Here is a 57,671-nt window from a genome sequence, read left to right as displayed (position 1 = left end):
GGCAGGGACAGGCCGACCTTGTCCTCCTCGTAGCGGTTGGCGAGGCCCTTGGCGACGTCGCCGATCTCGCTGTGGTCGGCGGAGGAGAGGGAGAGGAGTCCCACCTCCTCGAATCCGGTGTTCTTCAGGCCCTTGTCGACCATCTCGCCGATGCCGGTGATGGAGCGCTCCCGGACCGGGCGGGTGATCATGCCCGCCTGGCAGAAGCGGCAGCCGCGGGTGCAGCCGCGGAAGATCTCCACCGACATCCGCTCGTGGACGGTCTCGGCGAGCGGGACCAGCGGCTGCTTGGGATAGGGCCACTCGTCCAGGTCCATCACGGTGTGCTTGCTCACCCGCCACGGGACGCCGGAGCGGTTCGGCACGACGCGGGAGATCCGGCCGTCGGCCAGGTACTCGACGTCGTAGAAGCGCGGCACGTACACGCCGCCGGTCTTCGCGAGCCGCAGCAGCAGCTCGTCCCGGCCGCCGGGGCGTCCCTCGGCCTTCCAGGCCCGGATGATCTCGGTGACCTCCAGCACGGCCTGCTCGCCGTCACCGATCACCGCGACGTCCAGGAAGTCGGCGACGGGCTCCGGGTTGAACGCGGCGTGGCCGCCCGCCATCACGATCGGGTGGTCCTCGGTGCGGTCCCGGGCGTGCAGCGGGACGCCGGAGAGGTCGAGGGCGGTGAGCAGGTTGGTGTAGCCCAGCTCGGTGGAGAAGGAGACGCCGAGCACGTCGAAGGCGCCGACGGGGCGGTGCGCGTCGACGGTGAACTGCGGGACGTCGTGCTCCCGCATCAGCTTCTCCAGGTCCGGCCAGACGCTGTAGGTGCGCTCGGCCAGCACGCCCTCGCGTTCGTTGAGCACCTCGTAGAGGATCATGACGCCCTGGTTGGGCAGACCGACCTCGTAGGCGTCCGGGTACATCAGCGCCCAGCGGACGTCCGTCGCGTCCCAGTCCTTGACGGTGGAGTTCAGCTCACCGCCCACGTACTGGATCGGCTTCTGGACGTGCGGGAGGAGGGCCTCTAGCTGGGGGAAGACCGACTCGACGGGCATCTGGGGCGCGCTTTCGTACGGAGGACAGGGCCAGTCGTCCAGAGTAACGGTTGGGCCGGGCCGTCCGGATGGCCGTGCGCCCGCATCGCTGTGCGCGGCCGCCGGGAGGGGCGGCGCACAGCGGTGCGGGCGGGGTTGCGGCGCGCGGCGGGGCCGCGGCTACGCCGCTATCGGGCGTTGGGTGCGGATCGACTGCAGCAGTCCGACGGCGATCCAGACCGCGAACATGGACGTGCCGCCGTAGGAGACGAACGGCAGCGGCAGGCCGGCCACCGGCATGATGCCGAGCGTCATGCCGATGTTCTCGAACGCCTGGAAGGCGAACCAGGCGATCACGCCGGCCGCGACGATGGTGCTGTACAGCTCGGTCGACTCCCGGGCGATCCGGCAGGCGCGCCAGATGAGCACGCCCAGCAGCACGAGGATCAGCCCGCCGCCCACGAAGCCGAGTTCCTCGCCCGCGACGGTGAAGACGAAGTCCGTCTGCTGCTCGGGGACGAACTGGCCGGTGGTCTGGGTGCCCTCGAAGAGTCCCTTGCCGGTGAGGCCGCCGGAGCCGATGGCGATGCGGGCCTGGTTGGTGTTGTAGCCGACGCCCGCCGGGTCGAGTGCCGGGTTGGCGAACGCGGCGAACCGGTTGATCTGGTACTCGTCCAGCAGGCCGAGCGCCCACACCAGCACCGCTCCCCCGGCTCCGGCCAGGCACAGTCCGATGACCCAGCGGTTGGAGGCGCCGGAGGCGAGCAGGACGGCGAGCACGATGACGACGAGCACCATCACCGAGCCGAGGTCCGGCATGGCCAGGATGACCGCGATGGGCAGGGCCGCCATGCCGAGCGCGTGCAGCACGGTGCGGTGGTCGGGGTGGTCCTGGTCGCCCGCGTCGACTTTGGCGGCCAGCAGCATGGCCATCCCGAGGATCACCGTGATCTTGATGAACTCGGCGGGCTGGACGGTGAAGCCGCCGCCGAGGTTCAGCCAGGCGCGCGACCCGTTGATAGTGGCGCCGAGCGGGGTGAGGACGCAGAGCGCCAGCAGCACGGTGAGGCCGTAGAGCACGGGTACGGCGCTGCGGAGCCTGCGGTGGCCGAGCCAGACGGTGCCGATCATCAGCGCGATGCCGATGCCCATGCTGATGACGTGCCGGACGAGGAAGTACCGCGGGTCGCCCTGGTTGAGTTCGGTGCGGTTGCGGGTGGCGGAGTAGACGAGCAGCGATCCGATGATCGCGAGGGCGACCCCGGCGAGCAGGATGACCCAGTCCATCCGCCACACGAGGGAGTCCCGTGCGGTCAGCCGGTCCCAGGCCGAGCGGCGGCGCGGTCCGTAGCCGCCGAGTGCGAACGTCCGGCTGGTCATGGGCGGTCACCTCCGGCGGACTCGCGGGTTGCGCCGGCCTGCTGGGCGCCGTCCCGGCGGCGCTGCTGCTGTTCGCCCTCGTTGCGTGCGGCCTCGCCCTCGCGCCGGGTCTCGGGGGTCTCGCCGGGCGGCGCGGTGGAGGGGCCCTGGCCGGACGGCGAGGCGGAGGGGCTCTTGGAGGGGTCGGGCCGCTTGTCGCGCTGGGCGACGATGGCGCCGTCCTTGTCGATCTTCGGCAGCTTGGTCTGCGGCTTGGGCAGCAGGGCCCGCTTCTTGTCGATGCCGCCGTCGGAGCCGACGCCGTACATGGCGTTGTAGATCTCGCGCACGGCGGGGCCGGAGGCGCCGGAGCCGGTGCCGCCCTGGGAGATGGTCATGACGACGGTGAAGTCGTCGGTGTAGGTGGCCAGCCAGGAGGTGGTCTGCTTGCCGGCGACCTCGGCGGTACCGGTCTTGGCCCGGATCTTGATCTTGTTCTGCGGCCAGCCGGCCTCGCCGAACCGCCAGGCCGCCGTGCCGTGGGTGGCGACGCCCTGGAGACCCTTGTCGATCTTGCTGAGGGTCTTGCCGCTCACCGGCAGCTTGCCGTGCGCGTGCGGCTCGATCTCCTTGACGGACTTGCCGTCGGGGCTGACGACGGCCTTGCCGATGGTGGGGTCGTGCAGGGTGCCGCCGTTGCCGAGCGCCGCGTAGATCGTGGCCATCTGGATCGGGGTGACCAGGGTGTCGCCCTGGCCGATGGAGTAGTTGACGCTGTCACCGGCCCGCATCTTCATTCCGGAGACGCAGTTCTCCTTGGCGATCTTCTCGGCGTAGCTGGGGTCGTCGCCGGCGTTGTCGGCCTGCTTGCACCAGGCGTCCTTGTTGGCCTTCCAGTAGTCCTTCTTCCACTGGCGGTCCGGGACGCGGCCCTCGACCTCGTTGGGGATGTCGATGCCGGTCTTCTCGCCGAGGCCGAACTGGTGGGCGGTCTTGTAGAACCAGTCCTTCGCACCCTTCTCGGGCAGGTTCCCGCCGTCCTTCTTCCACTCCTTGTAGGCGAGACGGTAGAAGACGGTGTCGCAGGAGACCTCCAGCGCGCGGCCGAGGTTGATGCCGCCGAAGCTCTCGGACTCGAAGTTCTTGAAGACCTGGCCGCCCACCTCGAAGTCCGAGGAGCAGTTGTAGCGGCCGTCGAACGGGTAGCCGGCCTTGACGGCCGCGGAGGTGGAGATGACCTTGAAGATGGAGCCCGGCGCCGCCAGGCCCTGGATCGCGCGGTTGAGCAGCGGGTAGTTGGACTTCTTCCCGGTGAGCTTCGCGTACTCCTTGCCGGAGATGCCGCCGACCCAGGAGTTGGGGTCGTACTCGGGGTTGGAGGCCATGGAGACGACCCGGCCCGTCTTGTTCTCCATCACCACGACGGCGCCCGCGTCGGCCTTGTAGTTGCGGCCGGTGTTCTTGTCGAACTTCTTGCGGGCGTCCTTCATCGCCTTGTCGAGCTGCTTCTCGGCCACGGCCTGGAGCCGCGAGTCGATCGAGGTGATCAGGTTCGAGCCGGGACGGGCCTTGTCGCGCTCGGCCTCGCCCATCACGCGGCCGAGGTTGTCCACCTCGTAGCGGGTGACGCCCGAGGAGCCGCGCAGTTCGCTGTCGTAGGACCGCTCCAGGCCGTTGCGGCCGACCTCGTCGGAGGCCAGGAACGGCGAGTCGGTGTCCTTGGCCTTCTCGATCTCGTCGTCGGTGACGGGCGAGAGGTAGCCGAGCACCTGCGAGGTGTTGGCGCCGTGCGGGGCCGGGTAGCGCCGGACGGCCTCCGGCTCGGCGGTGATCCCGGGGAAGTCCTCCGAACGCTCCCGGATCTGCAGGGCCTGCTTGGGCTCGGCATCGTCGGTGACCGGGATCGGCTGGTAGGGGGAGCCGTTCCAGCACGGCTGCGGGGTCTCCGCGTTGCAGAGCCGCACCTTCTCCTTGACCGTCTTGGGCGACATGCCCAGGACCTTGGCGAGCCGTTCCAGGACGGCCTCGCCGTCGTCGTCCTGCTTCATCAGCTCGGTGCGGGAGGCCGAGACCACCAGGCGGGTCTCGTTGTCGGCGATGGGCACGCCCCGCGCGTCCAGGATCGAGCCGCGGGTGGCGGGTTGGACGACCTGCTGGACGTGGTTGCCCTTGGCCTCCTTCTGGTATTCGTCGCCGTTGCGGATCTGGAGATACCACAGTCGGCCGCCCAGCGTCAGCAGCAGCGACAGCACCAGGATCTGGATGGCGACCAGCCGGATGGTGACGCGGGAGGAGCGGCCGGTCTCGGGAATGTTGGTCACGGCGCGCAACGCCTCCTCGAAGGGCGGTGGTCGGGCCGGTGGTCGTGGCCGGCGGACGCCGGGCGGGAAGCCGGAGGGAAGGCCGGGGGACGAGCCGGCGGGAAGGCCGGGGCGGGAGCCGGGTGGGAAGGAGCGCGCCTCACAGCCGCTTGACCCCCTTGATCTTCCCGGTCCTGCCGCGGCCGCCGAGGTTGACGGCCTTGTTGCGCGAGGTCCGCTTGCCGGTCTTGAGCCCCTTGCCGCCCTTGCCGAACACGCTGCCGCTGCCGCTCTTGCCGAACACCCCGCCGCCGAGCCGGGCGTCCAGGCTCCCGCCGGAGGTGAGCCAGCCGTAGGCGCGCATCCCGCCGTCCGCGCTGCCGCCGCCGGGTTCGGCCCCGATCGGGTCCTTCTCGCCGCGCCGCGCCAGGGACATGACCAGCGGAACCACGAAGGGTGCCAGCAGCAGGTCGTAGAGGGTCGCGGTGAGCAGCATTCCGCCGATTCCGTCGAGGCGGGCCACGGTGTCCCCGACCAGGGCGCCGACCCCGGCGTACAGCAGGGTGGAGCCGATGGCGGCGGAGGCGACGACGAGCATCGGCACGGTGGCCGAGCGGTGCTGCCCGCCCTCCGGCTTGGTCAGCCCGGCGGCGTAGCCGATCAGGCAGAGCACCAGCGCATAGCGGCCCACCGCGTGGTCGGCGGGTGGGGCGATGTCGGCCAGCAGTCCGGCGGCGAAGCCCACCAGGGCGCCGGCGGTGTGGCCGTAGACCAGTGCGAGGCCCAGGACGACGAGCAGCAGCACATCGGGCACGGCGCCGGGAAGCTGCAGTCTGGCCAGCACGGTGACCTGCAGCATCAGGGCGACGACCACGAGAGCGGCCGAGAGCAGCATCCGGTTGAGGAGGTGCACGGGGATCAGCTCCTGGGCGAGGAGGTGGCGCCGGGCGTCTTGGTGACGGTCACGGTGGGGGCGGGCTTGGGCTTCGGGGGCTTCTTGGACTTGAGGACCTCGTCACGCGGGTCCTTGCGCGGCGGCTTGACGACGATGCCGACCACGTCCAGTCGGGTGAAGCCCACGTAGGGCCGCACCCGTACCGTCCGGGTGAGGTCGCCCTGATGCCGGTTGACCTTGGTGACCTCGCCGACCGGGACGCCGGGGACGAACGGCTTGTCGTCGCTGGAGCCGAAGGTGACCAGCCGGTCGCCCTTCTTCACCTTGGCCTTGCCGTTCAGGAGCTGGACGGAGAGCGCGTCCCCGCCGCGCCCGGTGGCGAAGCCCAGCTCGTTGCTCTTCTCCAGCCGGGTGCCGACGGTGAAGTCGGGGTCGTTGGCCAGCAGCACGGTGGAGCTGGAGGGCCCGACGGTGGTCAGCCGGCCGACCAGTCCGTCGCCGTTCAGCACGGTCATGTCCCGGCGCAGCCCGTCCTCCCGGCCCGCGTCGATGGTGACGGTCCAGGAGAACCCCTGGGCGGCGCCGATCGCGACGACCTGGGCGCCCTTGACGCCGTAGCCGCCCGCTCCGGCGGTCTTGAGGAGCTTGTCCAGTTCCTTGGCCCGGGCCCGGTTGCGGTCGCTGGAGCCGAGCTTCTGGCGCAGTGCCGCGTTCTCCTGCTCCAGTCGGCTGAGTCTGTCGTGGCGGGCACCCGAGTCGCGGACGGCGGCGACAGCGTTGCCGACGGGGTCGACGGCCGAGGCCATACCGTTCTCCAGCGGGCCGAAAACGGAGGCGGCGGACCGCCGCGCTCCGTCGAGCGGAGACTGCTCGCCCCCTCTGAGGTCCACCGTGATCAGTGCGAACGCGATGGCGATCAGCAGGACGAGCAGCAGCCGGCTTTCTCGTGTGTCCCTCACGTGCGGCGGCCGTGCCTTTCTGTGGGGCAGCCCCGCCTGGGCGGGGTGCATGGCGGGGGCCGCCACTGCGTTCGAACGACCCGCCGCGTGAACGGTCAGTTGGTGCGCACCGGCGCGCGCTCGGGGCTCAGCGGCGCGGCTGCGCGTCGAGCACCTGCTGGAGGGCCTCGAACTCCTCGACGCACTTGCCGGAGCCGAGCGCGACCGAGTCCAGCGGGTCCTCGGCGATGTGGATGGGCATCCCCGTCTCCCGGCGGAGCCGCTCGTCCAGACCGCGCAGCAGCGCGCCACCGCCGGTGAGCACGATGCCGCGGTCCATCACGTCGCCGGACAGCTCCGGCGGGCACTTGTCGAGGGTCGTCTTGACCGCGTCGACGATCGCGTTGACCGGCTCCTCGATGGCCCTGCGGACCTCGGCCGCGGAGATCACCACGGTCTTGGGGAGCCCGCTGACCAGGTCGCGGCCGCGGATCTCGGTGTGCTCGTCCTTGTCGAGGTCGTGCGCCGAGCCGATGGTGATCTTGATGCTCTCGGCGGTGCGTTCGCCGAGGAGGAGACTGTACTCCTTCTTGATGTGCTGGATGATCGCGTTGTCGAGCTCGTCACCCGCCACCCGGATGGACTGCGCGGTGACGATGCCGCCGAGCGAGATCACGGCGACCTCGGTGGTGCCGCCGCCGATGTCCACCACCATGTTGCCGGTCGCCTCGTGGACGGGCAGCCCGGAGCCGATCGCCGCGGCCATCGGCTCCTCGATGATGTGCACCTGGCGGGCACCCGCCTGGGTGGACGCCTCGATGACGGCGCGGCGCTCGACTCCGGTGATACCGGAGGGCACGCACACCACCACGCGGGGCCGGGCGAGATAGCGCCGCTTGTGGATCTTCAGAATGAAGTAGCGGAGCATCCGCTCGGTGATCTCGAAGTCGGCGATCACGCCGTCCTTCAGCGGCCTGACGGCCACGATGTTGCCAGGGGTGCGGCCGATCATCTTCTTCGCCTCGGCGCCGACCGCGAGGATTCCGCCGGTGTTGGTGTTGATCGCGACGACGGACGGCTCGTTGAGGACGATCCCGCGACCCCTGACGTACACCAGCGTGTTGGCGGTCCCGAGGTCGACAGCCATATCACGGCCGATGAACGACATATTGGTTCCCATGGATGCGTCTGGCCTTCCAAGTGGGGCGATGTGGTGTGCGGCTACGGAAGGATGTGGAGTACCTCGCCGGCATGCTCGAAACGCGAGGCTTCCATCGTAGACGCGGTTGCTCGAACACGTGGAGACGGTTCCTCCGCCATTGTCGGCGGAAGTCCGAACGGCCACCGTAATGGTGACGTCGTGTCGGAGCCGAGCCCCGGTCCATTCCGCCTCAGGCGGTCGATTCGGCGGCGGGCGAGGCCCGGCTCAGGAGAATCGGGGGAAGAAGATCTTCATCTCCCGCGCGGCCGACTCCTCCGAGTCCGAGGCGTGGATGAGATTCTCCCGCACAATGGTGCCGAAATCTCCGCGCACCGACCCGGCGGGGGCGGCGATCGGGTCCGTCGGCCCGGCCAGCGCCCGCACTCCCTCGATCACCCGTTCGCCCTCGACGACGGCGACGACGGACGGGCCGGAGGCCATGAACTCCATCAGCGGCTGGTAGAACGGGCGGCCCTCGTGCTCGGCGTAGTGCTGCTCCAGCGCGGCCCGCTCCAGCGTACGCAGCTCCATGGCCGCGATCGTCCACCCCGCCTTGCGCTCGATACGGCCGATGATCTCGCCCACCAGACCGCGTGCGACGGCATCGGGCTTGAGGATGACGAGGGTGCGCTGGGTCATGCGTGCGGCTCCTTGGCTGCGGTCGTACGGTGAGCAGAGGCTACCTGCGGCCCGCGGCCGCTCCGACGCCGGGGAGCACTTTTCCGCCGCCCGGGTGGCACCCGCCGCCTCGGCGGGTGCCACCCGCGCCTCAGCCGGCGGGCTCGGTACCGTCCGTCGCCGCGGCCGCGGCCGCGAAGCGCGCCTTCGCCTCGTCGACCTTCCGGCCGAAGTGCACCGAAGCCCACCAGAGTCCGGCGAAACAGGCACCCAGGAAGAACATCGTGGGGACCACGAACCCGCTGGCCACCAGGGCGACCTGGAGCACCCAGCCGAGGTGGACGCCACCCGGACGGGTGAGGACGCCGCACAGCAGCAGGCACAGCACCATGGCGATCCCGCTGACCGTCCAGACGGTGGCCGCCGAAAGGTCACTCGTCTGCATCGCGACCAATCCGGCGAAACCGATGACGAAGAACTCGCCGATCAGCGTGGAGGCGCACAGCGTTCGCATTCAGCGCCCCCCGCCGAGCAGCAGCCGGGCCTCGCCGACCGTGATGACCGAGCCGGTGACCAGCACCCCGGCCCCGGCGTACTCGCCCTCCTCCTCGGCGAGGGTGACCGCCTCCTCCAGCGCCGCGTCCAGCCGCGGCTCCACCTGGACCCGCTCGTCGCCGAAGACCTCCACGGCGAGCGCGGCGAGTTCGTCCACGTCCATCGAGCGGTGGCTGGAGTTCCGGGTGACGACGATCTCCGCGAAGATCGGTTCGAACGCCTCCAGCAGTCCGCGCACGTCCTTGTCGGCGCTGGGGGCCACGACGCCGACGAGCCGGCTGAAGTCGAACGCCTCGCTGACGGCCTCGGCCGTGGCCAGGGCGCCGCCCGGATTGTGCGCCGCGTCCAGCAGCACCGGGGGGCTGTTGCGCACCAGCTCCAGCCGGCCGGGCGAGGAGACCGCGGCGAACGCCTCGCGGACCACATCGATGTCGAGGGTGCGGGCCTGCTGCTGGCCGATGCCGAAGAACGCCTCCACGGCGGCCAGCGCCACGCACGCGTTGTGCGCCATGTGCGCGCCGTGCAGCGGGAGGAAGATGTCCGGGTACTCCCCGCCCAGGCCGCGCAGCGTGAGCTGCTGGCCGCCGACGGCGAGCTGCCGGGAGACCACGCCGAACTCCATGCCCTCGCGGGCGACGGTGGCGTCCACCTCCACGGCCTTCTTCAGCACGACGGAGGCCGCCTCCACCGGCTGCTGGGCGAGCACCACGGTGGCGTCCGGCTTGACGATCCCGGACTTCTCCTGCGCTATCCGCTCGGGCGTGTCGCCGAGCCGGTCGGTGTGGTCGAGGGAGATGGGGGTGATGACGGCGACACCCGCGTCGATGACGTTGGTCGCGTCCCAGGTGCCGCCCATGCCGACCTCGACGACGGCCACGTCGACCGGCGCGTCGGCGAACGCGGCGTAGGCCATCGCGGTGAGGACCTCGAAGAAGGAGAGCCGGTAGTCCTGCTGCGCGTCCACCATCTCGACGTACGGCTTGACGTCCTCGTACGTCTCGATGAAGCGCTCGGCCGAGAGCGGCGCGCCGTCGACGCTGATGCGCTCGGTGACCGACTGCACGTGCGGGGAGCTGTAGCGCCCCGTCCGCAGCTCGAAGGTGCCCAGCAGGGCCTCGATCATGCGCGCCGTGGTGGTCTTGCCGTTGGTGCCGGTGATGTGGATGGAGGGGTAGGAGCGCTGCGGCTCGCCCAGCACGTCGACCAGCGCGGCGATGCGCTGCACCGAGGGGTCCAGCTTGGTCTCGCCCCAGCGGGTGGCCAGCTCCTCCTCCACCGCCCGCAGGGCCCGGTCCACCTCGGGGTCCTCGGGCCGGGCGGGCACCGGCTCCGACTGCGGGGGACCGGCCTGGGCCCGCAGGGTGCGGCTGCCCGCCTCGATCACCGCCAGATCGGGATCGCGGTCGGTCTCTTCCCCGACGATCTCCTCGAAGGAGGAGGGCCGCGGCTCGTGCGGCTCGGACTCGTGGGGCTCGGGTTCGTGCGGCCGGGGCTCGTCGGGCTGGGGCTCGTCGCTCACGCGACCAGTCTACGTAAGGGTCCGGCGGCGGACGGGGGTGCGTTCGGACAGACCGGACGACCGCCCCCCGCCAGGTGGCGCAATGTGCCATACGGGCATATTGCGCCGCCGCCGGGCCCGACGCCCTGGCCCTGCCCGCCCTCGGCCGGAGCGGCCCGGCCGGACGGTGCGGGAACGAAGGCGGCACGGACGCTCCGACGCACGCACGGCGGTGTGGGACCGGCCCGGGGCCGGTCCCACACCGCCGGTCACGCGGACGTGCCTGCCGTGCGGCCGGTCAGCCGAGCCGGTCCAGCTGCTGCCGCAGCCGGTCGATGTCGGCCTCGGCGGCGGCCCTGCGGCCCCGGATCTTCTCCACCACCTGGTCCGGCGCCTTGGCCAGGAACGCCTCGTTGCCGAGTTTCGCGCCGGTCTGCGCCAGCTCCTTCTCGGCGGCTGCCAGGTCCTTGGCCAGCCGCTTGCGTTCGGCCGCCACATCGATCGCGCCGGAGAGGTCGAGGCTGACCGTCGCGCCCGCGACCGGCAGCGAGGCCGTGGCCTGGAACCCCTCCCCCGCGGGCTGGAGCCGCAGGAGCTGGCGGATGGCGTCCTCGTGGGCCACCAGCGGGGTGCCCTCCGCCGCCAGGTCGGCAGGCACCTTCTGGCCCGGTTGGAGGCCCTGGTCGGCGCGGAAGCGGCGGACCTCGGTCACCGCCTGCTGGACGGTGGCGATCTCCCGCTCCGCCTCCGCATCGCGGAACCCCGAGTCCTGCGGCCAGGGCGCGACGACCACGGACTCGCCGCCCGTCAGCGTCGTCCACAGGGTCTCGGTGACGAACGGGACGACGGGGTGCAGCAGCCGCAGGGTCACGTCCAGCACCTCGCCCAGCACCCGGCGCGAGACCTCGGCGGGCCTGCCGCCCTTGGCGAAGGTGGTCTTGGACAGCTCGACGTACCAGTCGAAGACCTCGTCCCAGGCGAAGTGCCGCAGCGCGTCGGAGAGCTTGGCGAACTGGTAGTCGTCGTAGTAGCCGTCGACCTCGGCCAGCACCTCGTTCAGCCGGGAGAGGATCCAGCGGTCGGTGGCCGCCAGCTCACCGGTCTGCGGCAGCGGCCCCTCGACGGTGGCCCCGTTCATCAGCGCGAAGCGGGTGGCGTTCCAGATCTTGTTGGCGAAGTTGCGGGACGCCTTGACCCAGTCCTCGCCGATCGGCACGTCCGTGCCGGGGTTGGCACCCGAGGCGAGGGTGAAGCGCAGCGCGTCGGAGCCGTAGGCGTCCATCCAGTCGAGCGGGTCGACGACGTTGCCGAAGGACTTCGACATCTTCTTGCCGTGCTCGTCGCGGACGAGGCCGGTCAGCGCGATGGTGTGGAAGGGCGGCTCCTCCATCACATACGTGCCGAACATCATCATCCGGGCCACCCAGAAGAAGATGATGTCGTACCCGGTCACCAGGACGTCGGTGGCGTAGAACGTCTCCAGGTCGGGCGTCCGGTCCGGCCAGCCGAGCGTGGAGAACGGCCACAGCCCGGAGGAGAACCAGGTGTCCAGCACGTCCGGGTCCTGGTGCCAGCCCTCGCCGGCGGGCGGCTCCTCGTCCGGGCCGACACAGACGACCTCGCCGTCGGGGCCGTACCAGACCGGGATGCGGTGCCCCCACCACAGCTGGCGCGAAATCGTCCAGTCGTGCATGTTGTCGACCCAGTCGAAGTACCGGGAGGACATGTCGGCCGGGTGGATCCGCACCCGGCCGTCGCGGACGGCGTCGCCGGCGGCCTGTGCGAGCGGGGCGACCTTGACCCACCACTGCATGGACAGCCGCGGCTCGATCGTCGTCTTGCAGCGGGAGCAGTGCCCGACGCTGTGCACGTAGGGGCGCTTCTCCTCCAGCACCCGGCCCTGCTCGCGCAGCGCGGCCACGATCGCCGAGCGCGCCTCGAAGCGGTCCAGGCCCTGGAAGGGGCCGTGCGCGGTGATGACACCGCGCTCGTCCAGCACCGTGAGCATCGGCAGCCCGTGCCGGCGGCCGATCTCGAAGTCGTTCGGGTCGTGCGCCGGGGTCACCTTGACCTGCCCGGTGCCGAACTCCGGGTCGACGTGGCTGTCCGCGACGACGGGGATGGTCCGGTCGGTCAGCGGCAGCTTGATCTGCTTGCCGATCAGGTGCTGGTAGCGCTCGTCGTCGGGGTGGACGGCGATCGCGGTGTCGCCGAGCATCGTCTCGGCTCGGGTGGTGGCGACGACGACGGTCTCCTCGCCCTCGCCGTACCGGAGCTGGACCAGCTCCCCGTCGTCCTCCTGGTACTCCACCTCGATGTCGGAGATGGCCGTCAGGCAGCGCGGGCACCAGTTGATGATCCGCTCGGCACGGTAGATCAGCCCGTCGTCGTACATCTTCTTGAAGACGGTCTGCACGGCGCGCGAGAGGCCCTCGTCCATGGTGAAGCGCTCGCGGGACCAGTCGACGCCGTCGCCGAGGCGCCGCATCTGGCCGAGGATCCGGCCGCCGTACTCCTCCTTCCACCGCCACACGCGCTCGACGAACGCCTCCCGGCCGAGGTCCTGGCGGGACTTGCCCTCCTCGCCGAGCTGCTGCTCGACCTTGTTCTGGGTGGCGATGCCCGCGTGGTCCATACCGGGCAGCCACAGCGCCTCGTAGCCCTGCATCCGCTTGCGGCGGGTGAGCGCGTCCATGAGGGTGTGCTGGAAGGCGTGTCCCAGGTGCAGGGACCCGGTGACGTTCGGGGGCGGGATGACGATCGTGTAGGGCGGCTTGCCGCTCTTGGCGTCGGCCTCGAAGTAGCCCCGCTCCACCCAGCGCTCGTACAGCTTCCCCTCCACCTCGGCCGGCGCGTACTGGGTCGGCAGATCTGCGGGGGCGGCGCTGTTCGGCCCGTCGGCTGGCGGGCTCTGCTGAGTGTTGTCGGTCACGACCGCCAGTGTACGGGCGTGCGGGCCCCGCTCTCGAACCGGTTCGCGGACCGGTGACGCACGCCCTGGCGGCATCCGTCACTATGTGCGGAGCGCATTCGACTACTTGTCCACGGAGGGGAAGCGCCGCTCATGAGCAACCAGCAACCCGGCCCCTACGGCCAACAGCCAGGGCAGCCCGGGCCGTACGACCAGCAGCCGGGTCCCTACGGGCAGCCGCCGCAGCAGGGCGGCCCCGGCCCGTACGGCGGCGCCCCCGGGCAGCCCGGTTACGGCTACCCGCAGCAGCCGCCGCCACAGCAGCCACCCGGACCGCCGCCACAGGGCTACGGCTTCCCGCAGCAGCAGGGCGCCCCGGGGCAGCCCGGCCAGGCCGCCCCCTACGGCCAGCCGGGGCCCTACGGGCAGCCCGACCCCTACGGCCAGCAGGCTCCCTACGGCCAGCCCGGGCCGCCGATGCCGCCGCAGGGCGGCGGCGGCAAGGGCAAGACGATCGGCATCGTGGTCGGCGCGCTGGTGCTGGTGGCGGCCGTCATAGGCGGCGTCGTCCTGTTCACCGGCACGGACGACGACGAGGGCGGCGGCGGCAAGGGCGGCGGCTCCGCGGTGGCCGACGACGGCAAGAAGTACAAGCTCGTCACCCCGGCGACGGTGGCCGGCGAGTTCGACAAGAAGCCCGGCTCGGAGAACAGCTCCTCGAGCGGGTTCAGCGACTCCGACAAGGACAAGTTCGAGCAGTTCGGCGTCAAGGACCCCAAGACGGTCTCCGCCAACTATGAGAGCGGCACCGGCATCGATGCGAAGAAGCTCAGCTTCGGCGGTGTCTACGGCAGCATCGAGAACCCGGAGGCCGTCGTCGACGCGGCGCTGCTGATGGTCGCCAAGGAGGCCAAGGAGGATCCCGGCACCAGCGGCGGCGGCAAGGCCGAACTGGACGGCGAGCCGCAGCAGGTCAAGCCCAGCGGCCTGGGCGACGACGCGGTGATGAAGTGCCAGAAGGTGAAGTACAGCGCACCGCCCGGAAGCTCCTCGGGGGTCGACAGCTTCACCATGCCGTTCTGCATGTGGGGCGACCACAGCACCATCGGCTTCGTGGTGACCGCCTCGGCGGCCGACGCGATCAGCGGCCAGGGCACCTCGGTCACCGAGGCCGGGGAGACGACCGCCAAGGTCCGCGAGGACGTCCGCGTGCCGATCACCTAGCACTCCGCGCAGCGGCGGGGAGCGAGCGGCGGCGCCCGGGAGAGGTTCCCGGACGCCGCCGCCGTGTGCCGGGGCCTTCCGTGACATGTCCGGATGATTCGCCGGCCGTTCTTCACGATTGCGTTCCCGGGCGGCCCCGATTCGGCGCCCGGTGCGGCGCTCTCGTCGTGCATCGGTCAAGATGTCGTAGCGCGTTCAAGCACATCCACGGAGGGGAAGCGCCGCCATGAGCCAGAACCAGCCGGGTCCCTACGGGCAGGGACCCTACGGGCAGCAGCCGCAGCAGCCGCCGCAGCCCGGCTACGGGTACCCGCAGCAGCCGCCGCAGCAGCAGCCCGGCTACGGCTACCCCCAGCAGGGCCAGCCCCAGCAGCAGCCCGGCTACGGCTACCCCCCGCAGGGCCAGCCCCAGGGCGGCGCTCCGTACGGGCAGCCCGGACAGCCGCAGGGCGGCGCTCCCTACGGGCAGCCCGGCCAGCCGGGGATGCCCGGACAGCCGCACCCGGGCATGCCGATGCCGCCGCAGGGTGGCGGGGGCAAGGGCAAGACCATCGGCATCGTGGTGGGCGCGCTGGTCGTCGTGGGCGCCATCATCGGCGGCCTGTTCATGTTCGGGGTGATCGGGGGCGGCGCCTACAAGCTCGACGCGCCGCAGTCCATAGGCGAGTACCAGCGCAAGGGCGAGCCCGACACCGGCAAGGGCGGCCAGGTCAAGGTCGGCACCAGCGGGGACAAGAAGCAGGACATCCCCGGGATGGACCCCGAGGGCCACATCAGTGCGCAGTACACCGCCGGTCAGAAGAGGCTGAACTTCAGCGGCGCCTACGGCACCCTGGACGACCCCGAGAAGGGCGTGGACTGGCTGCTGGGCCAGCTGGAGAAGACCACCGGCGGTTCGGCGAAGGCCGCGGGCGAGCCGAAGAAGGTGAGCCCCTCCGGGTTCGACGGCGACCTGATGAAGTGCCAGGAGTACAAGGTCATCAGCACCAGCATGACCGTGTGCGCCTGGGCGGACGACAGCACCATCGCCATCGTGACCGCCACCGACGGCAGCGGCCCCGCCTCCGCCGACGAGACCGCCGGACTGACCGCGAAGGTCTACGACGCGGCCCGGGTCGAGAAGTGAGCCGAGCATGACCGGACCGGCGCCGGCCCGGCGGAGTCGGCACGGGTCACGGCAGGCGTCACGGACCAGGTGACCGTGGCGCCGTAGTGAACCGGCCCGCCGGAGCGCCGGGCGACAGCCGGCGCTCCACCCACGCGAAGGCCCGCCCCGGTCCGGGGCGGGCCTTCGCGTGGTACGAGGAGAGGGGCGGACTGCCGACGCCGGTCCGCGAGGACCGCCGGGCCACGCTGCGGTCAGGCGCTCTTCTCGTGGCGCTGCTGGTCACCGTTGCCGCGGGCGCGCGGCACCAGGGTCGGATTCACATTGGAGTGCACGACCTCCTCGGTGATCACGACGCGCTCGACGTCCTTGCGCGAGGGCACCTCGTACATCACCGACTGGAGGACCTCCTCCATGATGGCGCGCAGTCCGCGGGCCCCGGTGCCGCGCAGGATGGCCTGGTCGGCGATCGCCTCCAGGGCCGGACGGTCGAAGTCCAGCTCGACACCGTCGAGTTCGAAGAGCCGCTGGTACTGCTTGACGAGCGCGTTCCGGGGCTCCATGAGGATCTGCAGCAGGGCCTCGCGGTCGAGGTTGTGCACGGAGGTGATGACCGGCAGCCGGCCGATGAACTCCGGGATCATCCCGAACTTCACCAGGTCCTCCGGCATGACCTCCTCGAACTGGTTGGTCGCCTCGATCTCCCGCTTGGAACGGATGTCGGCACCGAAGCCGATGCCCTTGGCACCCGCCCGGGACTCGATGATCTTCTCCAGGCCGGCGAAGGCACCGCCCACGATGAACAGCACGTTCGTCGTGTCGATCTGGATGAACTCCTGGTGCGGGTGCTTGCGGCCGCCCTGCGGCGGCACCGAGGCCGTGGTGCCCTCCAGGATCTTCAGCAGCGCCTGCTGCACGCCCTCGCCCGAGACATCCCGGGTGATCGAGGGGTTCTCGCTCTTGCGGGCCACCTTGTCGATCTCGTCGATGTAGATGATCCCGGTCTCGGCCTTCTTGACGTCGTAGTCGGCCGCCTGAATGAGCTTCAGCAGGATGTTCTCGACGTCCTCGCCGACGTAGCCCGCCTCGGTGAGCGCCGTCGCGTCGGCGATCGCGAAGGGGACGTTCAGCATCCGCGCGAGCGTCTGGGCCAGCAGCGTCTTGCCGGAACCGGTGGGGCCCAGCAGCAGGATGTTGGACTTCGACAGCTCGATGCCGTCGTCCCTGCCCTGGCCGTTCTCGCCCGCCTGCACCCGCTTGTAGTGGTTGTAGACGGCCACCGAGAGCGCCTTCTTCGCGGCCTCCTGACCGACGACGTAGCCCTCCAGGAACTCGTAGATCTCCCGGGGCTTGGGCAGCTCGTCCCACCGGACTTCGGAGGACTCGGCGAGTTCCTCCTCAATGATCTCGTTGCAGAGATCGATGCACTCGTCGCAGATGTACACACCTGGACCCGCGATGAGCTTCTTCACCTGCTTCTGGCTCTTGCCGCAGAACGAGCACTTGAGCAGATCGCCGCCATCACCGATGCGTGCCACGAGGAGCTTCCCCTTCGCCTGGGATCCGTCAGGGATACGGACCGAGGTACGTGCTCTTCGACGGTACCTTGCCGGACCGCCGGAATGGGCCCCCCTTGGAGCGACCGGACCGACACATCCGGTGCCGCTCCAAGGGGGCAGGGCCGTGCGCGCGGACCCTCAGACCCCCACCGAGGTCTTCCGGGTGGAGACGATCTGGTCGATCAGGCCGTACTCCAGGCACTCCTCGGCGGTGAGGATCTTGTCGCGCTCGATGTCCTGGGAGATGATCTCGCGCTCCTTGGTGGAGTGCTTGGTCAGCATGTCCTCCAGCTGCTCGCGCATCCGCTGGATCTCGTTGGCCGCGATCTCCAGGTCCGAGACCTGACCGCGGCCCGTCTCGCTGTAGGGCTGGTGGATCAGGATACGGGCGTTGGGCAGCGCCATCCGCTTGCCGGGGGTGCCGGCGGCCAGCAGCACGGCGGCAGCCGAGGCGGCCTGCCCCATGCAGACCGTCTGGATGTCCGGCTTGACGAACTGCATCGTGTCGTAGATGGCGGTCAGCGCGGTGAAGGAACCGCCCGGCGAGTTGATGTAGACCGAGATGTCGCGGTCGGGGTCCATCGACTCCAGGCACAGGAGCTGCGCCATGACGTCGTTGGCCGAGGCGTCGTCGATCTGCACACCGAGGAAGATCACGCGCTCTTCGAAGAGCTTCGCGTAGGGGTCGTACTCCCGCACGCCCTGCGAGGTGCGCTCCACGAAGCGCGGCACGACGTAGCGGGACTCGGGCGCGATGCCGGTGAACTCGGCCCGGGCGTCCGTGGGAAATGAGGTCATCGGGAGGTTCTCCTGGAGATGAGCTGGTGGCTGCGGGAGGAGCGGGTGCCCTGCGGCGCTGTGGCGGGGCTCACGCGCCCGTGCCGCCACCGCCGGGAAGCTGCGCGGCACTGCCGTACACCTCGTCGATGAGGCCGTACTCGCGCGCCTCCTCGGCGGTGAACCAGCGGTCGCGGTCCGCGTCGCGGGTCCACTGCTCGACGGTCTGACCGCTGTGCGCGGCCGACAGCTCGGCCAGCCGCTTCTTGGTGCGCAGCAGCTGCTCGGCGTGGATCTTGATGTCGGTGGCCGAGCCCGCCAGGCCCGCGGAGGGCTGGTGGATGAGGATGTCGGCGTTGGGCAGCGCGAAGCGCTTGCCGGGGGTGCCCGCGGTCAGCAGGAACTGTCCCATGGAAGCGGCCAGGCCCATGGCGATGGTGACGACATCGTTCTTGATGTACTGCATGGTGTCGTAGATCGCCATGCCCGCCTGGACCGAACCACCCGGGCTGTTGATGTACAGGAAGATGTCCTTGTCCGGGTCGGCGGCAAGGAGCAGAAGCTGGGCGGTGATCTTGTTGGCGATATCGTCGTCCACCGGCTGGCCGAGGAAAATGATGCGCTCGTCGAGCAGCCGGTTGTAGACCTGATCGCCGAGGCCACCACCGAAGTTGGGCTCGCCGGCGGCGGAAGGCATCGGAAGCGTCACGTGTCCACCTGCTCGTGTCCGGACGGCCACGCGGAGCTGGCCGCCACTGGGGTCTTCGTCTACTGGGGACCCTAACGCGCCGGTCGTCGGCCGCCATCCCGGGCAGAGCGCATTTCGCTGTGAGCGCAGGTACCCCCGGGCGGGCGCGTCCGCCGTGGCCGACAGCCGAACGGGGGGGCGCCCGGGCGTGCACTCACGCGCCCCGGCGCCCCCCGTTCGCGGGTCAGGCGAGCCGGATCAGCTCTCGGCCTTGCCGGCCTCGTCCGCCGCCTCGGCGGCCGGGGCCTGCTCGGCCTCGGCACCTTCCGCGGCCTCCTCGGCGTCCTCGTCGCTCAGGTCGACGACCTCGCCGGCGGTGTCCTTGACGGTCACGGCCTCCACCACGGTGGCCAGCGCCTTGCCGCGGGCGACCTCACCGACGAGGACCGGCACCTGGCCGCCCTCGACGACGGCCTGCGCGAACTGGTCCGGGCTCATGCCGGAGGACTGGGCGCGGCGCATCAGGTGCTCGGTCAGCTCTTCCTGGCTGACGTTGAGCTTCTCCTTGCTGACCAGCTCGTCGAGGACGAACTGGGTGCGGATGCCCTTCTCCGCCTGCTCCTTGAGCTCGGCGTCGAACTCTTCCTCGCTCTTCTCCTGCATCTTCAGGTAGGACTCGAGGTCCAGGCCGAGCTGACCGAGCTGGTGGTTGACCAGGTTGTGCTTGCGGCTCTCGATCTCGTCCGCGAGCAGCTTCTCCGGAACCGGGACCTCGATGAGCTCCAGGAGGGCGTCGAGCACCTTCTCCTGGGCCTGGGTCGCCTGCTCCTGCTTCTTCTGGTCGGCCAGCCGCTTGCGGCTGTCCTCGCGCAGCTCCTCCAGCGTGTCGAACTCGCTGGCGAGCTGGGCGAACTCGTCGTCCAGCTCGGGCAGCTCCCGCGCGGAGACGGTCTGGACGGTGACGGCGACCTCGGCCTCGCGGCCCGCGCCGGAGCCGCCCTTCAGCTCGGAGCTGAAGGTGGCGGTGCCGCCCGCCTCCAGGCCGGTGACGGCCTCGTCGATCCCGTCCAGCAGCTCACCGGAGCCGATGGTGTAGTCGACGCCCTGCGCGACGCCGTCCTCCAGCACCTCGCCGTCGATCCGGGCCTCGAGGTCCACCTTGACGACGTCGCCCTCGGCGGCGGCCCGCTCGACCGCGGTGGTCGAGGCGAAACGCTCGCGGAGCTGCTCGACGGCCTCGTCGATGTCCGCGTCGGAGACCTCGGCCGCGTCGACCTCGACCTCGATGCCGGAGTAGTCCGGGATCTCGATCTCCGGGCGGACGTCCACCTCGGCGGTGAAGGCCAGCAGCTCGTTGTCCTTCAGCTCGGTGATGTCGACCTCGGGCTGGCCGAGCACGTTGAGCTCGCCCTCCTCGACGGCGGACTGGTAGAGCTTCGGAAGCGCGTCGTTGACGGCCTCCTCCAGGACGGCACCGCGGCCGAAACGCTGGTCGATCAGGCGCGCAGGGATCTTGCCCTTGCGGAACCCGGGCACGGTGACCTGCTGGTTGATCTTGCTGTACGCCGCGTCGAGGCTGTCCTTGAGCTCCTCGAAGGGCACCTCGACAGTGAGCCGAACCCGGGTCGGGTTCAAGGTCTCCACGGCGCTCTTCACGGTCGGTCTCCTTGGGGCTGGCATTGGGGGTTCTGCTGACTTCTTGGCTGCGCCCCGTATGCATGCAGACACGACACAGGCACGCGCGTCTTTCATAGTACGTGGTCGGGGTGGCCGGATTCGAACCGACGACCTTCCGCTCCCAAAGCGGACGCGCTACCAAGCTGCGCCACACCCCGTCGGTGCGACACGTAGAGTACATGTCGTAGGATGCGGTGCGTGCCGATCCGGTCCGCCGATCCGGCGCATGCGGGCGTAGCTCAATGGTAGAGCCCTGGTCTTCCAAACCAGCTACGCGGGTTCGATTCCCGTCGCCCGCTCAGGAGTGCGAAAGGCCCGACCCCCGAGGGGCCGGGCCTTTCGCCGTGTCGCCGCCTTGCCGTGCCGCCGCCCTGCCGTGCCGTGCCGCTGCCCTGCCGCCTTGCCGTCGCCCTGCCGCCGCGTCCCGCCCTGCGCTCGCGTCGCCTCGCACACCGCGGTGTCCGTACGGCGCGGGGGCGCCGGCGGTCGCGGGCGGGCGGTCGCGCTGCGTCGCGGCCCGACTGCGGTGCGGGCGTCCCCGGAGTGCCCGCCGGTCACCGGTCGTCGCGTGCGGCCCGCCTCCGGGCGCCGCCCGGGGAAGCCGCGCCGGCCGAACCGCTAGAAGCTGATCTGGTTGATCGTGTCGGCGACCGAGTTCAGGAACCGGTTGATGGACGGGGCCATGCCGCTGGAGGCGAGGAAGAAGCCGAAGAGCACGGCGACGATGGCCGGTCCCGGCTTGATGGACTTGCCCCGGATCATCACGACCAGGATGACCGCCAACAGCACGACAACGGACAGCGAGATGGCCACAACTGCTCACACCCTCATGGTCGGAATGCCTCACCCGGCCTCGGGGGCCGCCACTGTGGCCGTACCCCCGCGCACACAGCGCGCACCCATCGTGCCACCAACTCCCTTGCGCGAGGAGCCGACCGGAGCGCCGCCGGGCCCATCATCGGGTAAATACTGATCATCGACCAGGGGGACAGCACGGGACACTTGGGGCGTAGGTGACGGAGTCGTCGGACCGCCGGACGCTCGGAATTCCTGCCACCAATTCGACGTGATCACCACACGACGGCTTGACGAATGCCGGAAATGCGTCGCGTGGCACACGACACAGCGAGTGCACTTCGCGCAGAAAGATCGGCACGCGGTGCCGCAGTCCTCCGGCGGCCGGAATTCCCCGGGTGGATCTGCGAATTGTGTCCTCGCTCACAGTGCGCACCGAGAGTACCGTCCCCCTTGTCTCCGGCGTCACAGGGACCTCACACGCCCCGCTTAGACGGGACATCGTCCGGCAGATCGAACATTCACGTCACGCCCCGTCAGCTCCGCTCCGGAATCCGGGGAATAGTGCGCGGTACGGCGGGAAGGCGGCGCGGGGCGAGAATTTACGGCTCACATGGTGACCCGCTATGGTGCGGCAGATGTTGCACGCTGGTTATGAGCGGGCGCCGCTCCCCCCCGTCCGCCAGGAGTCCCCCTCCGAGACGCCACCCGCGTCCGCGGAGCAGGCTGCGAAGTCGCAGCCCGCGCAGGCGCAGAAGAAGCCAGCAGCCAAGCAGCGGGACCCGTTCTTCGACAACGCGAAGTACCTGACGATCGTCCTCGTCGGGGTCGGGCACGCCTGGGACCCGCTGCGCAGCGACAGCCGAACGGCCGAGGCGCTCTACTTCGTCCTCTACACGTTCCACATGCCGGCGTTCATCATCATCTCGGGCTACCTCTCCCGGAGCTTCGAGGGCAAGCCGAAGCAGGTCCAACGGCTGGTCACCGGGGTGGTCGTGCCCTACCTGGCGATCCAGTTCGGCTACACGTTCTTCATGCGCTGGGCCAACGACGACCCGGACCGTGAGTTCCACTTCCAGCAGCCGGGGTTCGCGCTGTGGTTCCTGTGCGCGCTGTTCCTCTGGCGGCTGACGACTCCGCTGTGGAAGAGCCTGCGCTGGCCGATGCCGGTGGCGCTGGCCATCGGGGCGGCGGCCAGCGTGACGCCGAGCATCGGCGGCGACCTGAACCTGATGCGGGTGGCGCAGTTCCTGCCGTTCTTCGTCCTCGGCCTCCAGCTGCGCCCCGAGCACTTCAAGCTGGTCAAGCGCAAGGAGGCACGCTACCTCGCGGTGCCGGTGACGCTGGGGGCGATGGTCTTCGCCTACTGGGCGGTCCCCCGGATGTCCAAGGCCTGGTTCCTGCACGACAAGGCGGCCGAGGACATGGGCGTCCCGTCCTGGGCGGGTGCGGTGATGTACCTGGCGCTCTTCGGCTGCGGCCTGGTGATGACGGCCTGCTTCCTCTCCTGGGTGCCGCGGCGGCTGATGTGGTTCACCGCGCTGGGCGCCGGCACGCTCTACGCCTACCTGCTGCACATCTTCTTCATCCAGAGCTCGCGGCAGTTCGACTGGTACGAGATGGCCTGGGTCGACCACCCGCTCAGCCGGGTCGTCATCACCGTGCTGGCCGCCGTGATGATGACGGTGCTGTGCACCCCGTGGGTGACCCGGCTGTTCAGGTTCATGATCGAGCCGAAGATGGACTGGTTCTTCAAGCGCGACCCCGGGGCCATGGCCCGCAAGCGGGAGTCGGGCACGGCGCCCGCCGCGCACCGCAAGAAGTAGCCCGCGTCCGGACACCTTTCCCGGCCCCCTCCCGCAACCACGCGAGGGGGCCCGCTGCTGGACGAGGAGCCCGCCCGAGCAGGTCGAACATGCGGACAGCGGGTGAGCGGGCGCCGTGCCGGTTGACCACGGCGGCCGCGGCGGTGCGCCGTGGAGCCGTCAGTCGCGGCAGATCAACAGCAGCGCCCGGTCGTCGTTGACGTCGCGCGCCACCGACTCGATCAGATGCCAGGCCGCGCCGTGGAAACTGGTGGCGACATAGCGGTCGGCCTCCCCGGTGAGCCGGTCCATGCCCTCGGTGAGATCGCGTTCCGCGGTCTCCACCAGCCCGTCGGTGAAGAGCATCAGCACGTCCCCGCGTCGCAGCGTCCCCTTGACCGGGTCGAACTCGGCACCGTCGTAGACGCCCAGCAGCGGCCCCTCGCCGGCCTTCTCCTCCCATTTGCCCGAACCGGCGTTGAGCTGCATCGCCGGTACGTGCCCCGCCGAGAGCAACTCGTAGTCGCCGCTGTCCAGGTCCAGGACCAGGTGGACGGAGGTGGCGAAGCCCTCCTCCCACGACTGGCGGAGCAGATAGCCGTTGGCCGCGGGCAGGAAGGCATGCGGCGGGAGCGAGCCCAGCAGCCCGCCGAAGGCGCCGGAGAGCAGCAGGGCGCGGGAGGCGGCGTCCATGCCCTTGCCCGAGACGTCGGTGAGGACCAGCTCCAGGGTCCGGCGCCCCGGGCCGGTGCGCGCGGCGACGACGAAGTCCCCGGAGAAGGACTGCCCGCCCGCCGGGCGCAGGGCCATCTCGTGGTGCCAGCCGGCCGGCAGCTTGGGCAACTTGCTCTGCACCCGGATGCGTTCGCGCAGGTCGAAGAGCATGGTGCCGCCGCGCCGCCAGGGCACGCCCACCCGGCTGCGGAACTGCGCGATGAGCAGCCCGGAGAGTCCGGCCGCGGCCACCACCAGGATGGTGCCCGGCGTCACGCGCCCGCCGTCGGCCGACTCCCAGGGCGGCAGCAGCAGCGACTCGACCATGAGCGCGACCGCCGCGGCGGCGTACAGCGCCAGCAGGCTGGCGGGCCGCAGCAGCAGGCCGCCCGCGATGAGCGGGAGCACCAGCGCCTCGGGGGCGCACCACAGCGGGGTGAGGACGGTGGCGCAGGCCAGGGCCGGGACGGTGAGCAGCAGGCCGACCAGGGCGACCCAGTCGGAGGCGCCGCCGCGGAAGTAGTCGACGGCGGACCTGCGCAGGGTGGTGCGGGCCCGGTGCCAGGTCTTCTGCGCCTGGTGCAACCGGGCCGTGGCTGCTGAGAGTCCCACGCGGCGGTCCGCCATGCTCACGGAGCCTAGCCACCCCGTCGGCGAGCCGTCGATTCCCGGCAGCGGCCGGGAGGTGTGCGCGGGGTCCGCGCGCCCACGGGTCGGCGCGCCAGCGGGCAAATACGTTCGCCCGCGTTCGAACTGCCTGCTAGTGATGACGGTATGACAACTGAGCCGCAGGTTCTCCAGCCGTCCGAGTGGGACACCTGGTACGCGTCCCTGCAGAGTGCGTTCGCCGCGGACGAGACGTCCGAGGAGCAGGAACTGTACCGTTCGCTGACCGAGACGGAGCGCTCGATCGGGGTGTGGGACGAGGGGCGCCCGGTGGCCACGGCGGGGCTGCTGTCGTTCCGGATGGCGGTGCCCGGTGGCGCAGTCGTCCCCGCGGCCGGGGTGACGATGGTGAGTGTGGCGCCCACCCACCGCAGGCGGGGGCTGCTGCGCTCGATGATGCGGCGGCAGCTCGACGACGTGCGGGAGGCCGGCGAGGAGTCGCTGGCGGTGCTGACGGCGTCCGAGGCGGGGATCTACGGCCGGTTCGGCTACGGGCTGGCGGCACGGTCGCTCTCGGCGCGGATCGACACCGCGCGGGTCGCGCTGGAGCTGCCCGCCGGGACGGCGGACGAAGCGGCGGGGCTGCGGCTGCGCCAGTCGGACGAGGCCGCTTCGCTGCTCGCGGAGTGCGAGTCGGTCTACGCCCGTGCGGTGCCCCGCCGTCCGGGAATGCTGGAGCGGCGCCCGGGGTGGGAGCGGGTGCCGCTGGTCGACCCGGAGCGCACGCGCGAGGGGGCCTCGCCGCTGCGCTGCGTGGTGGTGCTGCGGGACGGCGAGCCCGTGGGGTACGCGCGCTACGCGGTCCGGCTGCACTGGACGCAGACCGGCGCCGCGGAGGGCGAGGTGCGGCTGCGGGAGCTGGAGGCGCTCGATCCGGCCGGACATGCCGCGCTGTGGCGCTTTTTGTGGGGCATCGACCTGACGTCCGCCGTGGTGGCCGACGACCGGCCGCTGGACGACCCCTGGCTGCACCTGGTGAACGACCCGCGCCGGTGCGCGACGGCGTTCCGGGACGCGCTGTATCTGCGGCCGGTGAAGGTCGGCGGCGCGCTGGCCGCGCGCGGCTACGCCGCCCCGGTGGAGGTGGTGCTGGAGGTCGAGGACGCGTTCTGCCCGTGGAACACGGGCCGCTGGCGGCTGTCGGGCGATGCGAAGGGGGCGGTGTGCGAGCCGACCCGGGACGCGGCCGATCTGTCGCTGTCCGTGCGGGAGCTGGGGCGCGCCTATCTGGGCGGGACCTCGCTGGCCGCGCTGGCCGGGGCCGGGCTGGTGCGGGAGCAGCGGCCGGGCTCGGGCGCGCTCGCGGCAGTCTCCGCGGCCTTCGGCAGCGACGTCCAGCCGTGGCTGCCGCACGGGTTCTGAGCGGTCACCGGCGCTGGCAGGAGGGGCACCAGAACAGGTTGCGGGCCGCCAGTTCCGCGGTGGCGACCGGGCTGCCGCACACCAGGCAGGGGAGCCCGGCCCGGCGGTAGACGTAGACCTCGCCGCCGTGGTCGTCCACCCGCGGCGGGCGTCCCATGGCCTCGGGGGTGTGCTCGTCGCGCACGGTGTCGATGCGGTTCTTGCGGACGCCGTCGGTCATCAGCGCGACGAGGTCGTGCCACAGCGCTTCCCACTCGGTGCGGGTGAGGTCCCGACCGGCGCGGTAGGGGTCGATGCCGTGCCGGAAGAGCACCTCGGCACGGTAGACGTTGCCGACCCCGGCGACGATCTTCTGGTCCATCAGCAGCGCGGCGACGGTGGTGCGGCTGCGGGAGATCCGCGCCCAGGCGGCTTCCGGGTCGGAGGCGGGGCGCAGCGGATCGGAGCCGAGCCGGTCGCCGACCGCCTGCTTCTCCGGTTCGGTCAGCAGTTCGCAACGGGTGGGCCCGCGCAGGTCGGCGTAGTGCAGTGGGCCCGCGGGGCGCTCGCCGCGGCGGGTGGCCAGCCGCAGCCTGACCTGCCCGACGGGTTCCGGGGGCGGGCCCGCGCCGAACCGGAAGGTGCCGTAGAGGCCCAGGTGGATGTGGACCCAGCCGGCCGGGCCGAAGCCCAGGAACAGGTGCTTGCCGTGCGCCTCGGTGCCGGTCGGCGCCGCGCCGTCCAGCAACGCGGCGCCGTCGGCGAACTTGCCCTGGGGGCTGGAGACGTCCAGCGGGTGTCCGGCGAACCGGTCAGCGACCTCGCGGGCGAGCCGGTGGATGGTGTGGCCCTCGGGCACGGCTCAGGGCTGGGGGTGGTGCGCGGGCACGGGCGGCAGTTCGCCGCTGCGCTCGAAGTCGGCGAGCATCGCGATGCGGCGCCGGTGCCGCTCGCCCTCGGAGAAGGGCGTGTTCAGGAAGGTCTCCACGAAGGAGACGGCCTCCTCGGTGGTGTGCATCCGGGCGCCCACGCTGACCAGGTTGGCGTCGTTGTGCTCGCGGGCCAGGGCGGCCGTCTCGGTGCTCCAGGCCAGGGCGCAGCGGGCGCCGGGGACCTTGTTGGCGGCCATCTGCTCGCCGTTGCCGGAGCCGCCGATGACGATGCCGAGCGCGTCGCCGTCCGCGGCGGTGCGCTGCGCGGCGCGCAGGCAGAAGGGCGGGTAGTCGTCCTCGGCGTCGTAGATGTGGGGTCCGCAGTCGACGGGCTCATGGCCGGCCGTGCGGAGCCACTCGACGAGATGGTTCTTGAGTTCGAAACCGGCGTGATCGGAGCCGAGGTAGACGCGCATGACGCAGAGTGTGCCATCTCCGCCGGGCGACGGGCCGCCCAGGGCGCGGTCCGGCGGCGCGGAGCAGGGCCGGACGGCGGGGCAGGAGGTGTTTCTCAGCCGTACGGGAGGTTTTCCCGATGTTCCGTAGGCAACAATCGTGATTCACCTCTTCCATAGGGGGCGGTAGGAGCCGTTACATGTGAGCGCTCGTTTGCACACCACCCTCATTAGGAGCCGGCTGCCCCATGAGTTCCCAGCACACCCCGCGCACGTCGGGGGAGCCGCCACAGAGCCCGCCCGCACCCGGTACCGGGGACGGCGACGGCCTCCAGGCGGGCCTCAAGAACCGCCATCTGTCCATGATCGCCATCGGCGGCGTCATCGGCGCCGGACTCTTCATCGGCTCCAAGGCCGGTATCGCGGACGCCGGTCCCGGCATCCTGCTCTCCTACGCGCTCGCCGGGCTGCTCGTCGTCCTGGTGATGCGGATGCTGGGCGAGATGGCCGCCGCCCAGCCGACCTCCGGGTCGTTCTCCACCTACGCCGACCGTGCGCTGGGCCGCTGGGCCGGGTTCACCATCGGCTGGCTGTACTGGTTCTTCTGGTCCGTCGTGCTCGCCGTGGAGGCGACCGCGGCCGCCGAGATCCTGGAAGGCTGGGCGCCCGCCGTACCCCAGTGGGGCTGGGCCCTGCTGGTGATGCTGGTGCTGACCGGCACCAACCTGATCTCCGTCGGCTCCTACGGCGAGTTCGAGTTCTGGTTCGCGGGGATCAAGGTCGTCGCGATCATCGCGTTCATCGTCATCGGGGTGATCGCCTTCGCGGGCCTGCCGCCCGCCGACCACTTCGCGGGGACGGAGAACCTGACCGGAAACGGCGGATTCCTGCCCCACGGTCCCGGAGCGATCCTCTCCGGCATGCTGCTGGTCGTCTTCTCGTTCATGGGCAGCGAGATCGTGACCCTGGCCGCCGCCGAGTCGCCGAACCCGGTCGACGCCGTGCGCAAGGCCGTCAACAGCGTGATCTGGCGGATCGGGCTGTTCTACATCGGCTCGATCTTCGTGATCGTCTCGCTGCTGCCCTGGGATTCGGAGGCGATCGCCTCCGAGGGCCCGTACGTGGCCGTGCTGAACTCGCTGGACATCCCGTACGCGGGCACCGTCATGGACATCGTGGTGCTGACCGCCGTGCTCTCCTGCCTGAACTCGGGCCTGTACACCGCGTCGCGGATGGCCTTCTCGCTGGGCGAGCGCAAGGACGCGCCGGCCTCCTTCGGCCGCACCAACGGCCGCGGGGTGCCCACCACCGCGATCCTGGCCTCGGTGGCCTTCGGGTTCGTCGCGGTCTTCTTCAACTACATCGCCAAGGACACGGTCTTCGAGTTCCTGCTGAACTCCTCCGGCGCCGTCGCCCTCTTCGTCTGGCTGGTCATCTGCGCCTCGCAGCTGCGGATGCGGCGCCGGATCGAGCGGGAGGCACCGGAGAAGCTGACCGTGCGGATGTGGCTGTACCCGTATCTGACCTGGGCGACCATCGGCCTGATCGTCTTCGTGATCGGCTACATGTTCACCGACGCGGACGGCCGGGTCCAGATGATCCTGTCGCTCGCCGTCGCCGCCGTGGTGCTGGCGGCCTCGCTGGTCAAGGACCGGATCGTCCGGCAGCGGGGCGAACCGCTGCCCGGCGCCCCCGGCACCGCCGTGCCCTCCGGGGAGGACGGCGGCAGGCCGGACGCCGCCGCCGCGGCCGCCCGGGTGCCGAGGCCCGCCGGTGAGGCCGACCCGCAGACGACCCGCCGCTGAGCGGCAGCCCGGCAGGCGGCACCGCCCCGGGCGGGGCCGCAGCAAGCCGAGGGGGCCCGGCGCCGCGACGGCGCCGGGCCCCCTCGGGCTCCGCGGCGCCCGGCCCGTATCCGGCCGGGCGCGGGCCTTCAGTCCTGGCGGCCCGCCAGCTTCCAGGCCGCGGGCAGCGCACCCATCGCCAGCGCGGCCTTGACGGCGTCGCCGACCAGGAACGGCACCAGTCCGGCGGCGAGCGCCTCACCGGCCGACATACCGGTGGCCAGCGCCAGGTAGGGGACGCCGAACGCGTAGATGATCGCCGTACCGACCGCCATGGTCCCGGCCGTGCGCAGCATGCCGCGGTCACCGCCGCGGCGGGCGAGGGCGCCCACGGCCAGCGAGGCCAGCACCATGCCGAACACATAGCCGAGGGAGGGCATCCCGACCCCCGCGGACGCCTGCGCGAACCACGGCACCCCGGCCATGCCCGCCACCGCGTACAGCGCCAGGGCCAGGAAGCCGCGCCCGGCGCCCAGTCCGGCGCCGATCAGCAGCGCGGCGAAGGTCTGGCCGGTGACCGGCACGGGCGAGCCCGGGATCGGCACCGCGAGCTGGGCGGCGGCGCCGGTCAGCGCGGCGCCGCCGAGGACGAGTGCGACGTCCCGGACCCGGGCGCGGGCTGAGCTGGAGGCGGGCAGCAGATCCGCGAGCACGGCTCCCGGACGCGGTGTGGCTGCGGAAGTGAGGGCACTCATCTGGCATCTCCGTCTGGTGCGAGCTGGTAGAAGCAGGCACGGGCGCGCAGTCGGCCTCGTGCGCGTCGACGCTAGCCGAATCCGCTCGTGCGCCGAGCGTGAGCGGGGCGTGAGCTTGCTGACAGTGCGGGGCGGCGTGAGCTTGCTGACAGTGCGCGGCGCGGAAGGGCCGGTTCGCCCCGGTTCACCGCCGAAGGGGACTGTCCGCATTGCGGAAGGCACTGCACGATTATTGCCGTGCCGGGGCACGCTCCCGAACACTGTGGAAACGCCAGTCTCCCCGATGGCTGCGGGACCACGCGCAGCGCCCCGTCCCCCGCTCACCCTCACACACTCCAGGAACGGCCACTGATGACGCGCACCGAGACCTCCGACGCGCCACATTCTCCCGGCGAACCCGCCACGCCGTCCGGCCCCCCGGAGGGCACCGGACCCTCCGGCAGCGCCCTCGCGCACGGCCTCAAGCAGCGCCACCTCTCGATGATCGCCCTGGGCGGCGTCATCGGCGCGGGGCTCTTCGTCGGCTCGGGCGCGGGCATCGCCGCCGCGGGCCCCGCGATCGTCCTCGCGTACGCCGCCTCCGGCGCGCTGGTGATGCTCGTCATGCGGATGCTGGGCGAGATGTCGGCGGCCCGCCCGGCCTCCGGCTCCTTCTCGGTGCACGCGGAGCGGGCCCTGGGACCGTGGGCGGGTTTCACCGCGGGCTGGATCTACTGGACGCTGCTGTGCGTGGCCATCGCCACCGAGGCGACCGCGGCGGCGAAGATCATGACCGGCTGGCTGCCGGGGACCGAGCAGTGGTTGTGGGTCGCGCTGTTCATGCTGGTCTTCTGCGCCACCAACCTGGCGCAGGTGCGGAACTTCGGCGAGTACGAGTTCTGGTTCGCCGCGGTGAAGGTCCTGGCCATCAGCGCCTTCCTGGTGCTGGGCGGGCTCGCGATAGCCGGCCTGCTGCCGGGCACCGACTCGCCGGGCGCCGGCAATCTGACCGGGGACGGGGGCTTCTTCCCGACCGGCACGGAGGGGCTGATCGTGGGGCTGCTCGCCTCGGTGTTCGCGTTCGGCGGTCTGGAGACGGTGACGATCGCGGCCGCCGAGTCGGAGAAGCCGGTCTCGGGGGTCGCCAAGGCGGTCCGCACCGCGGTCTGGCGGATCGCGCTGTTCTACGTCGGCTCGATGCTGGTGATCGTCACACTGATCCCGTGGCAGGACGAGTCGGTGCTCTCCGGTCCGTACGCCGCGGTACTGGACCACCTCGGGATCCCGGCCGCCGCGCAGATCATGAACGCGGTGGTGCTCATCGCGCTGCTGTCGGCGATGAACGCCAACATCTACGGCGCCTCGCGGATGTCCTACTCGCTGGTGGAGCGGGGCGAGGGCCCGGCGTTCCTGAACCGGGTGAGCGCCCAGGGGGTGCCGCGCTACGCGGTGGTCGCCTCGTCCCTCTTCGGTTTCGTGGCGGTGCTGCTGAACTTCTTCTGGGAGAAGACGGTCTTCCAGTGGCTGCTGAACATGGTCGGCGCGGCGACGCTGGTGGTCTGGGGGTTCATCGCGGTCTCGCAGTTCCGCACCCGGCGCCGGCTGGAGCGTGAGGCGCCCGAGAAGCTGGTGGTGCGGATGTGGCTGTTCCCGGGGCTGACCATCGTGGCGCTCGCCGGTATCGCCGCGATTCTGCTGCTGATGCTCCGCGAGGGCGACACCCGCACCCAGCTGGCGTTCACCGCGGGTCTGACGGTGGTGCTGGCCGTGGTCGGGTACCTCCGGCAGCGCAGGCGTCCGCAGGCCCCGGCAGCCGCGGAGGGCTGAGCCGCCCGCAGGACTGACGGCTCCTCAGCACGCGGCCGGACCCACGACTTCCGGCCGATCCGAAAGAGCGGAGCGCCCCCCTCGCACGGGGGGGCGCTCCGCTCTTTCGGCATCTGTTGCTGCTAGCTTCTTTTTGCAAGTAATATGCAATAGCGAGTGAGGGGCGAGAGCATGTCGATCACGACCTACACCTTGCCGGAGCTGCCGTACGACTACTCCGCGCTGGAACCCGTCATCAGCGGCGAGATCATCGAACTGCACCACGACAAGCACCACGCCGGGTACGTGAAGGGGGCCAACGACACCCTGGAGCAGCTGGCGGAGGCCCGGGACAAGGACCAGTGGGGCTCGGTCAACGGGCTGGAGAAGAACCTCGCCTTCCACCTGTCCGGGCACATCCTGCACAGCATCTACTGGCAGAACATGACCGGCGACGGCGGCGGCGAGCCGCTGGAGAAGGACGGCACCGGCGAACTGGCCGACGCCATCGCCGAGTCGTTCGGCGGCTTCGCCAAGTTCAAGGCCCACCTCTCCAAGGCGGCGGCCACCACCCAGGGCTCGGGCTGGGGCGTGCTGGCCTACGAGCCGGTCACCGGCCGGCTCATCGTCGAACAGGTCTACGACCACCAGGGCAATGTCGGGCAGGGCTCGGTGCCGCTGCTCGTCTTCGACGCCTGGGAGCACGCCTTCTACCTGCAGTACCGCAACCAGAAGGTGGACTTCGTCGAGGCCATGTGGCGCGTCGTCAACTGGCAGGACGTCGCGGCCCGCTACACCGCGGCGAAGCAGCGCGCCCACAGCATGCTGCTCACCCCGTAGCCGAGGAGCACACCCCTCGGCTGCGGCAGGCCTTCCACCCTCGTGATCGTCTTCTCACCTTTCCCGAGGGCGGAGGACGGCGGGGCCCCTGTGTGGACGTGACACGCAGGGGCCCCGCGTATTTCCGGGCCACGCCCGCGCCCCGGGCAGGCACCCGGCCGCACCGCACGGGCGCCCCGGCCGCACCGGGCGGGTCCCGCACGCCGGACGGACCGGCGGGCCGCGCACGGACGGACCGGCGAGCCGCGTACCGGGCCCGTCAGTCGAAGAGCGGGCCCACGTCGCGGGTGCGCTTGATCTCGAAGAAGCCGGGCGTCGAGGCCACCATCAGCGTGCCGTCCCACAGCCGGGCCGCGGCCTCGCCCTTGGGCGCCGGGGTGACCACCGGGCCGAAGAAGGCGATCCGGCCGCCGTCCGACCCCGGCACGGCGATGACCGGGGTGCCGACCTCCTGGCCCACCAGCCCGATGCCCTCCTCGTGCGAGGCGCGCAGCGCCGCGTCGTAGGCGTCCGAGTCGGCGGCGTCGGCCAGCGAGGCGGGCAGCCCGGCCTCGGCGAGCGCCTCCAGGATCACCTCCCGGTCCAGCTCCCGGCCGCCCGGGTGGGCGCGGTTGCCCAGCGCGGTGTACAGCGGGCCCAGCACCGCGGAGCCGTGCTCCTGCTCGGCGGCCACGCACACCCGCACCGGACCCCACGCGCGGGCCATCAGCTCCCGGTAGTTCTCCGGCAGCTCCTCCAGCCGCTTCTCGTTGAGCACCGCCAGGCTCATCACGTGCCAGCGGACCTCGATCGGCCGCAGTTTCTCCACCTCCAGCATCCAGCGGGAGGTCATCCACGCCCAGGGGCACAGCGGGTCGAACCAGAAATCGGCGGGCGTCTTCTCGGGCATGGGCCTCTCCTCGGCGACGACGGTCTGCTGCACCGCGGCCGTTGCCGCGATGTGACGATGATCTCCGACGCCGACAACGCCCCGGGCCTGCGACGGCATTCCCGGGTGTGCCCCCCAGGCGCCGCATGCGATCCTGAACAGGCTGTCGACCATGCGGTCCGTGCCACGCGGCGGGGATCGCGACCGATCGGAGAGGAAGCGCGGCGTGCCCGGAGAGAACCTGACCCGCACGGAGGCCCGGGAGCGCGCGGCGCTGCTGACCGTGAGCGGGTACGACGTGGCGCTGGACCTGCGCTCCGCCATCGAGCCGCCGCCCGCCACCGGGCCCCGTACCTTCCGCTCGACCACCACCATCCGGTTCGACTGCGCCGAGGAGGGCGCCGCCACCTTCGTGGACCTGGTGGCCCCGCATGTCCACTCGGTCACCCTGAACGGCGAGACGCTCCGGGTCGAGGAGGTCTTCGACGGCGCCCGCGTGACCCTGTCCGGGCTGCGCGCCGCGAACGAGGTGACGATCGACGCACAGTGCGCCTACAGCCGCACCGGCGAGGGACTGCACCACTTCCTCGACCCCGAGGACGGTCAGGTCTACCTCTACACCCAGTACGAGCCGGCCGACGCGCGCCGCGTCTTCGCCACCTTCGAGCAGCCCGACCTCAAGGCGCCCTTCGACTTCACCGTCACCGCACCCGCCGGCTGGACGGTGCTCAGCAACGGCGCCCGGGAGGGCGAGCCGCGCCCGGTGGACGACGGAGCCGCGGACCTGTGGCGGTTCGCCCGCACCGAGCCCATCTCGACGTACATCACCGCCGTCGTCGCGGGCCCCTACCACTACGTCGCCGACACCTACCGGCGCACCCTCGAGGACGGCAGCGAGCTGGAGATCCCGCTGGGCGCCCTGTGCCGCAAGGGGCTGGCACGCTACTTCGACCCGCAGGACATCTTCACCGTCACCAAGCAGGGGCTGGACTTCTTCCACGACCACTTCGACTACCCGTACCCGTTCGGCAAGTACGACCAGGCGTTCGTGCCGGAGTACAACATCGGCGCCATGGAGAACCCGGGCTGCGTGACCTTCCGCGAGGAGTTCGTCTTCCGCGGCAGGGTCACCGAGGCCTCCTACGAGGGCCGCGCCAACGTCATCCTGCACGAGATGGCGCACATGTGGTTCGGCGACCTGGTCACCATGGAGTGGTGGGACGACCTGTGGCTCAAGGAGTCCTTCGCGGACTTCATGGGCGCTTTCGCGCTGGTGGAGTCCACCCGCTTCCGGGACGGCTGGATCACCTTCGCCAACCGCCGCAAGTCCTGGGCCTACCGCGCCGACCAGCTCCCCTCCACCCACCCGGTCACCGCCGACATCCGGGACCTGGAGGACGCCAAGCTCAACTTCGACGGCATCACCTACGCCAAGGGCGCCTCCGTCCTCAAGCAGCTCGTCGCCTACGTCGGCAAGGACGCCTTCCTGGAGGGCGCCCGGCGCTACTTCAAACGCCACCAGTGGGGCAACACCCGGCTGGCGGACCTGCTGTCCGTGCTGGAGGAGACCTCGGGCCGGGACATGGCCGAGTGGTCCGGGGCATGGCTGCAGACCGCCGGGGTCAACACCCTCACGCCGCAGCTCACCTACGACGCGGCCGGCCGGGTCACCGAACTCGCCGTGCTCCAGGAGGCCGCCTCGGCCGAGCACCCCGTGCTGCGCCCGCACCGCGTCGCGGTGGGCCTCTACCGGCGCGACCCGGCGCGGGGCGTCCTGGAGCGGTACGCGCGCGCCGAGGTCGACGTCGCGGGCCCGCGCACCACGGTCGATGAACTGGCCGGTGCCCAGCGGCCGGACCTGGTGCTGGTGAACGACGACGACCTGACCTACTGCAAGATCCGGTTCGACGAGGCGTCCCTGGCGACCCTGCGCGAGCACCTCGGCGAACTCACCGACCCCGCCCCCGGCCCCTCCGGCGCCGGGCACTCGCTGGCCCGCGCGCTGTGCTGGTCCGCCGTGTGGAACCTGACCCGGGACGGGCTGATGCCGGCCCGGGACTTCCTCGGCCTCGTGCTGCGGTTCGCCGGGCAGGAGACCGAGATCGGCGTGCTGCAGATGCTGCACGGCCAGGCGAAGCTGGCCCTGGACCACTACACGGACCGCGAGTGGCGCCCCGAGGCCGGGCGGCTGCTGTCGGAGTGCGCGGTCACCCGGCTGCGGCAGGCCGAGCCGGGCAGCGGACACCAGTTGGCCTGGGCCCGTTTCCTCGCCGCCGTCGCCTCCCGCGAGGAGGAGCAGCGGCTGCTGCAGGGGCTGCTGGCCGGCACCGCCCGGATCGACGGGCTGGCGGTGGACCAGGAGCTGCGCTGGACCATCCTGGGCGCCCTGACCGCCGCCGGCCTGGCCGACGAGGAGGCCGTCGACGCCGAACTGGCGCGGGACGACACCGCCTCCGGCAAACGGCACCAGGTCCGCTGTCTGGCCGCCCGCTCCTCGGCCGCGGTCAAGGCGCAGGCATGGGCCTCGGTCGTGGAGTCCGACGCGCTGTCCAACTCCCTGGTCGAAGCGACGATCTCCGGCTTCGCGCAGCCCGGCCAGGCCGAGCTGACCGCGCCGTACACCGCGCGCTACTTCGAGATGCTGGAGACGGTCTGGGCCACCCGCTCGATCGAGATCGGCATGGCCGTCGTGCGGGGCCTGTTCCCCGCCACGCAGGGCGACCAGGTCACTCTCGACGCCGCGGACGCCTGGCTGACCGGGCATCCGGACGCCGCACCCGCGCTGCGGCGGCTGGTCGCCGAGGCCCGGGACGATCTGGCCCGGGCGCTGCGCGCCCAGCGCGCCGACGCCGTCGCCTAGCCCCGCTCCGCGGGCCGGTCCCGGCGCCGGCCCGCGGCGGGACCGGCCCGGCGGGACGTCTCAGGCCACGACGGGGAGCCCGGGGTCGCGCCGGGCGGCGAGCCAGCGCGCGTAGGCGGGGCTGCCCAGCGCCACCTCCTCGTAGGAGGCGCGCAGATCCTCGACGACGCCGTCCCCCTCGATGCCCGCGCGCCGTCCGGCCCGCAGCGCCACCACCAGCCGCACCCCGAGCGGATCCCCCACCAGGGGGACGATGGACATCCCCGGCCGCGGCTGCGAGGTGGGCTGGCAGGGGGTGACGACCTCTCCGGCGGCGACCAGATCGCCCGCGGAGAGATAGTCGCCGTACACCACCCGGGGATCGATCCGCGCAGCCGTGAACACCCGGCGCAGCCCGTCCCAGTCGCCGTCGACCGACGGGTCGACCATCCACTTCTCCCCGGCGAGCTCGGCGACGGCCACCGCGCGCCCGGTCCGCGCCGCCGGATGGGTGGCGGGCACGGCGACGAACTGGGGCTCGCGCCGCACCAGGACCCGCAGCCGGATGCCGTCGGGGACCCGCAGCGGGGCTCCCTCGACCTCGTGCACGAAGGCGGCGTCGAGCTGGTTGTCCGCGACCATCTGCAGCAGCGTGTTGGCCGAGACGTCGGTCTGGAAGGTGATGTCGGTGTCCGGCAGCCGGCGGTGCAGGCGGCGCAGCCAGCCGGGGACGGCCCTGCTGCCGGTGCTGCCGAGCCGCAGCCGCGCCCCGGGGTCCGCGTGGCCGAGCCCGGCGGCGTCCTTGGCCTCCCGGATCAGTTCCGTCATCTGCGCGACGATCGGCCGGGCGCGGGTGAGGACGGTGCGGCCCAGCGGCGTGGGCCTGCTGCCGGTCCGCTCCCGGTTGAAGAGCGGGCCGCCGACGGCCTGTTCGATCCGCCTGAGCTGGGTCGTCAGCGACGGCTGCGTCATCCCGAGCTGGCGGGCCGCCTTGTGCACGCTGCCGGTGTCGGCGATCGCACACACTGCACGAAGATGCCTCACTTCGAGCTCCACACCGCGGAGCATATCGGCGGGTCGCGGGTCCCACCAGAGAGCACCGGACCGGTGAACGCTGCACGAACGCCCGTGCGGCGCAGGGGGATTCACCGGTCCTATCGGGAGTTGGCATCATTCCGGAACGCCGTCCGTTCGAACAGACTCTCCCGGAGCAGCAATCCGTCCGGAGGGACCGGCGGCGCCCCCCACGCCAACATCCCAGAGCGGCGCCGGTTTCTCCGAAACCAAGGAGAGACCCCCCATGGAATACCGCAGATCGGCTCTTTCGGCGGCGCTCGGCCTGGGCGTGACCGTCGCACTCGGCCTCGGCGCCGTGCCCGCCTCCGCGGCGGACGACGCGGCCGCCGCCCGTCCCGCGGCGTCCTCGACGGCAGCCTCCGCCACCACTCAGGGCTTCACCGGCGAGAACCAGCAGCGCAACGAGAAGTTCTTCAAGTTCATCGTCAAGGAAGCCTTCAAGAAGCAGGCCGCGAAGCCGGGCATCCAGCAGGTCACCATCAACTACAGCACCAGCGGCGCGCCCTCGTTCCGGAGCGAGATCGCCAACAGCACGGCGGTGTGGAACTCGGCCGTCTCGAACGTGAAGCTGGCCGAGGGCGGCGGCGCCAGCTTCGACTACCGCGAGGGCAACGACTCGCGCGGCAGCTACGCGTACACCGACGGCCACGGCAGCGGCTACATCTTCCTGGACTACGCCCAGAACCAGCAGTACGACTCCGACCGCGTCGTCGCGCACGAGACCGGTCACGTGCTCGGCCTGCCGGACCACTACTCCGGGCCGTGCAGCGAGCTGATGTCGGGCGGCGGCCCCGGCACGTCCTGCACCAACGACCAGCCCAACGCCTCCGAGCGCGCGCAGGTCGAGCAGCTGTGGGCGAACGGCGTGGCGTCCGTCGCGTTCGAGAACGTCGGCTTCAAGTGAGCCGCACCCGCAACTGATCCACCCCCCGCACGTCGGCCCCCGGTCATCACCGGGGGCCGATGCGCGTGCGGCGGCAGCGGGTGGCGCCGCGGGCCGTCAGCCCGCGGCGCCCGCCGCCGCGTCCGCGGCCTGAGCGCGCAGCGCCCGCTCGACCCCGGACCGGGACTCGGTCACCAGTCGGCGCAGCGCCGCGCTCGGCTGTGCCGAGGCGAGCCAGGCGTCGGTGGCGTCCAGAGTCTCCTGGGAGACCTGCAGCGTGGGGTAGAGACCGATGGCGACCTGCTGGGCCATCTCGTGGCTGCGCTGCTCCCACACCTCCTTGACGGCGGCGAAGTAGCGCTCGGTCCAGGGCTCCAGCAGGGTGCGCTGATCGGTCTGGACGAATCCGGAGATGACGGCCTCCTGAACCGCGTTGGGCAGCTCGTCGCCCTCCACCACGGCGCGCCATGCCTCGGCCTTCGCCTCCGGGGTGGGACGCGCCGCGCGCGCGGCGGCGGCGTGCCGCTCCCCGGCCGAGGTGGCGTCGCGCGCCAGCTCGGCCGCGATCTCGGCCTCGTCGGCCCGGCCGGTGGCGGCCAGCCGCTCCAGGAACGCCCAGCGCAGCTCCGCATCGACGACCAGGCCCTCGACGGTGCGGCTGCCGTCCAGCAGCCCGGCCAGCAGGTCGAGCTGCGCGTCGGTACGGGCCGCGGCGGCGAACGCGCGCGCCCAGGCCAACTGGTGGTCGCTGCCCGGCGCGGCGGCGCGGAGCTGCTCGTCGGCGGCCTCGGCCCAGCGGGTGAGCCCGGCCTCCCGGTGCTCGGGCGCCGCGTACAGGTCCAGGGCGAGCTTGACCTGGCGCTGCAGGGACTGCACGAGGCCGATGTCGGACTCCTTGCCGATGCCGGAGAGCACCAGCTCCAGGAAGGCGCTCGCGGACAGCTCGGCGTCGCGGGCCATGTCCCAGGCGGAGGCCCAGCACAGGGCGCGCGGCAGCGGGTCGGAGAAGTCGCCCAGGTGCCGGGTGACGTTGGCCAGCGACTCCTCGTCCAGCCGGACCTTGGCGTAGGTGTGGTCGCCGTCGTTGAGCAGCAGCACGTCGGGGCGCTTGCGGCTGCGGGGCAGCGGAACCTCGGTCAGCTCGCCGTCGACGTCGAGTTCGACGCTGTCGGTGCGCACCAGCTTGCCGTCCACCAGGTCGTAGAAGCCGACGCCGAGGCGGTGCGGGCGCAGCGTCGGCTCGCCCTCGGCACCGGCGGGCAGCGCGGGGGCCTCCTGGCGGATGGCCAGCGCCGTGAGGGTGCCGTCCGGCGCGCAGGTCGGCTCGGGGCGCAGGACATTGATGCCCGCCGTCTCCAGCCAGGCCCGGGACCAGGTCTTCAGATCCCGCCCGGAGGTCTCCTCCAGAGCGCCGAGGAGGTCGCTCAGCCGGGTGTTGCCCCACTGGTGGCGCTGGAAGTAGGCGCGGACGCCGCGGAAGAACTCCTCCATCCCGACATAGGCGACGAGCTGCTTGAGGACGGAGGCGCCCTTGGCGTAGGTGATGCCGTCGAAGTTGACCAGGACGTCGTCCAGGTCCCGGATCGGGGCCATGATCGGGTGGGTGGAGGGGAGCTGGTCCTGACGGTAGGCCCAGGTCTTCATCTGGTTGGCGAAGCTCGTCCAGGCATCCGGCCAGCGGCTGCCGGGGGCGTGCGCCTGGCAGGCGATGGAGGTGTAGGTGGCGAACGACTCGTTCAGCCACAGGTCGTTCCACCACTCCATGGTGACCAGGTCGCCGAACCACATGTGGGCCAGCTCGTGCAGGATGGTCTCGGCGCGGCCCTCGTAGGCGGCGTCGGTGACCTTGGAGCGGAAGACGTACTGGTCCCGGATGGTGACGGCGCCCGCGTTCTCCATGGCGCCCGCGTTGAACTCGGGCACGAAGAGCTGGTCGTACTTCTCGAACGGGTACGGGTGGTCGAACTTCTCCTGGAACCAGTCGAAGCCCTGCCGGGTGACCTCGAAGATCGCGTCGGCGTCCAGGTACTCGGCCAGCGAGGGGCGGCAGTAGATGCCCAGCGGCACGCTGCGGCCGTCCGCTCCCTTGCCCTCCCAGCTGCTGTGCACCGAGTGGTACGGACCGGTGATCAGCGCCGTGATGTAGGTGGAGATCCGCGGGGTGGGTGCGAAGCTCCAGACGTTGTCCCGCGGCTCGGGGGTGGGCGAGTTGGAGATCACCGTCCAGCCCTCGGGGGCGCGCACGGTGAACCGGAAGGTCGCCTTGAGGTCCGGCTGCTCGAAGGTGGTGAAGACCCGGCGCGCGTCCGGCACCTCGAACTGGGTGTAGAGGTAGGCCTGACCGTCGACCGGGTCCACGAAGCGGTGCAGGCCCTCGCCGGTGTTGGTGTAGGCGCAGTCGGCGACGACCCGGAGCTCCTGCGGCCCCTGCGGCAGTCCGCGCAGGGCGATGCGCGAGTCGGCGAAGACGGCGGCCGGGTCGAGGGTCTCGCCGTTGAGGGTGACCTCGTGCACGGTGGGCGCGATCAGATCGGCGAAGGTGTCCCCCGCCGCGGCCGTCTCGAAGCGGACCGTCGTCACCGAGCGGAAAGTGCCGCCCTCCTGCGCGCCGCTCAGATCCAGGTCGATCTCGTACGAGTCCACGGTGAGCAGCCGGGCCCGCTCCTGGGCCTCCTCGCGCGTCAGATTCGTGCCAGGCACTTGTTTGGTCTCCCCACTCTCGCGGATCTCGTCGCAGTCGTGCTGAAGCCATACTTGCACGCGGTTGCGACACCCGGCGGCGGGCGTTCCCACGCTGTTCAAACGGGGGTCATCCGGGCTGCCAATGCACCGGAGGAGGGGCTCCCCGCCCCTGCCGAACCCCCGCACCGGGAGACCGCATGTCCCCTCGCAGCCGCTCCGCGCCCAGCGCCCCGCCCGACTCCCCCACCACTGCACCCACCGCCGCACCCGGCGCTCCGCCCGGGAACCGCGCCGCCGTGCCCGGCCCGGACGGTCCCGACGGCGCACCCCCGGACCGCGCGCCCCGCCGCCGGCCGCCCTCCCCCGGCCCCGGCAGGCGCCGGGTGCTGGTGCTCGCCGGTTCGGCGGGGGCCGCCGCCGCGCTGGGCCCCGCCACCGGCGCGTCCCCCGCGGCCGCGCCCGCCTCCGGCACCCGCCCGCAGCGCCGCGTCCCCGGCGGCCGGGCCGCAGTGGACGCGCCGCACACCGGCACCACCCTCACGGGGGTCGCGGCACCCTCCGGGGACGGCCCCTTCCGGCGGCTGGTGACCGGGCCCGGCTGGGCCCGGGTGGTGCGCACCGAGCTGGCGCGGGCCGGTGCCCGGCGCGCCGCCCGCGCCGAACCGCTCGCGTCCTTCGTCCAGTTCACCGACCTGCATCTGGTGGATGTCCAGCACCCGCTGCGCTACGAGTACCTGCGCGCGCAGACCGCGAGCGCCTGGCGGCCGCAGGAGTCCCTGTCGGTGGCCGGTGCCGTCTCCCTCGTCGAGCGGGTCAACGCGCTGGCCGGCGGCCCGGCGACCGGCGCCTCCCTCTCCTGCGTGGTGACCACCGGAGACAACACCGACAACAACTCGCGTGCCGAACTGGAGTGGTTCACCACCGTGCTGAGCGGCGGCCGGATCACCCCCGACACCGGTGACCCGCGCATCCACGAGGGAGTGCAGGACTGCGGACTGCCGGACTTCTGGCAGCCGGACTCGGACCTGCGCGACCGCGACAAGGCCGTCGGCTTCCCCCGGCTGCGGGGCTTCCTGCGGGCCGCCGGGCGGCAGGTGGCCGGCCCCGGCCTGAAGCTGCCCTGGTACGCCACGGTCGGCAACCACGACGCGCTGCCGGGCGGCTGCTTCGCCGCCGCCGACGCGCGCGGCTTCTTCGCGGACTTCGCCACCGGCGACCGGAAGCTCATGCGGCTGCCCGAGGAACAGGGCGCCCGGCTGTGGCGCGCCGTGGAGCGCGGCCGGGACCCCGGGGGCCGGCTGTTCACGGAGCTGCTGCGGGCCGAACGGCGCCACATGCGCAAGGTCACCCCGGACCCCGCGCGAGCCCCGGTCACCCCGCGGGACTACATCCGCGCCCTCGCCCGCCCGCAGGCGCTGGGTCCCGGGCCGGCCGGGCACGGGTACACCGAGGAGAACGCGGTGGAGGGCACCCTGTACTACGCCTTCCGGATAGCCCCGGACGTGATGGGCTACAGCCTGGACACCACCCGCCGGGACGGGCACTACACGGGCCGGGTCGGCGCGGCGCAGCTGAGCTGGCTGCGGCGGCAACTGGCGGCGCACCGCGACAGGTACGCGCTCGTCTTCAGCCACCACACCAGCACCACCACACCCGAGGGCGGCACGGAGCTGCTGGCCCTGCTGCGGGACACCCCGCACGCGCTGGCCTGGATCAACGGGCACAGCCACCGCAACCGGATCTCCCCGCACGGCACGTTCTGGGAGGTCAGTACGGCCTCCCACACCGACTTCCCGCAACTCGCCCGCACCCTGGAGCTGGTGGACAACCGGGACGGCACGCTCTCGCTGTTCACCACGCTGATCGAATCGGCGGCCCCGCACCGGACGGACTTCACCGACCTGTCGCAGACCGGGCTGGCCTCCCTCTACCGGGAGCTCGCCTTCAACGCCCCAGGTGCCCGGCACGGGCTGGCAGGGGCCGAGGGCGACCGCAACACCGAACTGCTGCTCCGCAAGCCGTGACCCGCGGGGCGTACCGTGCCCCGCGGGCGAGTCGTGGCCCGCGGGCTCCGCGGCGCCGCGGACCGGTCGTGCCCTGCGGCTCAGTGCGCGGCGGCGGCCGCCTCCCCGTCCCACTCCTCGGCGGTGAGTGCCGCCAGGCAGGCGCGGACCGAGGGGCTGTCGCCGCCCGCCCGCCAGGCCGCCCGCACCTCTCGGTGGAGCGCCGGTTCGACGGGCACGAAGCGCACCCCGGGCGGGCAGGGCCACCGCCCCATGCCGGGCACCAGCGCCGCGGTCAGCCCGCGGGCCACGAAGGCGAGCTGGGTGGCGTACTCGCCGACCGCGTAGCGCACCCGGGGTTCGACACCGCGCGCCCGCAGCGCCTGGACCAGCGCCTCGTAGGGCTCGGTGCCGACCGGGCAGCTCGACCAGTCGACACCGTCCAGCTCGGCCAGGTCCACCGCCTCCCGGCCCGCCAGCGGGTGCCGGGCCGGGAGCGCCACCTGGACCTCCTCCACGGCGAGCGGCTTGACCCGCACGCCCTCGGGCAGCGGCATGGGGCGGCTGTGCCAGCTCTCGATCAGCAGCAGGTCCAGTTCACCGGCGAGCAGCAGCGGCACCATGTCGACGGCCTCGCCGTCCACCACGGTGGGCCGCAGCCGGGGGTGCGCCTCGGTGAGCGCGGCCAGCACGTCCGGCAGCAGGGCCCGCAGACAGCTGCCGACGCCGCCGAGCCGGAGGGGGCCGAGGATCTCGTCCCCGAGGTCGGCCAGATCGCTCTCGGCGGCGGAGAGCTGGGCGACGACGCGGGCCGCGTGGTCGGCCAGCACCCGGCCCGCGTGGGTGAGGCGGACACCGCGGCCCTGCGGCTCCAGCAGGGTGTGGCCCGCCTCGCGCTCCAGCTTGGCCAGTTGCTGGGAGACGCCGGAGGGGGTGATGTGCAGGGCGGCCGCGGCGCGCACCAGCGAGCCGTGCACGGCGACGGCGTCGAGGGCGCGGAGCCGGTCGGAGCTGAACATGCGGGGAAACCTCATGAGGCGGACGGACGGGCGGACGGGCAGACGGGCGGGCGAACGGACGCGCCCTGGACGCGCACCCGGGCGGCCGGGATTCATCAGCAACGCTCACCGATACTGCCAAGGAATCGTCGCTTTTCCTTGGCAGTCGCGGCAGGCAGAGTGACGGCCATGACCGGCACCGAAGAGAGGACGCAGCAGGCCACACCGTACGGCCGCCTGGCCGGCGCCGCACCGGTGCCGCTGGCGGTGGCGGCGTCGGCGTGCATCTCCGCCTCCGCGATGTTCGTGAAGCTGTCCGGGGTCAATGCGGGCACCGCCGCCTTCCTGCGCTGCGCGCTGGCCCTGGTCGCGCTGGTGCCCCTCGCCCTGCTGGAACGGCGGCGGCTGGGCCCCCGGCCGGTCCGCGCCCAGCGGTTCGACCTGGTGGCGGGCGCGCTGCTGGGCGTCGACTTCGTCTTCTGGGCGCAGAGCATCCACGACGTGGGCTCCTCCATCGCGACCGTGCTGCTCAACATCCAGATCGCCGTCTTCCCGCTGCTGGCCCTCGCCGTCACCCGCACCCGGCCCGGCGCCCGCTACTGGCGCACCCTGCCCGTGCTGCTGCTCGGCGTCGCGCTGGCCAGCGGCGCCATCGGACACCCCGAGCCGGGCAGCAGCCCGGTCTCCGGGGTGCTCTACGGGGCCGGCGCCGGAGTGGCGTTCGCCGGATACCTGTTCCTGACCCGCCTGGGCGGCGGCGGGGCGCACACCCTCCACCCGGTGTGCGTCTCCACGCTGGCCGCCGGTGTCACCTCCGGGGTGCTGGGGGCGCTGTGGACGGGGATCGACCCGGCGCCCGGCTGGGGCCCGCTGGGCTGGCTGACGGTGATGTCGCTGTTCGGGCAGGTGCTGGCGCTCGTGCTGATGGGGCCCGCGCTGGCCCGGCTGGCGCCGGTGACCAGCGCCGCGCTGCTGCTGCTGCAACCGGTCCTGGCGCTCGGCCTCGGTGTCGTCTTCCTCGGGGAACGACCCACCGCGACCCAGTTCGCCGGGTGCGTCCTGGTCGTCCTCGCCGTCTGGCACACCAGTCGTCCCGCTCACTAGAGTCCCCGTCCATGCACCTGCCGCGGCGCCTGCTGAGCGGGCTGATCTCCACCGTGACCGCCTTCGGGCTGATGGCGAGCTCCTCCACCGCGGCCGACCTGGGGCACACCCGCACCCGCGCGGCGATGGAGGCGCTGGTGGCGCGGGACGACGCCCCGGGGGTGCTGGCACAGGTGGCGGACGGGGCCGGGGTGTGGAACGGCAGTGCCGGCACCGCCGACTACGCCACCGGCCGCCCGCGGGAGGCCGGCGACCGGTTCCGGATCGGCAGCCTGACCAAGCCGTTCGTGGCGACGGTGCTGCTGCAACTGGAGGCGGAGGGCACACTCGGGCTCGACGATCCGGTCGGCCGCTGGCTCCCGGACGTGCGGCTGGGCCGGTACGGGGCGGCGGTGGGCGGGCCGGAGCGCGCCATCACCGTGCGCCAACTCCTCGGCCACACCAGCGGCATCCCAGACTACACCGCGGATCCGGCCCTGCGCGCCGCCTACTTCAGCCCGCGCTTCCCGGACGTGCGGATGCGCACGCACAGCGCCCGGGAACTGGTGCGGCGCGCCCTGTCCCGACCGCCGCTGTTCCGCCCCGACACCGGCTGGAGCTACTCCAACACCAACTACCTGCTGGCCGGGATGGTCATCGAGCGCGCCACCGGGCACTCCTACGCGACGGAGATCGAACGCCGGGTGCTGCGCCCGCTGAAGCTGCGGGACACCTCGCTGCCCGGCACCTCGACGCGCATCCCGGGGCCGCACGGCAAGGAGTACTCCACACTGTTCGCGCCCGGCGCCGACCCGCCGGTCCGGGACGTCACCGCGCTCAACCCCTCGCTGGCCGGGGCGTCCGGCGAGATGATCTCCTCGACCGGCGACCTGGTGCGCTTCGTCCGCGCCCTGGCCACCGGCCGGCTGCTGCCGCCGCGGGAGGCGGCCCGGATGCGGACGACGCGCAGAGCGGACGCGACCGAACGCTACGGGCTGGGACTGACCGAACGCACCCTCTCCTGCGGGGTCACGGTCTGGGGCCACGACGGCACCATCCACGGCTCCAGCACGGCGGCCTACACCACGCCGGACGGCACCCACACGATCGCCGTCAACCTCAACGGCGACTGGTCGGACGGCGCCCGCGACCTGGTCGAGGCCGAGTACTGCGACTGACCCGGCGGCTCAGCGCGGCAGGACCGCCACGTACTCGGCGGGCGGCTGCTCCGCGGCGGCCATCAGCGCCGTCCGGACCACGGCAGCCTGCTGGGCCGGGGCCTCGCGCAGCTTCTCCGGGGTGACGTGGAGGACGGTGACCCCGAACTGCTCCAGGGACTCGCGCTTGTGGGTGCACGCGTCCCAGGCCGCCTCCGCACCGGCCCGGGGGGAACGCGCATCGATCTCCACGGCGACGGCCTGGTCCGGCCAGTAGGCGTCGACGGCACCGAGGTGCGGTCCGCCGGGCACCCGCAGTTCGACGTTCCAGCAGGGGTCGGGCAGCCCCTGGCCGAAGACCATTCCGTACAGCAGGCCCTCGGTCAGCGCCCGCCCCTCGGCCAGCAGGCTCTCCACGGCGTCGGCGACGTGCGGCAGGCCGAGCAGCCGGGCCCTGGTGAGTTCGCGCACCACCGGCTGCGGCTCGCAGTGCCCGCCGCGCACCGCCTCGGTCAGCAGCCCGCGCACCTCCTCGGCGTCGGCCGACTGGGCCACCGCGTCGGCCAGCGCCCGGGGCACGGGAGCCACGGGCAGTCCGGTGATCTCCTCCGGCTCGGGCACGATCCGGGTCCGCACCAGATGCGCCGAGGTGTAGGCGCAGCCCGACGGGAGCGGCACGCGGGTGCCCGGTCCGAGAGGCTCGCCCAACTCCGGGACCAGCACGTCGATCCGGTCGAGGTCCAGCAGGGAGGGGGCGGCGGCGAAGCGGTGCAGCGCGAGCGCCGCCAGTCCGGTGATCATCGCGCGGCCGGGCGGCCCGAACGGCGCGCCGGGCTGCTCGGCACCGCCCTGCGCGTACCGGAGCGCGGCGCGCAGCCGTTCGTCGCTGGTGGGCAGTCCGGTCCGGGGCGGGAGTGGTACATCGTGCGTCATGGTGTGGGCAATTCCCCACAGCCGACGGAGTGCCAACGTGTGTGACAGAGCTGTCACCGAACCCGGACAACCTCGCACTAAAGCACGGCAGTTCGACTGCCGATAGGACGCGGCGCAGTGCGCCGGGCCGGGCCTTGCTCCTGCGGTGTCAGCTCTTCTTGCCGCGCTTGTCGCTCAGCGTCACCAGACCGGCGATGACCAGGAAGAGGACGAGGGGCGCGGCGACGTACAGCCCCAGGGTGTCGAGGACGCTCAGGCCGGAGCCCGGCTGGTCGCCGTCGTCGCGGGTGAGCGCGAAGGCGGGGGACGACAGCAGCGGCAGCAGCGCCGCGCCGACGGTGACCGTGCCTGCGCGCAGTGCATTTTTCTTGACCTTGTCGCTCACACAGCCAAGATATCGGACGGGTGAACGGGTCGCGCGCCGGGGTGCTCCTGCGGGCAGCCGCCCTGTTCGGGGGCAGAGTGCGGGGGTGGGGAGGGCACGTTCGAAGCGCGGGGACCTCGGGGCGCGCGCCGGAGCGCGGCGCGGCGGTCGGAGCACGGCGCGGCGGTCGGGGGTGACGTCGGCGACGGGCCGACGCCCGGCACTCCGGCCCGGAACGGCCGGCGTGCGGCGGAGCGGCAGCGGCGGCGCCCAGAGCCGCGAGCACGGAGGTTGCCGCCTCCCGGGCACCCGGACCCGGCGGTCCGGTGCGCTCCGGCAGGAGAGCGGGGCTCCGTGCGCCGCGGCGGGCCGCGCGATCAGATCTCTGCGGGCTCCGTGCCGAATCCGACCCCTGCGGGTTCGCTGGTCAGCGGCGCCTCCGCGAGCGGGGGCTCGCTGGTCAGCGGGGCGACGTCGGCGAGCGGGGGCTCACTGGTGAGCGGAGCGTCCGCGCAGCCGCAGATGCACGAGCCGTCGAGTCCGGAGTCGGGGTCGGACACACCGGACAGGTCTACCGGCTCGTGCCCTCGTTTGGAGAGTGTGCGCTGTTGGGGAAGCGGAGTCAGGGCGGAGATGAGGAGTTCAGCGGACGCGGCCACCGGGGGCCTCCGTTCGTTGACGAATGGATGGTCAGGACTCGCCCTACCCAGCAGACGGGCGCGCAGACGTGTCCGAAGGGGAAACGTGTCCCAGCTCACGCGCGTTCCCGCGGCGAATCGGCGACAACAATCCGCCGGGAGAGGAGATCCGACGGACAAAACGGGCACCCCGGCGAGGATTTGCGGCGTGGCCGAGGGTGCGGTGCCCTGCCGCATCCGGTGCGGTGACCCGGGGACGCGGCCGGTGCCGGGCGGGCCGGCGGACCGTAGAATCCGCTGGCACACGGTTTGTGGCACAGCTGTGGCCTCCCGAGGTGAACGCGGCGCGGCACCCGCCTCTATGGTGCTGACGGAGGCCACAGCGGCACGGACGGCAGGCACGCGGGTGCGCCGGGCCCGTGCCCGCTCGGCGGAGGGGTTCCGGTCGGACATCGGGAGGAAGCGGTGGGGACAGCGCGCGGCCAGGGCGGCCCGAGGGTCTCCGGGCCCGGCACGGGCACCGTCCCGCGCCAGGCACCGGGCGGCAGGGCCAGGATGAGCGCCGCCGCGCTCGCCGCGGCGGTCGTCTCCGGCCTGCTCGCCGGAGCACCCGCCGCACAGGCGGCCGCCCCGGCGGCACCGGACGGCCCCTCCGCGGGCAGCCGGGACGACGAGAGCACCCGGGACGGCCTGCCCCCGGTCTGGCCGCGCCCGCAGAAGATGCACGCCCAGGGCGGATTCGTCCCCGTCTCCACAGCGGCCACGCTGATCGCGGACGAGGACGCCGACCCGCACGCCCTGCGCACCGTCCGCGCGACGCTGCGCGCGGCCGGGGTGCGCACGCTGCACGAGCGGCAGCCGGGCGGCGACGGCCGTTCCGCCGCCTCCGGCGGCCTCGTCGTACGGGTGGGCACCGAGTCGGCCGGCGCCGCCCTGCGCGCCCTGCGCGCCCCCGCGCGCGACGACCTGCCCGCCGGCGGCTACCGGCTGGCCGCGGGGCGGGCCGACGGGCACGACACCGTCGCGCTGGAGGGGACGGACGGCGCGGGCCTCTTCAACGCCGCGCAGACGCTGCGGCAGCTCGCCACCGAGCACGAGGAACGGCACGGCTTCCCCGGCGTCTCCGTGCGGGACTGGCCGACCGCCTCGGTGCGCGGCACCACGGAGGGGTTCTACGGCCAGCCCTGGACGCAGCAGGAGCGGCTGTCGCAACTGGACTTCATGGGCCGCACCAAGCAGAACCGCTATCTGTACGCGCCGGGCGACGACCCCTTCCGCCAGGCGCCGCGCTGGCGCGACCCGTATCCGGCGGCGCAGCGCGCCGACTTCCGCGAGCTGGCCGACCGCGCCGCGCGCAACCACGTCACCCTCGGCTGGGCGGTCTCACCCGGCCAGGGGCTGTGCTTCTCCTCCCCCGGGGACCGCAAGGCGCTGCTGCGCAAACTGGACGCCATGCGCGCACTGGGTGTGGGCGCCTTCCAGCTGCGCTTCGAGGACGTCAGCTACACCGAGTGGCACTGCGACCAGGACGCCGACACCTACGGCTCCGGCCCCGCAGCCGCCGCCCGTGCCCAGGCCGAGCTGGCCAACGCGGTGGCCGACCATCTCGCCACCCGCCACCCGGACGCCGCACCGCTGTCCGTGGTGCCGACGGAGTTCTACCAGAAGGGCCGCACCGAGTACCGGGCCGCGCTCGCCGAGAAGCTCGACGACCGCGTGGAGATCGGCTGGAGCGGAGTGGGGGTGGTGCCGCGCACCATCAGCGGCACCGAACTCGCCCGCGCACGCAGCGCCTTCCCCCGGCACCGCCTGGTGACGATGGACAACTACCCCGTCAACGACTTCGCCTCGGACCGGATCTTCCTGGGCCCCTACCGGGGCCGCGAACCCGCCGTCGCCTCCGGCTCCGCCGCGCTGCTGACCAACGCGATGAAGCAGCCGCGGGCCTCCCGCATCCCGCTGTTCACGGCCGCCGACTACGCCTGGAACCCGCGCGGCTACCGGCCCAAGGAGTCCTGGCGGGCCGCGGTGGACGAGTTGGCGGGCGGCCGCGGAAGCTCCGCCGCCACCCGCGCCGCCGTGCACGCGCTGGCCGGCAACGACGCCTCCTCGATGCTCGGCAGCGACGAATCCGCCTATGTGCGGCCGCTGCTGGAGAACTTCTGGCGGGAGTACGGGAACGGACCGGGCTCCGGGCTGGACCGGGCCGCCGAAGAGCTCCGCGACGCCTTCACGACCATGCGCACGGCGCCCTCGAAGGTGCCCGAGGGGCTCGGCCGGGAGGTGAAGCCGTGGCTGACCCAGCTCTCGCGGCTCGGCGCCGCGGGCGAGCGGTCGGTCGACATGCTGGTCGCACAGCTCGGCGGCGACGGGGCCGCGGCCTGGAAGGCGCAGCTGGAGGTACGGCGGCTGCGCGCCGAGAGCCGTGGGAGCAAGGTCACGGTCGGCAAGGGCGTGCTCGCGGACTTCACCGACAAGGCGCTGAAGCTGTCCGAGAGCTGGAGCGGCGGCAGTCCCGGGCCGAAGGGGAAGTCCGGCTCCGGACGGACCGGCAAGGGCGACGACGGCACCGGCGACGGCGGTGCCCGGCCGACGGTGAGCGGCAGCCCCGAGGGCGCTCCCGACCACCCGCTCTCCGCCGCCGCCGACGGCGATCCGAGCACGTCCTACCGGGCCGCGGTGCCCCCGGCCACCGCCACCTTCACGCCCCAGCAGCCGCCCATGCTCGTCCCGCCTGCCGCCGCGGCCGAACCGGGCACCGGCGACGGGGACGACGCGGGCGGCGGCCGTCCGGCGCGGGACGCGCTGACGGTGCGGCTGCCCGAGCCCCGCCCGCTGCGCGCCGTCACGGTGCTGACCGGCCCGGACTCGGGCACCCGGGGCACGGTCGAGGCACACGTCCCCGGCAAGGGCTGGCAGCGGCTGGGGGCGCTCTCCCGGACCGGCTGGACGCATCTGGCCACCGGGGGGCACGAGGCGAGAGCCGACGCCGTGCGGCTGGTGTGGAGCCAGGACGCGAAACCGCCGGTCGTCCACGAGATCACCCCCTGGTACGCCGACACCCCCGAAGCCTCCCTGTCGCTGCCGCGCACCACCGTGGACGCCGCGATCGGCGGCGGCACCACCCGCGTCACGGCACGGCTGACCGGCAACCGGCCCACCGACGTGCGGGACAAGGTCACGGTGCACGCACCCAAGGGCTTCACCGTGCGCACCCCGGCGCGCACCACCGTGCGCCGGGGCGGCACGGTGGACGTGCCGCTGCGGATCAGCGCCGACAGCTCGGTGGGAACGGGCAGTTACCGCATCCCGGTCTCCTTCGGCGGGGAGCGCCGCACGCTCACCGTCCGGGCCTACCCGCGCACCTCCGGGCCGGACCTGGCCCGCGGGGCCCGCGCGACCTCCTCCGGGGACGAGACGAAGGACTTCCCGGCCGCCGCGGTCGCGGACGGCAAGCGCGGCACCCGCTGGTCCTCCCCCGCCGAGGACGGCGCGTGGGTGCAGGTGGAACTGGCCGAACGCGCCCGCGTGGGACAGGTCGTCCTGCGCTGGCAGGACGCCTACGCGGCGCGCTACCGGATCCAGGTCTCCCCCGACGGCAAGCACTGGCGCACCGCCGCCACGGTGCGGGACGGCGAAGGCGGCAAGGAGTCGGTCCGGATGGACTCGCCCAAGGACACCCGCTTCGTCCGGGTGGTGGGCGACAAGCGGGCGACGCGCTTCGGGATCTCGCTGTGGTCGATGGAGGTCTACGCCGTGGACTCCTCGGGCCGCGCCAAGCACGCGCGGCGGGACGGCGACAAGGACGGCGGGTAGCTCCCGGGAGTCGGGGGGCGCCGCGGCGCGGCACCCCCTCCGGGACGTCTCCGGGACGTACGAAGGCCGCACCCGCGGGAGCGGGGGCGGCACGACAAAGCCCGGGTCTCAGGCAGTGGATCTGCCGTCGATCCGGGCGAGATCGTCATCCGCGCCGTACGGCTGGAGGTAGGGGAGCCACCGTGGATCCCTGTGCCCCGTGCCGATGATGCGCCAGGCGAGGCCGGAGGGCGGGGCCGGTTGGTGACGCAACCGCCAGCCCAGCTCGGCGACCTGGCGGTCGGCTTTCACATGGTTGCAGCGGCGGCAGGCCGCCACGACGTTCTCCCAGGCGTGCGCCCCTCCCCTGCTGCGCGGGATGACGTGGTCGACGCTGGTCGCGATGCCACCGCAGTAGGCGCAGCGGCCGCCGTCCCTGGCGAACAGCGCACGGCGGGTGAGGGGGACGCTGCCGCGAAAGGGCACCCTCACGAACCGCTTGAGACGGACGACGCTGGGGGCGGGTATGACGTGGGTGGCGCTGTGCATCAGGGCGCCGGAGTCCTCGAGGCTGATCGCCTTTCCGTTGAGGACGAGTACGAGCGCGCGGCGGAGCGGTACGACGCCGAGCGGCTCGTACGACGCATTGAGGACCAGGACATGCGGCACGGTGCCTCCTTGTACGTCGGCGGCGCGTGGCTCGCGCCGGGACGATCTCCCCTCAGTGTGTCCCGTGCCCTGGTCACTGCGCCACCACGACCGGGAAAGGAGATGTGCGTGTTTTGGACCACACCGGCCCCCGCCCGGCCGGAACGGCCTCCCCGCCCGAACACCTGGCCCCATACTGCTCGGTGGCACCGGTTGTGAAGCCCCTGCGCCGTTAGTGTGGTGCCGGCATTCGTACGGGTGCCTTGCCGAGGTGACACGCACGGAAGGTCGACCTGTGTACTGGCTGCTCAGCGCATCACCCCCGCCGGACGGCCCCCGGCCGCCGAAGTCCCTGGAGGACGCCCAGGACAGTGCGGGAGAGGCGGCCGGATGGATCCAGGAGCACTGGTCGGACTGGCTCGCCTCCGGCGTGCGCATCGTGTTCGTCTGCGTCGTCGCCGTGGTGCTGCGCTACCTGGTCCGGCGTGCGATCACCCAGCTGATAACCCGGATGAACCGCAGGTCCGAGATCAGCGACAGCGGCAAGGCGCTGCGCGGGCTGCTGGTGAGCGGCGAGCGGCGCAAGCAGCGGTCCCAGGCGATCGGCTCCATCCTGCGCAGCGTCGCCTCCTTCGTGATCATGGGCACCGCGGCCCTGACGGTGCTCTCCGGGCTGGGCATCAACCCCGCGCCGCTGCTGGCCAGCGCCGGTGTCGCGGGCGTAGCACTGGGCTTCGGCGCCCGCAACCTGGTGACGGACATCCTGGCGGGGATGTTCATGCTGCTGGAGGACCAGTACGGGGTCGGGGACCGGGTGGACGCCGGAGAGGCCTCCGGGGTCGTCCTGGAGGTCGGACTGCGGGTGACGCAGCTGCGCGGGGACGCCGGCGAGATCTGGTACATCCGCAACGGCGAGATCAAGCGCATCGGCAACCTCAGCCAGGGCTGGTCCATGGCGGCGCTGGACGTCCGGGTACGCGCCGAGGAGGACCTGGAGGAGGTCCGGGCCGTGGTCGTCGCGGTGGGCGAGGAGATGAGCAAGGAACGCCCCTGGGACGAGATCCTGTGGGAGCCCGTGCAGGTGCTCGGCCTGGACGAGGTGACACTCGACTCCATGGTGCTGCGCGTCTCGGTCAAGACCATGCCCGAGAAGAACCTGGCGGCGGAGCGGGAGCTGCGCTGGCGGGTGAAGAAGGCGCTGGACGAGCGCGGCATCCGGATCGTCGACGAGCCCTCGCTCGCCCTGCAGTCCCTGCCGTCGCCCTCCCTGGAGAAGTAGGCGGGGGCGTGGGGCCGCGCCACCACGCCCCCTGCGGCCGGGCTGCCGTTCGGACTACCGGCGCACCAGCGTGATCGTCGTCCACGCGCCGACATGAACCCGGTCACCCTCCTTGAGGGGGACGGGCACGAAGGGTTGGACCGGTTCCTCGGCACCGTTGATGGTGGTGCCGTTGGTGGAGTCCTGGTCGACGACGGACCAGCTGCCGTCGGGCTGCTGCACCAGCACCGCGTGCTGGTGCGAGACCCCGGGATCCTCCGGGGAACGGCCCAGATCGATGTCCGGGGCCTCCCCCGTGGAGGCGCGGCGGCGGCCGATGGTCACCTGCGGGCCGGTGAGCTGCAGCTGCTGCTCCGGGGAGTACGCGGGAAGGTTGAGTGCCGCCGCCTCGGGGCCGCTGCGCTGCATCATCGCCATGAAGTACGTACGGTCCGGGGCGATCGTCGCCGTCCACGCACCGCCGCCCTGCGGCACTCCGCCACCCTGCGCGGCGTGCTCCGGCCCGCCGTGGTCCGGGGCGCCGTGGTCCGGGGCGCCGTGGTCCGGGGCGCCGTGCTCGGGCATGCCGTACGCCGGCATCCCGTGGTCCGGGGCGGGCGGACCGGCGTACTCCGCGGGCCCGCCCTGCTGCGGGGAGCCCGGGCCGGGGCCGTGCTGGGCCGGTACGCCGGGTGCCGGAGGCGCCGGCGGGCCGGGCGGGGCGGGGGGCGGCCCGGGATGTCCGCCGGGCGCCTGCGGCGGCGCCGGGGGCGCACCCGTCCGCTGCTCGGCGGGGCCGGGCGGGGACAGCTCCCAGTCGCCGCCCGCGGGCTGACCGTACGGGGCGCCGTACGGGTCCGCGGGGGGAGCGGCGGGGTGGGGCTGCCGGCCCTGGTGGGGGAAGCCACCCGGGCCGACCGGGCCGGGCGCGGGGGCTCCGGGTCCGCCGGGCGCCTGCTGCTCGCCGCTGCCGCGGCCGTCCGTCCCGTAGCCGGGTCCGGGGCCCTGGCCGGGTGCGCCGGGCATGCCCGGCGCACCGGGCTCACCCTGATGACCCGGTCCGGCGCCGGGCCCCTGCGGACCCGGGCCGTCGAATGCGGGCGGACCGGGGGGACCGGGGGGACCGGGGGGCGGGGGCGCACCGGGGCCGCCCATGCCCCCGCCCATGCCGGGGCCCGGGGCTCCGGGATCCGGGGCGCCCGGCCCGGCGGGGGGCGGGAAGCCGGGACGCGCGGCCTGGGGCTGCTGGCCCGGCGGGGCGTAGGTGGTCGGCGAGTGGGTCAGGAAGTTGTAGCGGCACTCCTCGCAGAAGGGCGCCTGGGACTCGCGCGGCGTCCCGCACTGGGGGCACGGCTCGGACGGGCCCGAGCCGGGTCCCGGGTAGCCGTAGCCCTGTCCGGGGCCCTGGCCGGGCGGGGGCGGGCCGGGCGCGGGCGGCGGACCGGGCGGTCCGGGGTAGCCGTAGCCGCCCGGGGCGGGCGGCTGAGGAGGCGGCGGTGCGGCACCGGCGGGCGACCCCGGCGCTTCGGCCATGCGGTGGCCGCAGACCTCGCACCAGTCGTCGGCCGCTGACTGGTGGCCGTTCGGGCAAGTCGGCATGGTGGTGCCTCCCCCTCCGTGCTCCTGCTCGTCGGTACCTGCTGGTGCGGGTCGCGCCGGTCGTGCGGAGGCGCCGCGGCCGGGACGCTAGCGCTTCACGCGGACCGTCTTGGTGGACCGCGTCTCCAGCGTCATCTCGTCGGCCTCGGCGACCTTCGTCTTCAGTCGAACAGTACCCGTCGCGGCATCCACCACGTCGACCACCTTCGAAAGCAGTTTCGCAGTATCCGTGTTCCCCGACGCGTTCGCCAACTGCACCGCTCGTCCCAGTTTGGCCGTTGCGCCCGCTTCGTCTCCCGTCTTTCGGAGATCGAGCCCCGTACGGATCACCTGGGCCAGTTCGGCCTGCCCTGTGTAGTGCGCCACCTGCGGATTGATGGACGTGGTGGCCGCCAGGTCGTCCGTCCACACGGCCCGCACCAGCCCCTGCCCGAGCGTCTGCGCGGAACCGCCCTCCGGTGCGGGCAGCACCAGCGAGACCCGCGCGGCGAGCATCTCCTGGCCGATCCCGGCGGCCGGCACCTCCACACAGACGTGGTAGTCGCGCGACTCGTCCCCCCAGGACCCGGTCGGGTAGTCACCGGCGCGCGGACCGGCCTCCGTGCGGCGGCCGGTCAACTCCTCGACCGTGGGGGCCACCTGCTTGACGAACGCGATCCGGGAACCCTGCGGTGTCCACAGCCGGAGCGCCACGTCGGCGACCTCCTTGCCCATGGCGCTCTCCATCATCCTGGTGAAGTCCGCCGCCAGACCGTCAGGATCGGCCACGATGTCGGCGGTGCCCAGCAGCGCCGAGGCGATCCCGGTGACCTCCTGGACCTCCCAGTCGGTGCCCACCCCCCGCGCGTCGCAGGTGAAGTGACCCGCGCACGCCTCCAGCGCCGCGCGCAGCGCCGCGGGTTCCTCGTGCTCGTTGCGCCCGTCGGTGAGCAGGATGCCGTGCCGGATGGTGACGTCGGCGGCGCTCAGCAGCCGGTCGGCCAGCCGCAGCCAGGTGCCGATCGCGGTGCCGCCGCCCGCCGACAGGCCGCGCAGCGCGTCCTTGGCCCGGGCCCGGGTGGTGGCGTCGGCGACGGCCAGTGCGCCGCCGCCGGGGAACACCTCCCTCGCCCTGTGGGTGCCCGCCACGACGGCGAAGGAGACGCCGTCCCGGAGCGTGTCGATCGCGGCGGCGGTGGCGTCGCGCGCGTTGCGCATCTTGGTGGGCGGGTAGTCCATCGAGCCGGAGCAGTCGAGCATGATGACGACCGCCGCGTCGGCCCCCTCCGCTCCGGGAACCCCGCCCGGCCCGGTCACCGGCAGCGGCAGGCCGCCGGTCGTGCCACCACCCGTGGCGGTGACGGTGACCACGGCGTTGACCTCCCGGGCGCCTTCGGGCAGGTACGCGTTCTGGTAGACGTCCACCGAGAAGCGCGGCGCGCTGGACTTCGCGAAGTTGGCCATCTGTTCCGCTCCTGTCTGCTCTCCAACGAGTAGTGGACAACGGGGCGGGACGGAAGTGCGGTGGTGCGTGCGGTACTTCCCCCCGGACAGCGCTCCCGTCGCCCCCGGCACCGCACAGCGGTGTCCGAGGGCCCCCCGCGACGCGCTCGGTTCAGGCCGAGCCCGCCCCTCCCGACGGCGCGGGGAACGGCAGCACGGCCACCGTCACGTTGTCGTGCCCACCACCGTCCAGCGCATAGCCGACCAGATGCTGTGCGGCCTGGAGGGGGCGCGCCGAGGCATCGACCGGTACGGCCGCGGCCATCTCCCCCGCCGATTCCGCGTAGTTCCACAGCCCGTCCGTGCACACCACCACGACACCGGGCTGTTCGGGTTTGAACGAGCAGGTGTGCGGGTCGATCTCGTAGGCGTCCGCGCCGAGCCAGCCGGTGATCGCGTGCGCCCGCGGGTCGGCGTAGGCCTCGGCCTCGTTCATCAGCCCCGCGGCGACCATCTGCGCCGCCCAGGAGTCGTCCTCGGTCAGCCGCGCCGGCGCCGAGACGCGGTCGTCGGGCACCCAGTAGGCGCGGCTGTCGCCGATCCAGCCGACGGTCACGACGCCCTCCACGTTGATCGCGCCGACGACGGTGCAGGCCGGAGCATTCTTGGACGGCTCGACCGGGGTGTCGGCGGCCAGCGCCTCGACCGCCTCCGAGGCCGCCAGCAGCGCGTCGTGCATGGCCTGCTGCGGATGGCGGCCCGCCGGCAGCTCCCGGCGCAGCGAGGCGCACCCGGCCTCGGCCGCCGCCGCCGACGCCTCGTCGGGGCGGGTGGCCGAGGAGACGCCGTCGCAGACGACGGCGAGCGTCGCGGGCGCCCCCTCCTGCGTGGCGGCCTCCGCGATGACGAAGTAGTCCTCGTTGCGGTGGTGCCGCAGCCCCCGGTCGCTGGCCGCCGCGACGGTGTCCAGCGCGGACTCCATGTGGTCGCGTTCCCGGGGCTGCTTGTGGCCGCAGTGCTCGCAGTAGCCGTCGCTGTCGATCGTCCCGGTGCCGCAGGCCACGCAGACCGGCCCGGAGGGGTGCGGGCCGGCGGCGGCCGCACGCGGATCGGAGGCCGCCGCGGCGGACCGCGCCGCGTCCGGATCGCCGCGCGGGTCCGGGGCGGCGGATGCCACCGGTGCGGCGGGCGGGGCGGCCGGAGCGCTCCCGGACGGCGCCGGAGCCGCACCCTCCGGTCCGGCGGCGGGCGGCTGCGCCGCGTCGGGCCCGCCCGGCGCCGGAGG

The 57,671-nt window shown here is 72.5% G+C and carries 44 protein-coding genes and 2 tRNA genes (1 of these 46 running past the window's edge); 15 read left to right on the top strand and 31 right to left on the bottom strand.

Annotation, left to right across the window (positions count from 1 at the left end; all coding sequences use genetic code 11):
- The 10 genes from A949_RS0121720 to A949_RS0121675 form a co-directional block, all read right to left on the bottom strand.
- A protein-coding gene (locus A949_RS0121720) for a TIGR03960 family B12-binding radical SAM protein (RefSeq protein WP_019358140.1) crosses the window boundary here: on the bottom strand, positions 1–1,043 show its 5' portion. 883 nt of this gene lie to the left of the window's left edge; 1,043 of the gene's 1,926 nt are visible here — the first part of the coding sequence; its start codon is at positions 1,041–1,043; the stop codon falls past the left edge of the window.
- A 159-nt stretch (positions 1,044–1,202) separates the two neighbouring features.
- Positions 1,203–2,402: a rod shape-determining protein RodA gene (rodA, locus tag A949_RS0121715; RefSeq protein ID WP_019358139.1), complete on the bottom strand. Its 1,200-nt coding sequence runs from the start codon at positions 2,400–2,402 to the stop codon at positions 1,203–1,205.
- Positions 2,399–4,702 (bottom strand): penicillin-binding protein 2, encoded by a 2,304-nt coding sequence (mrdA, locus tag A949_RS0121710; RefSeq protein ID WP_019358138.1) that lies wholly within the window; start codon positions 4,700–4,702, stop codon positions 2,399–2,401. The genes rodA and mrdA overlap by 4 nt, the downstream gene beginning before the upstream one ends.
- A gap of 139 nt (positions 4,703–4,841) precedes the next feature.
- Complete coding sequence (gene mreD / locus A949_RS0121705; protein WP_037707205.1) at positions 4,842–5,576, bottom strand: rod shape-determining protein MreD; 735 nt, start codon at positions 5,574–5,576, stop codon at positions 4,842–4,844.
- Between the two features lie 23 nt (positions 5,577–5,599).
- On the bottom strand, positions 5,600–6,535 hold the full coding sequence (gene mreC, locus A949_RS0121700) for a rod shape-determining protein MreC (protein ID WP_019358136.1): 936 nt from the start codon (positions 6,533–6,535) through the stop codon (positions 5,600–5,602).
- A 127-nt stretch (positions 6,536–6,662) separates the two neighbouring features.
- Positions 6,663–7,682, bottom strand: coding sequence for a rod shape-determining protein (locus A949_RS0121695; protein ID WP_026004902.1), 1,020 nt, complete (start codon positions 7,680–7,682; stop codon positions 6,663–6,665).
- 258 nt (positions 7,683–7,940) lie between these two features.
- Positions 7,941–8,354 (bottom strand): nucleoside-diphosphate kinase, encoded by a 414-nt coding sequence (ndk, locus tag A949_RS0121690; RefSeq protein ID WP_019358134.1) that lies wholly within the window; start codon positions 8,352–8,354, stop codon positions 7,941–7,943.
- Positions 8,355–8,484: 130 nt separating this feature from the next.
- Positions 8,485–8,847: a DUF4233 domain-containing protein gene (locus tag A949_RS0121685; RefSeq protein WP_019358133.1), complete on the bottom strand. Its 363-nt coding sequence runs from the start codon at positions 8,845–8,847 to the stop codon at positions 8,485–8,487.
- Positions 8,848–10,407, bottom strand: coding sequence for a bifunctional tetrahydrofolate synthase/dihydrofolate synthase (folC, locus tag A949_RS0121680; RefSeq protein WP_019358132.1), 1,560 nt, complete (start codon positions 10,405–10,407; stop codon positions 8,848–8,850). It lies immediately after the preceding gene.
- 277 nt (positions 10,408–10,684) lie between these two features.
- On the bottom strand, positions 10,685–13,318 hold the full coding sequence (locus A949_RS0121675; protein ID WP_019358131.1) for a valine--tRNA ligase: 2,634 nt from the start codon (positions 13,316–13,318) through the stop codon (positions 10,685–10,687).
- Positions 13,319–13,450: 132 nt separating this feature from the next.
- Here A949_RS0121675 and A949_RS0121670 point away from each other — a divergent pair, with 132 nt between their 5' ends.
- Positions 13,451–14,521, top strand: a complete 1,071-nt coding sequence (locus A949_RS0121670) for a hypothetical protein (protein WP_019358130.1) — start codon at positions 13,451–13,453, stop codon at positions 14,519–14,521.
- Between the two features lie 226 nt (positions 14,522–14,747).
- The gene (locus A949_RS0121665; protein ID WP_019358129.1) at positions 14,748–15,647 is read left to right on the top strand and encodes a hypothetical protein; all 900 of its coding nucleotides are present in this window, start codon (positions 14,748–14,750) and stop codon (positions 15,645–15,647) included.
- 233 nt (positions 15,648–15,880) lie between these two features.
- On the opposite strand, the gene clpX is transcribed toward A949_RS0121665, so the two are convergent.
- The 5 genes from clpX to A949_RS0121640 form a co-directional block, all read right to left on the bottom strand.
- Positions 15,881–17,164 carry an ATP-dependent Clp protease ATP-binding subunit ClpX gene (gene clpX, locus A949_RS0121660; RefSeq protein WP_019358128.1) on the bottom strand — a complete coding sequence of 428 codons (1,284 nt, stop codon included), beginning with the start codon at positions 17,162–17,164 and terminating at the stop codon, positions 15,881–15,883.
- Positions 17,165–17,323: 159 nt separating this feature from the next.
- Positions 17,324–17,983 (bottom strand): ATP-dependent Clp protease proteolytic subunit, encoded by a 660-nt coding sequence (locus A949_RS0121655; protein ID WP_019358127.1) that lies wholly within the window; start codon positions 17,981–17,983, stop codon positions 17,324–17,326.
- 70 nt (positions 17,984–18,053) lie between these two features.
- Positions 18,054–18,659, bottom strand: coding sequence for an ATP-dependent Clp protease proteolytic subunit (locus A949_RS0121650; RefSeq protein ID WP_019358126.1), 606 nt, complete (start codon positions 18,657–18,659; stop codon positions 18,054–18,056).
- 249 nt (positions 18,660–18,908) lie between these two features.
- Positions 18,909–20,306 carry a trigger factor gene (tig, locus tag A949_RS0121645; protein ID WP_019358125.1) on the bottom strand — a complete coding sequence of 466 codons (1,398 nt, stop codon included), beginning with the start codon at positions 20,304–20,306 and terminating at the stop codon, positions 18,909–18,911.
- Between the two features lie 102 nt (positions 20,307–20,408).
- Positions 20,409–20,485 (bottom strand) — tRNA-Pro (locus A949_RS0121640).
- A 70-nt stretch (positions 20,486–20,555) separates the two neighbouring features.
- On the opposite strand from A949_RS0121640, the gene A949_RS0121635 reads away from it, so the two are divergent.
- Positions 20,556–20,626: transfer RNA gene (locus A949_RS0121635), tRNA-Gly, on the top strand.
- A 319-nt stretch (positions 20,627–20,945) separates the two neighbouring features.
- Here the strand turns inward: A949_RS0121635 and A949_RS0121630 are convergent.
- Positions 20,946–21,140 carry a hypothetical protein gene (locus tag A949_RS0121630; protein WP_019358124.1) on the bottom strand — a complete coding sequence of 65 codons (195 nt, stop codon included), beginning with the start codon at positions 21,138–21,140 and terminating at the stop codon, positions 20,946–20,948.
- A 608-nt stretch (positions 21,141–21,748) separates the two neighbouring features.
- On the opposite strand from A949_RS0121630, the gene A949_RS0121625 reads away from it, so the two are divergent.
- Positions 21,749–22,948: an acyltransferase family protein gene (locus A949_RS0121625; protein WP_019358123.1), complete on the top strand. Its 1,200-nt coding sequence runs from the start codon at positions 21,749–21,751 to the stop codon at positions 22,946–22,948.
- 159 nt (positions 22,949–23,107) lie between these two features.
- On the opposite strand, the gene A949_RS0121620 is transcribed toward A949_RS0121625, so the two are convergent.
- Entirely contained in the window at positions 23,108–24,268 is a 1,161-nt protein-coding gene (locus tag A949_RS0121620) for a PP2C family protein-serine/threonine phosphatase (protein ID WP_026004900.1), read from the bottom strand.
- A 147-nt stretch (positions 24,269–24,415) separates the two neighbouring features.
- Between A949_RS0121620 and A949_RS0121615 the strand changes: the two genes are divergently transcribed.
- Positions 24,416–25,669 carry a GNAT family N-acetyltransferase gene (locus tag A949_RS0121615; RefSeq protein ID WP_019358121.1) on the top strand — a complete coding sequence of 418 codons (1,254 nt, stop codon included), beginning with the start codon at positions 24,416–24,418 and terminating at the stop codon, positions 25,667–25,669.
- Between the two features lie 4 nt (positions 25,670–25,673).
- On the opposite strand, the gene A949_RS0121610 is transcribed toward A949_RS0121615, so the two are convergent.
- Together A949_RS0121610 and A949_RS0121605 are read right to left on the bottom strand one after the other, a co-directional pair.
- Positions 25,674–26,507 (bottom strand): Fpg/Nei family DNA glycosylase, encoded by an 834-nt coding sequence (locus tag A949_RS0121610; RefSeq protein ID WP_019358120.1) that lies wholly within the window; start codon positions 26,505–26,507, stop codon positions 25,674–25,676.
- A gap of 3 nt (positions 26,508–26,510) precedes the next feature.
- On the bottom strand, positions 26,511–26,996 hold the full coding sequence (locus A949_RS0121605) for a ribose-5-phosphate isomerase (RefSeq protein ID WP_019358119.1): 486 nt from the start codon (positions 26,994–26,996) through the stop codon (positions 26,511–26,513).
- 227 nt (positions 26,997–27,223) lie between these two features.
- On the opposite strand from A949_RS0121605, the gene A949_RS0121600 reads away from it, so the two are divergent.
- Positions 27,224–28,780 carry an amino acid permease gene (locus A949_RS0121600; protein ID WP_019358118.1) on the top strand — a complete coding sequence of 519 codons (1,557 nt, stop codon included), beginning with the start codon at positions 27,224–27,226 and terminating at the stop codon, positions 28,778–28,780.
- A 128-nt stretch (positions 28,781–28,908) separates the two neighbouring features.
- Here A949_RS0121600 and A949_RS0121595 read toward each other — a convergent pair whose 3' ends face one another.
- Complete coding sequence (locus A949_RS0121595) at positions 28,909–29,514, bottom strand: biotin transporter BioY (protein ID WP_019358117.1); 606 nt, start codon at positions 29,512–29,514, stop codon at positions 28,909–28,911.
- A gap of 351 nt (positions 29,515–29,865) precedes the next feature.
- Between A949_RS0121595 and A949_RS0121590 the strand changes: the two genes are divergently transcribed.
- Both A949_RS0121590 and A949_RS0121585 read left to right on the top strand, forming a co-directional pair.
- Positions 29,866–31,320 (top strand): amino acid permease, encoded by a 1,455-nt coding sequence (locus A949_RS0121590; protein ID WP_019358116.1) that lies wholly within the window; start codon positions 29,866–29,868, stop codon positions 31,318–31,320.
- Positions 31,321–31,497: 177 nt separating this feature from the next.
- On the top strand, positions 31,498–32,139 hold the full coding sequence (locus A949_RS0121585) for a superoxide dismutase (protein WP_026004899.1): 642 nt from the start codon (positions 31,498–31,500) through the stop codon (positions 32,137–32,139).
- 259 nt (positions 32,140–32,398) lie between these two features.
- On the opposite strand, the gene A949_RS0121580 is transcribed toward A949_RS0121585, so the two are convergent.
- Entirely contained in the window at positions 32,399–33,028 is a 630-nt protein-coding gene (locus A949_RS0121580; RefSeq protein WP_026004898.1) for a mycothiol-dependent nitroreductase Rv2466c family protein, read from the bottom strand.
- A 205-nt stretch (positions 33,029–33,233) separates the two neighbouring features.
- Between A949_RS0121580 and pepN (A949_RS0121575) the strand changes: the two genes are divergently transcribed.
- The gene (gene pepN / locus A949_RS0121575; RefSeq protein WP_019358113.1) at positions 33,234–35,867 is read left to right on the top strand and encodes an aminopeptidase N; all 2,634 of its coding nucleotides are present in this window, start codon (positions 33,234–33,236) and stop codon (positions 35,865–35,867) included.
- 60 nt (positions 35,868–35,927) lie between these two features.
- On the opposite strand, the gene A949_RS0121570 is transcribed toward pepN (A949_RS0121575), so the two are convergent.
- Positions 35,928–36,914: a LysR family transcriptional regulator gene (locus A949_RS0121570; protein WP_051019581.1), complete on the bottom strand. Its 987-nt coding sequence runs from the start codon at positions 36,912–36,914 to the stop codon at positions 35,928–35,930.
- Between the two features lie 232 nt (positions 36,915–37,146).
- Between A949_RS0121570 and snpA the strand changes: the two genes are divergently transcribed.
- On the top strand, positions 37,147–37,827 hold the full coding sequence (gene snpA / locus A949_RS0121565) for a snapalysin (protein WP_019358111.1): 681 nt from the start codon (positions 37,147–37,149) through the stop codon (positions 37,825–37,827).
- 96 nt (positions 37,828–37,923) lie between these two features.
- On the opposite strand, the gene pepN (A949_RS0121560) is transcribed toward snpA, so the two are convergent.
- On the bottom strand, positions 37,924–40,506 hold the full coding sequence (pepN, locus tag A949_RS0121560; RefSeq protein WP_019358110.1) for an aminopeptidase N: 2,583 nt from the start codon (positions 40,504–40,506) through the stop codon (positions 37,924–37,926).
- A 179-nt stretch (positions 40,507–40,685) separates the two neighbouring features.
- Between pepN (A949_RS0121560) and A949_RS0121555 the strand changes: the two genes are divergently transcribed.
- Entirely contained in the window at positions 40,686–42,512 is a 1,827-nt protein-coding gene (locus A949_RS0121555) for a TIGR03767 family metallophosphoesterase (protein WP_078565494.1), read from the top strand.
- 80 nt (positions 42,513–42,592) lie between these two features.
- Here the strand turns inward: A949_RS0121555 and A949_RS0121550 are convergent, their stop codons facing one another.
- Positions 42,593–43,510 (bottom strand): LysR family transcriptional regulator, encoded by a 918-nt coding sequence (locus A949_RS0121550; protein WP_019358108.1) that lies wholly within the window; start codon positions 43,508–43,510, stop codon positions 42,593–42,595.
- 168 nt (positions 43,511–43,678) lie between these two features.
- Between A949_RS0121550 and A949_RS0121545 the strand changes: the two genes are divergently transcribed.
- Complete coding sequence (locus tag A949_RS0121545) at positions 43,679–44,593, top strand: DMT family transporter (protein WP_037707194.1); 915 nt, start codon at positions 43,679–43,681, stop codon at positions 44,591–44,593.
- Between the two features lie 11 nt (positions 44,594–44,604).
- Complete coding sequence (locus A949_RS0121540; protein WP_019358106.1) at positions 44,605–45,750, top strand: serine hydrolase domain-containing protein; 1,146 nt, start codon at positions 44,605–44,607, stop codon at positions 45,748–45,750.
- Between the two features lie 9 nt (positions 45,751–45,759).
- On the opposite strand, the gene A949_RS0121535 is transcribed toward A949_RS0121540, so the two are convergent.
- The 3 genes from A949_RS0121535 to A949_RS0121525 all read right to left on the bottom strand — a co-directional run bounded on the left by A949_RS0121535 (position 45,760) and on the right by A949_RS0121525 (position 47,685).
- Positions 45,760–46,662, bottom strand: a complete 903-nt coding sequence (locus tag A949_RS0121535; RefSeq protein ID WP_019358105.1) for a hypothetical protein — start codon at positions 46,660–46,662, stop codon at positions 45,760–45,762.
- 148 nt (positions 46,663–46,810) lie between these two features.
- Positions 46,811–47,047, bottom strand: coding sequence for a hypothetical protein (locus tag A949_RS0121530; protein WP_019358104.1), 237 nt, complete (start codon positions 47,045–47,047; stop codon positions 46,811–46,813).
- Between the two features lie 356 nt (positions 47,048–47,403).
- Positions 47,404–47,685, bottom strand: a complete 282-nt coding sequence (locus A949_RS0121525; protein WP_019358103.1) for a hypothetical protein — start codon at positions 47,683–47,685, stop codon at positions 47,404–47,406.
- Between the two features lie 534 nt (positions 47,686–48,219).
- On the opposite strand from A949_RS0121525, the gene A949_RS0121520 reads away from it, so the two are divergent.
- Entirely contained in the window at positions 48,220–51,480 is a 3,261-nt protein-coding gene (locus tag A949_RS0121520) for a beta-N-acetylglucosaminidase domain-containing protein (protein WP_019358102.1), read from the top strand.
- Positions 51,481–51,588: 108 nt separating this feature from the next.
- On the opposite strand, the gene A949_RS0121515 is transcribed toward A949_RS0121520, so the two are convergent.
- On the bottom strand, positions 51,589–52,128 hold the full coding sequence (locus A949_RS0121515; RefSeq protein WP_019358101.1) for an HNH endonuclease: 540 nt from the start codon (positions 52,126–52,128) through the stop codon (positions 51,589–51,591).
- Between the two features lie 274 nt (positions 52,129–52,402).
- Between A949_RS0121515 and A949_RS34165 the strand changes: the two genes are divergently transcribed.
- Entirely contained in the window at positions 52,403–53,386 is a 984-nt protein-coding gene (locus tag A949_RS34165) for a mechanosensitive ion channel family protein (protein WP_019358100.1), read from the top strand.
- 54 nt (positions 53,387–53,440) lie between these two features.
- Here the strand turns inward: A949_RS34165 and A949_RS0121505 are convergent, their stop codons facing one another.
- The 3 genes from A949_RS0121505 to A949_RS0121495 form a co-directional block, all read right to left on the bottom strand.
- A complete protein-coding gene (locus A949_RS0121505; RefSeq protein ID WP_026004896.1) occupies positions 53,441–54,964 on the bottom strand; it encodes an FHA domain-containing protein in 1,524 nt (507 codons plus the stop codon).
- Between the two features lie 87 nt (positions 54,965–55,051).
- Positions 55,052–56,407 carry a vWA domain-containing protein gene (locus tag A949_RS0121500; protein WP_019358098.1) on the bottom strand — a complete coding sequence of 452 codons (1,356 nt, stop codon included), beginning with the start codon at positions 56,405–56,407 and terminating at the stop codon, positions 55,052–55,054.
- Positions 56,408–56,558: 151 nt separating this feature from the next.
- Positions 56,559–57,671, bottom strand: a 1,113-nt coding sequence (locus A949_RS0121495; RefSeq protein WP_019358097.1) for a PP2C family protein-serine/threonine phosphatase, incomplete at its 5' end; no start/stop codon positions are given.

Source organism: Streptomyces sp. AA1529 (genome assembly GCF_000280905.1).
Taxonomy (GTDB): Bacteria; Actinomycetota; Actinomycetes; order Streptomycetales; family Streptomycetaceae; genus Streptomyces.
Note: the sequence above shows the minus strand (reverse complement) of the source record. Positions and strands in the feature narration are given on the sequence as shown.

Excerpts from the sequence above, each read along its gene's own strand:
- rodA (WP_019358139.1), bottom strand. The coding sequence starts at position 2,402 with ATGACCAGCCGGACGTTCGCACTCGGCGGCTACGGACCGCGCCGCCGC.
- mreD (WP_037707205.1), bottom strand. The coding sequence starts at position 5,576 with ATGCTGCTCTCGGCCGCTCTCGTGGTCGTCGCCCTGATGCTGCAGGTC.
- A949_RS0121695 (WP_026004902.1), bottom strand. The coding sequence starts at position 7,682 with ATGTCGTTCATCGGCCGTGATATGGCTGTCGACCTCGGGACCGCCAAC.
- ndk (WP_019358134.1), bottom strand. The coding sequence starts at position 8,354 with ATGACCCAGCGCACCCTCGTCATCCTCAAGCCCGATGCCGTCGCACGC.
- A949_RS0121685 (WP_019358133.1), bottom strand. The coding sequence starts at position 8,847 with ATGCGAACGCTGTGCGCCTCCACGCTGATCGGCGAGTTCTTCGTCATC.
- A949_RS0121670 (WP_019358130.1), top strand. The coding sequence starts at position 13,451 with ATGAGCAACCAGCAACCCGGCCCCTACGGCCAACAGCCAGGGCAGCCC.
- A949_RS0121665 (WP_019358129.1), top strand. The coding sequence starts at position 14,748 with ATGAGCCAGAACCAGCCGGGTCCCTACGGGCAGGGACCCTACGGGCAG.
- A949_RS0121655 (WP_019358127.1), bottom strand. The coding sequence starts at position 17,983 with ATGACCTCATTTCCCACGGACGCCCGGGCCGAGTTCACCGGCATCGCG.
- A949_RS0121650 (WP_019358126.1), bottom strand. The coding sequence starts at position 18,659 with ATGCCTTCCGCCGCCGGCGAGCCCAACTTCGGTGGTGGCCTCGGCGAT.
- A949_RS0121625 (WP_019358123.1), top strand. The coding sequence starts at position 21,749 with ATGGTGCGGCAGATGTTGCACGCTGGTTATGAGCGGGCGCCGCTCCCC.
- A949_RS0121620 (WP_026004900.1), bottom strand. The coding sequence starts at position 24,268 with ATGGCGGACCGCCGCGTGGGACTCTCAGCAGCCACGGCCCGGTTGCAC.
- A949_RS0121615 (WP_019358121.1), top strand. The coding sequence starts at position 24,416 with ATGACAACTGAGCCGCAGGTTCTCCAGCCGTCCGAGTGGGACACCTGG.
- A949_RS0121605 (WP_019358119.1), bottom strand. The coding sequence starts at position 26,996 with ATGCGCGTCTACCTCGGCTCCGATCACGCCGGTTTCGAACTCAAGAAC.
- A949_RS0121600 (WP_019358118.1), top strand. The coding sequence starts at position 27,224 with ATGAGTTCCCAGCACACCCCGCGCACGTCGGGGGAGCCGCCACAGAGC.
- A949_RS0121595 (WP_019358117.1), bottom strand. The coding sequence starts at position 29,514 with ATGAGTGCCCTCACTTCCGCAGCCACACCGCGTCCGGGAGCCGTGCTC.
- A949_RS0121590 (WP_019358116.1), top strand. The coding sequence starts at position 29,866 with ATGACGCGCACCGAGACCTCCGACGCGCCACATTCTCCCGGCGAACCC.
- A949_RS0121580 (WP_026004898.1), bottom strand. The coding sequence starts at position 33,028 with ATGCCCGAGAAGACGCCCGCCGATTTCTGGTTCGACCCGCTGTGCCCC.
- A949_RS0121570 (WP_051019581.1), bottom strand. The coding sequence starts at position 36,914 with ATGCTCCGCGGTGTGGAGCTCGAAGTGAGGCATCTTCGTGCAGTGTGT.
- snpA (WP_019358111.1), top strand. The coding sequence starts at position 37,147 with ATGGAATACCGCAGATCGGCTCTTTCGGCGGCGCTCGGCCTGGGCGTG.
- A949_RS0121555 (WP_078565494.1), top strand. The coding sequence starts at position 40,686 with ATGTCCCCTCGCAGCCGCTCCGCGCCCAGCGCCCCGCCCGACTCCCCC.
- A949_RS0121550 (WP_019358108.1), bottom strand. The coding sequence starts at position 43,510 with ATGTTCAGCTCCGACCGGCTCCGCGCCCTCGACGCCGTCGCCGTGCAC.
- A949_RS0121545 (WP_037707194.1), top strand. The coding sequence starts at position 43,679 with ATGACCGGCACCGAAGAGAGGACGCAGCAGGCCACACCGTACGGCCGC.
- A949_RS0121540 (WP_019358106.1), top strand. The coding sequence starts at position 44,605 with ATGCACCTGCCGCGGCGCCTGCTGAGCGGGCTGATCTCCACCGTGACC.
- A949_RS0121535 (WP_019358105.1), bottom strand. The coding sequence starts at position 46,662 with ATGACGCACGATGTACCACTCCCGCCCCGGACCGGACTGCCCACCAGC.
- A949_RS0121520 (WP_019358102.1), top strand. The coding sequence starts at position 48,220 with ATGAGCGCCGCCGCGCTCGCCGCGGCGGTCGTCTCCGGCCTGCTCGCC.
- A949_RS0121505 (WP_026004896.1), bottom strand. The coding sequence starts at position 54,964 with ATGCCGACTTGCCCGAACGGCCACCAGTCAGCGGCCGACGACTGGTGC.
- A949_RS0121500 (WP_019358098.1), bottom strand. The coding sequence starts at position 56,407 with ATGGCCAACTTCGCGAAGTCCAGCGCGCCGCGCTTCTCGGTGGACGTC.